Genomic DNA, 41,150 nt, shown 5'->3' on the forward strand with positions numbered 1-41,150 from the left:
ATCGAAGGGTTACTGGTTCAAGTCCAGTCGGAGGAGCAACAAAAACGGCCCCTGACCTGCGGAAACGTAGGTGAGGGGCCGTTCTTCTTTTGCCCGAAAACCGCCCTAGTGACCGCTTACTGACCGCTTTGGGCTCAGAACGCACGAAAACACCCCCACACTTCACCGTTGCGATGGCGGAAGAGGTGGGGGCGCGGGCCGGGGTAAGGTTCTAGGGAAGGTCTCAATCGAACTGGGGAAGCATGCCAATCATCAAGCACATCACCATGTGGCTCGAGCGCCCGAAACTGTGTGTGCTCTGCTCTGCCCGCCCTGCCGCCGACGGGGTGTTCTGTACGGATAGGCACGCCGAGGAGTGGCAGTTGACCTATAGCCTCTGACGCAACGAAAGCCCCCACTCTCCTCGCGAGGAGAGTGGGGGCTTTCGTTGCGTTCGGCGTAACGCTACTTACAGCGGCATGTTGAAGTCATCTCGCAGCGCGTTCTCCACAGTGAGGATGTCCGCGTCGCTCATGGCCCCTCTGTAGATGGCGAAGAACGCGATCGTCCCGTTTAGTGGGCTGACACCCGAGGCGGTCAGCGCCCCCAAAGCCAGGGCGACCGTCGTCGCACCCGTGTACGGGGTGAGCGTCGCGCCGACGGGTGCTGAGGTGACACCGTTGACACGGACTTTCGCGTCGGTCCCCCGGACAGCCGTGAGGATGTGTCCGAGGTTCCTGCTGGCCGGCTCCCGGTCGTTGGTGTTCGTGTATGTCCCATCGAAGGACTCGAAGAACGCGGTGTCATAGGGGACGACTTCGGATGAGAAGCTGAGGCTGAACAGGTTGAAAGACCCGCTGCTACGCATGCTCGCCACGCCGGAGGGTGTCCGGTAGGAGGCGACGGAGAAGATCGTGTACTGGCCACTCGTGGAGAACTGGCTGATCGTCTTCGCTGTTGACAGCAGGAGCTCGGTGCCCTTGAATATCACGCAGGGTCGCCCCGCCTGCCCATCCATCGACCACACGGGCTGTTGGGACACAGTGGTGTTGGACACGGCGTGCCCATTGCCGGATGCGTCCGCCCATGTTGCGACCTCCGCCCCGTGCTCGAGGGTGAGCGTTCTGGCATCCAATCGGACAGCAGGGTTGAACCGTGGGCTCGTGGCTGGCGGCGTGTACGTCGAAGTGACGTAGGCGCCCGTGCCGACCGTGTTGACGGCGGCGACACGGAAGTCGTACGACGACCCGGTCGCGAGCCCCGTGATGGTGGCCACAGGCTTGTCGGAAGTTGCTGCAGGGGTGTGCGTCGTCCACGTTCCGGCGCTGGTGAGCTTGTACTGGACGGAGTGGCCGGTGATCGCGGGAAACGCCTGCTTCTGCGTCCACCCGATGGTGACTTCGCCGGCCTTCCATGACGTGACGGACAGGTTGGTGGGCGCGTCGGGCGCCTTCAGTGCGGACACCATGGCGCGGGCGGCGCGACAGCCGAGGATGCGGGCGCCTTCCGCGGTGTAGTGGATACCCGGCTCGGATTCGTACCCGCACCCGGATGGGCCGTCGACGAATACGACGTTGGATACGAGCCCGGGGAGGGCCTTGTGTGCGGCGTGGATCTGCTTGGCTGTGCCGCTGGAGGTGAGCGCGGATTGCCGCCACTCGGGGACCATGCCCGTGATGACCACGCGTGCCGCGGAAGCGCCGGGGATGTTGGTGCGGAATCCGTTGATCATGGCCTGCCACGCGGTCGTGTACGCGGCTTGGGTGACGTTGCCGACCGCGTCGCCTTCACCTTGCCCCCAGAGGATCCCGGCAAACCGTGCGCCCGGGCCGGCTTGGTTCATCGCGATCTTTGCCAACTGCAGGGCGGCCGAGTAGTACCCGCCGCCGACCGCCCACGGCCCGTTAGTGAGCGACGACCCACCGACAGCGGTCGGGACGAGTAGCACCTTCCGATTCGACGGGACGTAGTTCAGGTACTCGCGGGCGAATGCGAGCCCTGGGCCGACACCGACGGACGCGTCCGAGGGCTGGTTCAACATCGGCTCCGTGGCGGGGATGATTCGGTTGATGTTCGCGCCCTTGCCGGGGAGCATGAAGATCCGGCTGGGGTCCCCGGCGTCCAGGACGGGGTCGGGGGCGCCACCCGAGCCGGACATGTTTGACTGGCCGGCCATGAGGAACACGTCGAAGCCGACGTCGTTGGGGTTCGTGCTCGCGGCGGCTTGGACGGCTGCGGCGAAGTCGGAGATTTGCGCCGAGGTGTGCGTGTGCCCGGTGTCGGCTTTGAGGTTGAGGGCCACCTGCTGTGGGTTGCTGACGGGCTTGTCCGCGTCTGCCGTGTTGTCCACCGCACTGAGGCCAAGGTCGGCTTTCGCGAGGCTGACGGCGCCACTTTTGCCGTTGACGGACTGGACCTGCCCGGCTGCGAGAACTTCCTTCCAGTCCGCCAGGGTTGCGGGACTGTCGGAGGCCAGGACGTACGTCTTGCCGTTGTCGGTCCGGATGGCCATGTCGCCGCGCTGCGCGGTGAGTGCGAGCATCGCCGTCTGAGATGCGGCCGTGAACGTTTCGTTGATCGCCAGCGCTGGCAGCGCTGAGGTGGGCACCGTGCCCGTGATGTCCGCGTAGGTGTGCGTGTGCACCTTCGCCGGGTATCGGGTGTCTGATGCGGATTGGATGTCCGCGGTGATCTCGGCGCGGAGCGGGTCGACTGCGGTGGTGACCGTAGTCTGCACGGCGATATTCGCTGGGGACCCCGCGGTCGAGATTTCGGTGGCGATGGCCTGTCCCGTGGGGATGGTGGCGGAGCCGTCTTTGCCGGGTTCACCTTTGAACTCGCCGGCGGCGATGCGTTCCGCGAGTTCGGCGGCAGCGTTCGCGGCGGCTGCCTGCGAGGCGGCGACGGCCTCGGCGACGGCCTTGTCTTTCGCGTCGTTTGAGTCCCGCCGGAACACGAGGTCCCCCGACTTCCAACGGTGCGCGAAGTTCGGGGACACCACGTACACGTCGGGGAGGATCGGCAGGGTGCCGACCGGGACCTTCGTGTCCGTCAGCCCCGATTCCGTCCGCACCGTGAGAGGTGTCGTGTTCGCCGTGTCCGAGAGTTCGAACACCTGAAAGAACGAGTTGGGCGGGACGATCACCGTTTCCGCGGACCCGTCCGGCTGGATCGCCGCCGCATCACCAGCAGTGATCCCCGGGTAATACGCTTCTCCTACAGCCATGCTCTTGAGCTCCTAATCTTGTGGTGCGAGCCGAGGGGCCCAAGGGGGTGGTGCTAGGCGCGGTGTTCGCCCGTGCCGTCAGGGATGAGGGGGACAGGGGCCGGGATGGTGAGGGACGTCAGGACGGACAGGATGCCGCCGCCGAGGAACGCCCCACCGAGGGTCGCGTAGTTGATGGCGAACGCGTTGATCACATCCGCCGTAGCGCCGTCCACGCCGCCGGCCACCGCGCCCACGCCGAGGGTGAGGAGAGCGAACTGGGCGCCCGACTTGATGGCCCGCTCGAGGGCGCCCCGCCAGAAGTCTTTCGTGAACATCAGGCAGCCTCCCCGCTGGTCAGGGTGATGGTGATCTTCCCGAGGGCTTCGCGCAGGACTTCGGGGGTGACGCCGGGGTTCGTGGCGATCTGCGCGACCGCTGCCTCGAGACGGTAAGTGGCGTCTCGTGCGTCACGGGCCGCGACCTTCGCGTTCGTCGCCTCATTCGCCGCGACCTGCGCAATCCGGGCCGCGTTCGCCCCGTTGTTCTTCGCGTTCGTCGCCTCATTCCGGGCCGCCGTCGCGGTCTCATGCACGGTCGCGATGTCCGCCAGGATCTTCTTCACATCTGCTGCGCTCATGTCGTCCTCTTCTGTTGCTTCTGCGGAGCCCTGCTCACCGGGCCGGATCTGGAAAATGGTGCCGGGGAGGAACCATTGGAGTGGGTCTACCCGCCCGTAGTAGGGGGGCTGGTTGGATGCGGGGAACAGGATGACCTCGAAGTGCAGATGCACGCCCGTCGACCGGCCGGTCGACCCGGCGTAGCCGAGGACCTGCCCGCCGTGGACCGGGGAGTCGTCGAGGATCATCTCCCACGCGCTCATGTGGCTGTACGTGGTGCCCTTGCCGTCGCCGTGGTCGACCATGGCGACGTTGCCGGAGGGCGATGCATCCTTCCCGTGGGCGTGCATGTACTTATTGGCAACCCACTCGGGCATGTCCACGGCGGGCCCGGAGTAGTCGAGAGTGCCAGGACCAGCCGCTACGATCGGGTCCCCGAGGTTGGCTTTGAAGTCCCAACCGATGTGCCCGCCGGGTTGGTAGTCGCCGTAGATCGCGAACGCCTCGGACTTCTGGTACTCCGGGTCGCGGGTGCTGTTCACCGCGTACATCTGGGAGAGCGCCGTCGGCAGCGGCCTCACCGCGAGCAGTGCTGGCATCAGGTTTTCCTTCGCTTGAACTGGTATCGGATGACGTTGGCGACGATGGATCCGACGACGGCAATCAGCAGGACGTAGACGCAGGTGAACACCTCGGCCCGGTACGGGTACTTCCCGAACACGTACAGGGACGCCAGGGCCCCGGTGGCGACGGCGAGGGACACGAAGAGGCCCATCACGGACCAGCCGATGAACGACCTGTACCAGCGGGCTAGCAGCCCGTAGGAGGCGATCCCGGACAAGCACAAGGCCAGCAGGACGAAGACAAGGATCTGGTTGGTCACTGGTTTCCCCCTAGGACGATGCCGAACGCTTCGGCGAAGTGGTTGCGTCGCCTGATGTCGATGAGCCGGTCGGCGACGGTGCGGGCATGGCACAACTGCTTGTCAGCTTCGGCGCTCACCACGTCGGCGTGCTGCGACTGCTGCTCGGCTTGCTCAGCGGCGCGTTTCGCCTCATCCGAGATCGGGTCCTTACGCTTCCGGCGCCACCTCATGGGGCCTCCTCGGTTGTTTTCGCGGCTGCGTCCTGGATGGCCTTCATGATCTTCGCTGTCATCTCCGATCCCTCGATGTTCAGGCGGAGCGCTTCGGCTTGGGTGCCCATGATCGTCGAGTGCTTCGTGTTCACGTCGAGAGCTGTTGAGGCCACGTCCTGCCAGTGGTCGCGTTGGGCGACGGTGTCGAGGTGGGTGGCCCGGGGGATCAGCCGGCCAGTCATCAGGTAGAAGACGACGAGCCCTAGCAGGCCCCAGGGGGTCATCTCGATCAGTGGGAAGGGCAGGGCCTCAAGCATCCTGCCCCCTTGCTTTCGGCGTTTGTGCAGGTAATGTTTCTGAGACCCGTCCGGGCATGATGACTCCTAGGTTGAGTGTCCGTGCGGGTAAGTGGCCCGCCGTGCTCCAACACGGCGGGCCACGCTTAGAGAACAGGCCACATGGCAGAGAACGAATACGCGCCCGTACCGGCAGGTATCGCCACATCCCAATTCGAACTGCTGCTAGAGCGCCGAATCACGCACCCTTGCCCCTGGATCTGAGTCGAGGGGCCCTGACTAAGCGGGATGGTCGCAACCACCGCGTTCGTTCCCCAACTCGTAGCCTTCGACACGGCGCCGTTGATCATCGCCCACCCATTCAGGGTGCGGAACTGCACGCCCGTCCACCCGTTGTTCGGTGTTGTGGGCGAGCCGTAGGGCACGAACCCTTGGGTCAAGCCGGGAATGTTCGCCCACCCCGTGTCTCCCAGCGGGGAGGAGCGCCAGTCCCATTGCTGGTTCCCGACATCCTGGTAGTTCCACAGGTTCGGGCCGATCCGTACGCACGCCCCAGGCTTTTTCAGGTAGCCGAGAGCGAGAGTGTCGTTGGCCATCATCCCGCCGTTGCCCGCGAAGCATCGCAGGTCCACGTACTCGGCGGGGGTGGAGCCGCTGCCCGTCCACCGAACCAACCAAGCCGGCTGGTCGACGAGCGTGCCCGGCGTGTTCTCGAGGGTGGTAGGAATCTGCTTCCCGCCGGCGTTGATGGCCCGGATGTCGGTGGGCCCGCCGGAGTCGGCCCGCCAGTCGTAGCGGAGTGTGATGATGTCCCACCGGGTGCCCGAGGTCTGGGAGTCGCAATAGACGACGAGGTCCGAGCCGTTCGCGGCCTCCACGAACGCCGTCACCCCGTACGCTGCCGCCTTGCCCTTCTTCACAACAAGAGCGAACGGAATCGTCGGATGCGCCGACAGTTTCAGGTCCTCCGCCCCGTACACGGTGAAGTCAGGGCTGCCCGCCCTGCCCTTCGCCCGGTCGGACTCGGTTACGACACCGTCGTAGTAGCTGCTCTTCGGGATGAGGGTGGGTGCGGCCATTAGCGGATCCTGTCGTTCAAGGCCCGGGTGGGGGCGCGGAGTTTCTTGGCAAGAGTGACGTTCGGGTCATCGGCCCGCTCACCCAGGACGGGCCGCACGGTGCGGCCGTCCTTGTCGTAGGAGTAGATGAGTTCCCGGGCGGGGGCCTCGTAGCGTTGGCCGCGGATCTCAGCGACCGCGACCCTGCCGAGGGACAGTTCCGTGCCGAGCTTCAACGACTCAGCCCCGGACAGTTCGAGGGACAGCCCCGACTTGGGGGCCCCTTCGGCGAGGGCTTCTGCGGCGCGGGCGTCGTAGATGTTGCCTTCGTCGGAGTCGCGGGCGTCGACGAACTGCTCGATCACGACGCCCCAGGCGGCTTCCCGTACGGCGTCGATGTACTGGCGGAACTGCCGTTGCACGCCTTCGCCCTGGCCTCCGACGACCACGCGGGTGATGGTGGGTGCGGTGGAGGAGTAGGAGCCGCCAATGATGGTTCCGTCAGCTTCGGAGAGTTCGTGCGGGTAGCGGGTGGGCACGTAGCAGTCGAGGACGTACGTACTGTCGCCCATCCACACGTCCACGCCAATCCCAGCCTGGTCGAAGAGGGGGAACAGTTTTTCCTCGAGTGGCTGGAAGCGCATGCTGACCGTGATCACAGCACCCCGCCCCTGATCCGGGAGGATCGTGAGGGGGATGCCGAGGCGTTGCGCGTTCACCCGGACGAGGTCCTTGAGGATGGTTTCGGCGGGCCCGGTCCGGACGTAGTTCTCGACGTTCTGGGTGCCGAGCGTGTTCGCGGGGACGGGCCAGCCGACCATGTGCTTGAAGATCTCAAACGGGGAGTGGGCGGTGAACGTCACAGTGTCCCGCGACCCGACACCCGAGGCCCGCCAGGACACGATGCGGGCGTCCATGACCCGGTTGCCGGCGTCGCGGACCTTCACCCGGGCTCCCGGCTGCTTGAGTTGGTCGAAGTAGAAGTGATCGGCATCCACTTCGATCGTCGCCACCGACAGGGCGTTATACCTTGTGGTGCAGTTCAGGCTCACCGCGGCGTTGACCTGACCGACCGGGGCGAACTTGTTGTACAGGAGGATTTCGTGGTCGATCACCACGCCCTCCTGTACTGGGCGACGCCCTCAACGATGACGGTTCCGACGCCGGTCATCTGGATGTTCAACTTCTGCGACTGGCCTTTGGGGATTGGCATGTACCGGGTGGCGGGGTCGAGCTCGCCGGAACGGTTCACCGGGTTGATGATCGCCCGATTCTTGGCGTCCCAGGCGCCGTACCAGAGGACCCGTGCGGCCGGGTCGGCGGGGTTCGTGTCGATCCTCGCCGCGTACCCTTCCGGGATCTCGAAGGGAATGATGATGCTGCCGCCCTCTGGCCCGAAGGAGACGTTGTCGACGGCGCCGAGGGCCGTCCACACCGGGTACAGGGGCACGTCGCCGTCGTTGCGGAACGTCGCCGAATCCAGGGACCCGCCGGGGGACAGGTACTCGATAACATCGCCGGCGTACCCGTACTGGATGCGGTCGGCTTCGGTCACATAGTGGTTACGGGGATTCGGTGGCCGGAACGCCTCCCGGTGGGCTTCGCCCCGCCAGTACACTGAATCGGCGAGGAGGCGGATGCGGTAGTCCGCCCACCCCCGGCGGATCGGGTTCCGGTTGAAGTCGTCCTCCACCTCCATGAACCTGCAGCGCAGGTGACGGGTCGCCCCGCCCGGGTGAGTGACCACCCACCTGCCCTCGACGTCAGGGTCGAAGGAATCCCAGAACGCACGGTCGAACTCCATGAACGCCTCGGAGCCCTTGTCCGTCCACAGTTTCAGTGGCCAGAACACCTCCCGATCCAGGGCCCGGGATCCCTTGTGCCGGGACCCGGGGACCCGTGCCGCGTTGGAGGACTGCCGGTCGTACTGGGGCATGTTCAGGCCCCGCACGCCGGGGCGCATGTACACGCCCCGGCTGCGGTCCGTCAGTTCCCAGGAGGACCCGTCGGCGCCCTCCCACCGCATCGGGAGCCCCAACCATTTCGGGGTGTCCTCGAACACGGTGTTGGCCTGCGCCTGCGAAAGAAGCATCTCTACCATGGGTGCCTCCTAGGCGTATACGGCGAGAGCGTCCTGCATGCGCTGGCGTTCCCGGTCCGCGAACTGTTCCGGGTTCTCCCCGACGTACTGGATGGTTGAGTGGACGACAGGACCTTGCGTGTTCGCGAAGTCCTTCTTGATCTGCTGCCACTCGTCGAACGGGGTGAACGCATCCGGCTTCTTCCTCCGGTGGTCCACGAGCTGCGGGCCGTCCGTGTCACGGAGCCACCCGCCGCCATCCATCAGCGTCGGGGTGGCCATGGCCGCGCCGCCGCCGAAGAAGTCGCGGATGCTGCCGACCACGTCGCCGGCGATGTTGCCGATGCCCTCGGCAAGGTCGCCGATCCCGTTCTTGAAGCTATCGACGAACGAGAACGCCTTCGTGTAGCCCTCCTTGACGATCCCGCCGGTAGCGTCGACGAACATGCCACCGTTCGGGTGTTGGGCTTTCAGGCTGGAAAGGAATCCGCCGAGCAAGCCGACTAGCGGGTTCGACGCGTCCACCCCTTGGCCTGCCTTACCGCTCCCGCCAGGGAAGAGGTGCTGCAGGTTCCGGATGTCCAAGGCGGTTGGCACGGAGGCCATCTGCCCGAGGTTGGGCTGCATGATGGAGTGTTGGCTGTTATGCGGGAGCCCCATCGCGTGGCCCATTTCGTGGGCTGCGACGGTTCGGCGCTGGGTCGCGCCGAGCCGCCCCATCCATGAGGGGGACATGTCGATGTTGTTGCCCATTGCGTAGCCGAGGATGTTCCCGCCACGCTCCAGCGGCCGTGCGTAGCCCTGCTGCTTGCCGCGCCCAATCTTCACCTTCACCCCGGCCGCGCCGTCCCACAGGTCAGCGGCGCCCTTGAAGTTCCAGGGGCCCATGCCTGCAGCGACGTCGAGATAGTAGGCGCCATGCTGGCGGATAGCCGCAGCGTTGCCCTCGAAGAAGCCGCCCATGTTGCCCTGCCCGGCCTGAGCGGCACCCCCACGGACGGCGGCGTGCGCTGCGGCGGCGAGGTTGTCCTTGCCGATCGCCTTGGTCTGCGCGGCGGTGAAGACGAACTCCTTGCCGTGCACGACGCCCGCGGCCTCATCCACGCCCACGTCGCCGGTGTATCCACCGTCGCGGAAGCCCGGGACCTTGAGGTCGGGGAGGTTCTTCTTGTTGATGCCCGGGATCTGCCGGAAGGCTTTGATGAGCCCGCCGTTGATGACGTCGTTGATGACGAATGAGATCGGCTTCTTGGCTTCCGCTTTGAGGAGATCCCATGCGGTCATCGCCCCGGTTTTGGCTGACCGGAAGTAGCCGGGCACCTTGCCCAGCGCCGTTCCGATAGCCTCGAACGCCGTGACGAGGCCGTTCTTGGCTCCCTTGACCCCGGAGACGATGTCGGCCATCTTGTTGGTGGCGTTCGTCTTCATGTCCAGGAAACTGGAAGCCCACGACACTGCCGTGTCATTGCCGGACTGCTTCAACCCGGACAGTGCCGATACGGTGTTGACCTTCGCCCCGGTGAACTTCGTCGAGAACGCCGTGACCGCTGTTGCCATGGTCGGCGAGAAGTCCCGCACGAACCACGTTTTGATGCCGTCCCACGCGGTGTACAGGTCGACCGCACTGTCGCGGATCATGTCCTGGCCGATGTCGGTCTCGTTGAAGAACCACGACGCGGCAGCCATCACCACAGCGAGGCCGGCGACGACCCAGCCGATAGGCCCGGCCGCGGCGCCCCACATCCCCTTGAAGCCTGCCGTTACGGTGCCGAGCGCCCCGGCGAACGTTGCGATCGTGTTCAGGGTCGCCGCAGCGCCGATGACGCCGAGGAAGATGCCAACAGCGGTCGGGCTGCTCGCCAGTGAGGTCAGGAGAGGTTCGGCGAACCCGAGGATCGCCCCGAACCCCTCAGCGAACGCCGTCAGGACCTCAACGGCGGTGGGCCCGAAGGCTTCCACGATGGGCGCGACAGTCTCGAGGATGTCCCCGAGGGCTGCGAACAGGCCCGGCAGTTTCGGCCCGAGGGTTTCGACGCCGTCCTGTATGCCTTCCAGGAACGTGGTGAGCCCGGACCCGAAGTTCGGGTCGCTAAGCCCGGTGAACATGGAGCCCACGAACGTGCCGGCGATTTCCCCGCCGAGGCGCAGGAACTCCGCCAGTGCGGGGCCCCCAACCCGGAACGCTTCACCGATTGGGCCGAGGGCTGCGAGGAGCCCCTCAGCGCCGCCGCGGGCGCCAGCGAAGATCGTCGCCATCGTGGACTGGAAGACTTCACCGCCGACAGTGCCCTCGATGCGGTCGAGGCCGTCAGCGACACTTCCGAGGGTCGTCGCGATCCCACCGGCCCGGGCGGCGTCCTCCAGTTTGTCGAGGATGCCGACCACGGAGCCGAGGATCGAGAAGAGATCCTTGGTGCCCTGGAGGCCGTCGTCGATCCAGCCCCGCAGGGAACCATCCGAGGCGGCCTGCTGGATGAACGTATCGAACTCTGTCGCGGCGTCCCGGATGCCGCCGGCGAGGCGCGGCATGTACTCCATGCCCACATCGGTCAGGGTGACCAGTGCGCCGACGATCGGGTCGATGGCGTCGTTCAGGATGTACGCGGCCTCCGTGGACCGGTCGAACATGCGTTCGAGGACCCCGTTGCCGAGCTCACGGTTGAGGGCCCGGAGCCACGTCTGGGCGCCGACCCCGTAGGCTGTGGCGAGGCGGCCGATCCCGCGCTCCATCTGCGGGATGACCGTGTCCACCAGTTCCAGGAGGGGATCGGCGAACCCGGTGAAGAAGTTCTCCTGCGCGATGTCCTGCACGTCCCCCAGTCGCCCGTATGCGATCAGGAGGGCGGATGCTGCGACCTGAGCGGCCGGGGTGAGTTTCCCCATAGCCTCGACGGACTTCTCCGTGGCCTTCGTGGCCGCTTCGGCCTGCTGGAGTTGGACCCGCTCGAGATTCCTGTGTGCGTCGGCGACGGACTCGGCGGAGCCGACCTGCGATCGTGCAGCATCGGCAACCGCTTCGGCGACAGCCTCCGCCGCGTCGGCCTGCGCCTCAGCCCCATCCTCGACGGCATCGGCGATGTTCGCCGCGGACTCGATCTGCACGTCCGCGGCTTCACGGGTCGCATCGGCGATAGCGCCCTGCGCTTCGATGACGCGGCCTGCGTTTTCCCGCTCGACCTTTGCCACCTCAGCGACAGCGTCAGCACGGGCCAGCACCGCATCGGAGGCGGCTTGCCGTGCGTCCGTGAGCGCCTGCTCGGCGTCGACGACACGCTTGCTGCCCTTGACACCATCGGCGGCGCCCTTGGCCTGCTCGGCCCGGAGGCGTTCGGCTTCTTCCTTGGCCTCCTCGAGGCCGAAGGCGGCCTGGTCGAGGTCCAGTTTGAGGCCGCGCATGTGCCGGGACGTGGCGTCCGACCCGGACTCGACGCCACTGTTGAACGCGGCGAGGGCGTCTTCGTAGCGGAGGGCTGCGTCGCGCTCGGCCAGCCCGGAGCCCTTGAGGGCGTCGTTGAGGTCGTCGATCTGCCGGACAGCGTCAGCGCGGGCCTGGGTGAGATCCTGCTGCGCTTCCCGGACGGAACGCTGCGCCCGCTCGACATCCCTCTCGGCGTCGGCGACACGGTCGAGGGCGGAGGCGTGCTGCTCCGCGTTCCGCTCTACGACTTGGGTGAGGTCCTGCTGCGCGTCGGCGAGGCGGCGTGCAGCGGCGGCCCGGTCGTCGGCGGCCTTCTTCTCAGCGCTGGCGACACGTTCGGCCGCGTCCTGCTGGGTCTTAGCCGCGTTCTTCTGGGCGTCGCTGACCCGCTTCGCGGATTCGGCCCGCTGGTCTGCTGCGGCCCGTTCTGCCTGGGCGATGTTCCGTGCGGCGTCGGCGAGGGTCATCGCGTCGAGCTTCGCGTTACCCGCTGCGGCCCCGGTTTCCTCGGTGGCGGTCTTGAGCGCTTCACCCATGCCATTGAACGCGGACATGAGGACGCCGGCCCCGGACCCGACAGCGAACAGGGCTGCAGGGGCGAGGGCGGTGACGCCGAGGAGCTGCTTGACCGAACCGGCGAGGGTGAGGGCACTGCCTGCCATGGCGAGGAGAGCCGCCCCGCCGGCACCAGCGGCAGGGACGACGGCGGTCAGACCTACAGTGATTAGCCCGAAGGCTCGGGTCACGTTCCGGCTGGTCCGGTTCCCGTTGTTCGACATCTTGCCGAAGTTGGCGCTGACCCGCTCGGACGTCTCGTCGGTGGTCGAAGCGAGGCGATTCTGCGCCATCTCGAGGTCACGCGTGGACTTCGCGGTAGCGTCGTGCGCTGCCCGCACACGGGTGTGGGCTTGCGACAGGGCCCGCTCTGCCGCAACCACCCGGGTGGACCCCTCGGCGCCCTTCTTCTTCGCGTCAGCGAGCCGCATCTCAGCGAGGCGGACCCCGTCAGCGGCGTCCGCCTCCCGCTGGCGCGCCCGGGACACTGCGGCGGAAGCGTTCTCCACCGCTGCCGCGAACTTCGCCTGCTGCGCCTGGAGCTTGTCCGTGGACTTCTGGCCCTCGCTGGCGGTGTCCCGCATGCCCTGCCGGACCTTGCCGAGCGCGGTCATCGCCGGCTTCTCGTCGAGGCTGATGATGCCGGAGAGTTCGCCGAGGGTCAGTGCCACAGGAGGCCCCTATCTGTTCGTGTTTACCGGATTGAGGGCCAAGCCGATGCGTGTCGGAGGCACTTGCTTTTCCTGCCGAGTGCCTGGGTTCATGACCAGCGTCGGGACTTTGTTGATGAACCCCATGACGCGGACCGAGAACCACCGCCATGACCTCTCCGCGAGGATCCCGGAGGAGAGGTCTATGCCGACGTCTTGGAAGTCGGCTTCGATGGCGTCCCAGTGTTCGAGGATTTCGGGCCAGGAGCGGCCTTTGCGGCCGTGGCCTTCCGGGTACTCGTAGTAGTCCGAGACGCCGTTTTTGTACTCGCCGCGGCCGTACGGGTCCGGGTCGCCGTTCGGCGCTCCGCCCTGTTTGGCATCGTCAGTGCTTTTCCCCCCGTTGCCACGTACGCCTTCGCGGCGTCGAAGCCGGAGAACGTCCAGATCATGATGACTTGCGTCATGCGGAACATGCCGACCGCCGATACGTTGTCGGCCACGAGCTCGTCGTAGGCGTCGCCGAAGACGCGGCGCTGCGTCGTTTCGGCGTCCTCGTTGGGGCCTTCGACCTCGATCTCGTTGAGGTCCTTGCCCTCGTCGTCGGCCTTCTTGGCGGCGTCGCGGGCGTTCTGCATGATGAGCACCGTCTCGGCGGTGAGGGGCTTGATGCGGTACACCTTGCCGCCTACCGGGATGAGGAGGGCGGGTTCGAAGAAGTCTGTGGATTCCTGCAGTTCTGGGGTGGTCATTTCTGTTCTCCAAGGGTGAGAGGGGGTCCAAGGGAGAGGGTGGTACCTGCGCCCGCCCGCCTTGGATCAGGCGGGCGCAGGGGCTTGTTACGGTGTGACCGTGGGGGTGTAGTCCTCGAGCTCGCCGCGACCTGCGAGGGTGAACTCCGCCGTGGTCAGGTCGGTGCGTGCCCCGCCACCCTCGGTGAACGAGGCGTCCGCGAGGCCCGCGTAGCCCTCGGTGCCGCCGCGCTTGTAGGCGCGGAAGTGCACGTAGCCGTCCTCGGCGACGCTCTTGCCGGCGGCGCGGAGGATCGCCTGTCCGGGGTCGGCGGGGAGCGAGGCACGGGGAACCTTGACGGTGCCACTGGCCTCGTAGGACAGGCCGGTGCCGGTCTGCGAACCCCAGGCGCCCGAGTCGAAGTCGGAGTCGTCCTCGAGGTTCTTCGTCGGGTTCGGCGGGGTGAAGTTCGTCATCCCGCGGACCTTGACGAACGTGGTGGGGGCGACGCCGTCCGCGTAGGCGGCGACTTCGAGGACCCAGTCCGCGGCGATACCGGGAGTGATTGGCTGCTCTGACATGGTGTTGCTCCTTGTGAGTTAGCCGCTAGTCGCGGCGATGTGTCCCGGTGCGGGTCAGTTGGGCGTAGAAGTTGATGCTGATTTCTTCCCTGCCGTTGGCGTCGGGGCCGTGGGAGGTCTGTGACTTCCACACGACGAGGACGATGGGGATGCCGCCCCACTCGACGCGTTGGAGGCCGTGGAGGGCGTCAGTAGCCCGGTCGGCGATGTCCTTGGCGCTGGCCCTGTTGTTGGGCATGCCGCGGACCCACAGTTGGAGGCCGATGACGGCGTCCGTGGTGAGGTCCTGGGACACCGGGTAGGTGCCGAGGGCTATCGCCTTGTCGGTGGTGCCGAACTTGTCGATGCTGATGACCGTGTCGGCAGCCGTGTAGGGCGGGTTCCATGCGCCGACGTTCTCGGCGTCCAGGTACTCGCCGGCGGCGGTGAGGAAGGTCGCTGTGAAGCCCACTAGATGTCCCCTCGGATCGACATGGCGATGATGTTGCGGATGGCAGCGTGATCGTTGAGGGCGTTCTCGAGGTACTTGGCAGTACGCCCGGGGTCGTGACGGAGTGTCATGTCCTCGTGCTGCCTGACCGCGTAGGGGGTGTCGTAGTAGACGGCCACCCGGTTGTTGGTTGGGTCCCGGCTGACGGACCCTGATCGGCCGAGGGTGTACTCCTCGATGGGGACCGTCTTGTTTGACTCCCCGAGGACGTACTCGCCGGCGATCGCGAGCCCACGGTTAGCGGCGAGCTTGATGCTGTCGTCGACGTGCTCGTTGATGCGGAGGTTCCAGTCGTTGGACATGGGCCCTCCTACGTCAGGTACGCCTCGAGGTGATCGGGTAGGTCCATGCCGTGGCTCTCGGCCAGCCCCACGCTGATGACCTCGGCCTGCCGGTGGGGCAGGTTCACGGTCGCGCCGGGCTTGAACTGGTCGAAGACCTCCGGGGGAGCGGTGAGGGATGACTCGGACACCGTCTCGGTGCCTTGTGCGTCCCTGACGAGTCGGCGGGTGTCGTCGACGAAGCATCGGATGGGGTCGGAGGTGCCGCCCGGCTCAGTGCCCCAGGGACCCTCAACGCCGGGTAGCTCCACGGTTACCTCGTGGACGTAGAAGAACTCGAGCTCATCGGCGGCACTCATACCGGCTGCCCGTTGACCAGCCCGGCGTTGTCGAGGATCAGCCACGCCTCCTCACAGATGCCCGTGACGGCCTCCGTGCGGGCCCGGTTGCTGTTCTCCACCAGAGTCACCGAGTAGTTGATGCTCGCGCCCTTGATGGACTTCCCGATTGCGTGGCCCTTCCCCATCTCGGCCAGCGAACCGGCGGACGGGTCGATGCCGTTGGAGGCCCAGAACGCCGCCTGTGAGGTCGTCGCGTCACGGAACGCGTCAGCTACCACCTCATCGGACGGCAGGCCCTCAGCGGTCGTCCTGTACAGGGCGGCACGGGTGTACCGGCCCACGAGGGACGACGCAGACCTGAGGAGGCTAGTGGCGTTCTCCGGTGCGGGCTTCCCCCACCACGAGGTGAGATCTTCCGGGGTTGCGTAGGTTCGCACCACTAGCCTCCTGGGTTACTTGTCTTCGAACAGGTCGCGGATCTCGTTGCGGGTCAGTTCCTCGAGGGACTCCTCGAACTGCCCCTGCGACACCGCGTAGTCGACCCAGTCCTCGCGGGAGGCGTTGCCCGCAGGCTTGCCCCCACCCTTGGCGGTGCCGATGGGCTCCTGCTCGTCCACCGGGTGCTCCGGGTCCTTCGCGAGGAGGGAATCGGTTTCCTCCGGACCGAGAACATCCGTGGGGTGCTCGGCCTTGTCGCCGACAACGGAATCAGTCCGCTGCGGCTCCGCGTGGTAGCGGCGCAGCATCATCCCCATCAGACAGCCCAGTCGATGACCAGGACGCCCGAGTCGTTGATGCGGTGCGTGCCGTAGTGGACGTTCGTCGTGACGACGTTGGCCCGCTTGAGGATGTCGCGGTCCTGCTCGACGATCGGGCGGCGCTTGTACTTGACGCCCAGCGCCCCGTTCTTGAGGAGCAGGGACCGGCCGGCGGGGACGCGGTTGGTGACGAACACGCCGAGGCCGCCGATGTCACCGATGCGGCCGCGGGTCATCATGTCGGGCTGCGACGCGATGAAGTCGGAGTCCTTGAAGATCGCGGAACGTTCGGCGCTGTTGATGTACAGGCCGGAGAAGTCGGCGGGCTCCCAGTCGTCCTCGAACTTCGCGGTCGCGTCGACGATGCGGCCCCAGTTGATGGCCCCACCGGCACGGAAGGTGAGGGGAGCGGAGTCCACGGCGGGGGTTCCGTCCGAGAACGTGCGGCCGCCCGTGTCGGTGCGGATCGCGGCTGCGTACAGGTCGGCGTCGAGCTTCCGTGCGGCGAGGATGCCGAACTGGCGGATCGCTTCGTCCTGCGCGTTGCCGAGGCCCACGAGGGCTGCGGTGTCGCTGATCTCGACGGCCTTGCCGGCTTCCTTGATCCGGGCCTCGGTCGCCGACTGGGTCAGCTTCTCCGTCGGGATTGGGACGAGCTCGGTGAGGTCTTCCATCTCGCCGAGGGCGTTCCACTTCGGGAACTTGATCGTGTCGCCGGGGACGCCCACGAGGGTGTCGTCGGTCTGCGCTGCCTGGGCGAGGATCGTGCGGCCCAGGAATTCGGCCTGTGCGAGGTCGGCCCAGACTTCCGGGACGTAGAGGTCGTTGCTGGTTGTTTCAGCCATGGGAGGCTCCTATCGTGGTCCGGCGAGGCGCCGGTAGAGGGTGGGGTCTGACTTGTACAGGGCGTTCTTCTCGGCCGGTGTCATGGCGTCGAATTTGTCCTGCGTGATTGCGCCCTCGCCGGATCCACCGGAGAAATCTGCGCCGCTCTGGCCTGCCGCCCGGGCAAGCTTGAACTTGGGGTTTTCGTTGACCGTGTCGGCGATGAGCTGGTTGAGGGCTGCGTCGTCGGTGGGGTCGGTGTCCTTCAGCTTCGCCAGGAAGCCGCGGGAGTCTAGGAGGGCGTCGGCGTCGGCGCCGAGCTTGTGGGAGATCCGGAAGACGGCGAGTTCAGCCTTGGCCTGCTTTGCTTCGGCGTCGCGGGCGTCGGCTTCTGCCTGCTGTTCGGCGAGCTGTTCGGCGAGCTTCGCGGCGTCGGGCTTCTCGTCCCCACCGTCAGGGTTGAGTGCCTTCGTGATGGCGTCGAGGGTCTTCTTGGCGATGCGTTCGTCGCCGGCCTCGGTGCGGAGGTCGTTGATCATCTTCTGCACCTTGGGGGGCAGGGATTCGACGCGACCGTCCCAGTCGGCGGGGACTGCGGGTGGGGTCTCGGGGGGTGCTGGCGGCGTCACGGGCGCCGCGGGGGGCGTGGCCGGGGGTGTCTCGCCGGCGGGGGGAGTCTCTGGGGGTGTGCTCATTGGGGCCTCCAAGGCAGGTGTTAGTTGGTTGCGGTCTCGCTCGGGGCTTCTGGTTCGGGCTTGGGCTTCGACTTGGCCTGCAACTGCAGGTCGAGGCCGAGTGATTCGGCGAGCTTCACGACGTCCCCGAGAGAGGCTGTGGACTTGCACACGACAGCGAGTAGGGCATTGGCCTTGGTGCGATCCGCGGCGTCCAGCCCTCGATCGAATGTCGGGAACAGGTTCTGAAACATATCCAAGGCGTGCCTCCAAGGCATGTAGTGGGAGTGGTTGTTTTACCGCCTGCTGGGCGGTACGGTGGGCAGGCGCAAACGACGAAAGCAGGAAATAGTGAGCAAGCTTGACGACATCCGGGCGCGACTCCCCTACGCCACGACGTTCCCCGAGATCACCCACCGCGTGGTGAACGAGGACGTGCCCAAGCTTCTCGCCGCGCTCGAGGCCGTTCTCGAGGCAGTTGCTGTTCCGCAGGATGCTGGTGACGTTGTAGTGATGGCGTCAGACGTTGAGAACGCCATCAAGAATGCGCTAGCGGGATACTAGGCTCGTCCGGTACGCGAGATTCTTGCGATCATGCTGCTCTCGCCAGTCCTTGAACTCAGCTTGCGCCTGCCGGAGCTTCGCACGAGTAGCGCGGGCCCCGGGGGAGTCCTTGCCGAGGAGTTCGTCGTCGACGATCACCCGGCGCTTCCACTCCCGGACACGGCGTTCGTAGGCGCGTTGGCGTTGCCGTAGCGCGTCACCCTCGGGATCCTCGGTGCGGCCGAACCGCTTCGTGATCCCGGGTAGGTAGAGCGTCTGTGAGTGCCGGCAGTTCGCGTGGTACAGGCCCGCCGTTGTCGCCTCGAACACGGACGCTAGGACTTCTACGCCGTCGCTCAGCGTGTCATAGGACCGCCCACTAATGGAGAGCACTTGGCCCTCCCACGGGCGGCACAGGACGCATTCTTCCGGCGCATCGGACACGATGACGAGGTCCATGCCGAGGTCCTGCAGCCGGTCGGTGTGGCCTTGCAGGGATGCTTGGGCGGCTTGCGTGCGTGCGGCCATCTCGGCGAAACTCGCTAGGTTCCAGTTGCGTCCTGAGACGTCCGTGAAGCCGGTCACCCCGCGCACCGCGTACCGCTTCAACGCTGCCGCTGATGCTTCCCGCCGGCTCACAGCCCCTGTCAGCACCTGCGCCGTGGTTTCCCGTGTGACCCTCGAATAGACGTCGTCCGTCCATCGGAGGATCCGGAAGGTGGTCTGCCCGAGCGCTTCCATTGTGGCCCGGGTGAACGCCGCCACGGACGGGGCGACAGGTGGTGCAGCCGTAGCCGCAGCGCCGAACCCGGCGTCCTGCAACTCGTTCACTGCCGTAGCGACGCCCCGGTTGTAGGCGAGTTGCATGGCCCGCTCAACAGCGCCAGGGACGTTGTTGTTCAGGTCATCCACGAGGGCCGTGAGTTGCCGGTTGAGTTCCTGCAGGTCCGCGTACTTCCGGTCAGCCCACGACTCGGACTCGATGCCGCGTGCGAGTTGGCGTGCGAGTTTGGTGAGGACGATCTCTTCGGCCTCTGTGTAGAGGTCGCGGATCACCTTCACCAACTCGACAGCGCTATTCGGGCTCAACGGCATGCGGTCATCCTATTCCTCTGTCAACTCGCGTCCGTCGAGGCTGTGATGTACCAGGATCCACCCGTAGGAGCCATCGTCACGCTTGACGGGTTCCGATCGTGGGCCGCACAAGCAGCCGTCACCAGTTGTCTCGTGCTCAATGAGGTCGCCGATGGGCGCAACGTGGTAGTCGGCCACTGTTACTCCTCGGTGAGGTCGGCGCCGGGTGGTCGGTTGTCAGGGTCTTCGAGGGGTGGCAGACCGTCCTCAGCGAGGATCGCTGTAACCTCGGCGTCGATCGTCGGGTCGTCCCAGTCCGGGTGCATGATCTGCACGACGGTCTTCGTGGACGCCGCCCTAGCGTTGCGGAGGTTGGTGACGAGTTGCGACAGGGCCAGCGGGGTTTCCTTGTTCGCCTCAGCGAACTGCACGGACACCGCAGCATCCTTGCGACCGCCACCGTTGAGGACCACAGCGTCGATCGCCAGGCACTTGCCGAGGATCCGCTCGAGCGCCGGCTCGAACGCACGGATCTTCCGCTTCCGCGTCCTGTTCGACAGCTCATCCTCGGACACGATCTCCGTGGCCGTCTTGTCGCCCTCCGTGTAGATCCCGAAGGAGCGGGGGGAGTAGCCGGCGGACCGGATGATCCGGTGCATTAGGTCGTCCATGATGCGCAGGTGCTCGTCGACGCGGATCTTGAACTGCACCTGCTCGATGGGCATCTTCGCGTCGTTCATCGCCGAGGGTGGCATGTGCAGGCCGGTGAAGATGCGCTGCTTGTCGTCGAACGAGACGCCCTTGCCGGGCCCGTTGGACTGCAGCGCGGACTCGGAGACGATGAGGCGGGACTTGCCGTCCTCAAGGTCCTGCATGAGCGACGTGTAGGCCCGGTCGTAGGCGTCGAGGTCTCCGAGGAGGCCCTCGAGGTCGGAGCCGCCGAGGTTCGCGCCGATAGGGTGTTTACGCCAGAGCTTGGATTGTTCGAGGTTGCGGACGTATTCGATGTCGAGGCCGGGGGTTTGGGTGCTGATCGTGTTCTCGTCGATCAGGTCCTGCTCGGCCAGCCACGCTGTCTCGACTCGGTCGGTGAACGGCCGCGGGGTGCCGACATAACTGTCGGTGCCCAGGTACAGGCCGTGGCGGATGACGCCGATCCCGTTGGTGTCGAGCTCGTGGGATTCGAGGTGCCGCCAAACGGTGCCGTTCTCGGTGGCGAGGCGCTTCCAGAACAGGACGGACTCGAGCCGCCCCCACCGGAAGACGGGCCATGCCATGTCCGCGTCGACCTTCGTGACGAACGGGGCGGGGGACGCTTTGATGTCCCATGTGGCACGCAGGTAGGTCCCGCCGAACGCTGCCGACATCTCCGCGGCGGACACGTTCACCTGATGCAGTGATTCGGTGATGAGGTTGAGGCGTTCCTCGGTCTTCGGGTCAGGCTTCCCACCCTCAGTCTGGGGGATGACCGTCGCCGTGACCGGGTCGGCGAACAACAGGTCCGCGTTGACCCGGCAGATGTCCTGCGCGAGTGGGGCGTGGAGCTTCGTGGCCTTCTCGTCCTCTTCCAACCGGCCCCAGAAGAACCGGTTTACGGCACCGATAACCCCACCCGTGCGCTTGAGTGTGTTCCCGCCGTAGACCCGTGTCAGGTCGTTGGTGTCGCCGGTGACCCATGCGTCGTAGGTGGCGTAGTGGTCGAGGATGGTGGCGAGCTCGGCGGGGGGCCACTCGATGGATTTGCCGGGAAGCGGCATGCGTGCCTCCTAGGCGGCGAGATCGATGTATGGGCGCCACTCGGACTCGGTGGACGTGATGGCGTAGCGGAGGGCATCAACGCTGTGGTCGTTCTGCTTGAGCGGCCTGTCCTCGCCACGCTCGGTGGCCTTGCCGTCCCAGGCGTACTCCGACATCTCACCGATCAACCCGGCGCAGCGGTCGGAGACGATGAGCTTGCCGGCGGACAGCACGTTGGACACGGTCCGGATGCCATAGAGGACGTCATTGTTGCCGGACATGACGTTGATGACGCCGCGGTCGAAGAACTCCGTGCGGAGGGAAGCGGCGGAGGGGTCGAGGATCAACCACTCAGGGTTAGGTCGGGCCCCGTACGGGAGTTTGGCGGCCGCGAGCCAGTCGAGGATGCCTGTGACGATCTTGGAGTCCGTGATCCTGACCTGGTTGGCGCGTGCGTCGTACCGCCACTCATCGAGCGCGTACAGGACGCCCTCGGAGACGCCGACCATGATCGCCGACGTGGCGTTCGTGGTGCCGTAGTCGATGCCGACACCGAAGACCCGGTCCATGCGGGGCAGGTCCTCGTACCGGACGACATGCTTGCTCGCGTCCCAACTGTCGAAAATCGCGCCTTCCGCGTTCGTCCACTCGCCCAGGATCATCCGGTTGTAGAAGACCCCCGTGTAGGAGGCTTTCATGTCGCGGACGTACTCGGCGGTCAGGGAGGGGTTGTCGTCCATGATGAAGTGGAAGACTTGCATGTTCTTCTCGGCGGCTTTGAGGATCCACTCGAGCCGCAACCAGTGCCGGGTGCTGCCGGGGTTGGTGGTTGCGTACAGCTTGGGGGCGTTCGGGGTGCGCAGGCGGGAGACGAGCATCTCCCAGAACCCGAGGGGTAGGAGTGTCGCCTCGTCCACGTAGGCCAGTTCGATCGTGGACCCGCGGATCTTCTCCTCGGACCGGACGTCGTTCGCGCCAACGAGCTCAACGGTCTTCCCGAAGATCACCGCAACACCGGAACCTTTGGTGTGCTTCACATGCTTGGAGAGGGGCCCGAAGATCCGGTAGTCCATGAGCGGGTTCAACAGGTTCCGCTCGATGGTCTGCAGGGTTTTGCCGATGATGACGATCAGGCCGGTGCCTTGGGTGGCTTGGACGGCGAAGAGGAACGCGAAGAGTGAGGCGATGGTTTTGCCGGCGGATACGGCGCCGACCCAGAGGGTGATCTTCTTGTCGTCGGCGTTCGTGATGCTCTGGGCTTGCTTCTTACTTATCGGGGCTGTCATCGTTGCTGCTCGTCCATCCACTACCGTCTAGCGCCTCAGAGAGAGCGACGAGGTCGTAGTTTTCGATGACGGTCAGCTTCTCTTCTTCGGAGAGTTCATCCCACTGCTCGACTTCGCCCGTGTCTCGGTCCCACAAGTAGGAGGCGAGACGGTTGATTCGGCCTGACATGATTCCCCCAAGGAATGGTTACTGGTTGGCTATTACGCGGAAGGCGTTGCGCAGGTCATCAACGACCGACCCGACCTCCGTCGTGTCCTTGTCCGCGTCGACCTTCTCGAGCTTCTCGGCGGAGGACAGGTAGAACGCCATGGATCCGGCGAGGCCGCGTTCCTCGGTCGCTGGGACGAAGGTCAGTTGCTCGTGGGACTGGACGCCTGGGGCGGACGGGACGAGCGCGTCGAACGTCTCAGCCTCAAGCCGGTCCAACACGGTCTCGGCGCGGGTGTAGAGGCGTTCGATGATCTTGAGCCGGCGTGCCCTTTGGTCGAGTGACTGGGCTGCTGTGGCGGCTGCTGTGGCTTTGCGGTCGAAGTCGAGGCCGAGCTCGTTGGCTACCTTCGTGATGGTGCCGCGTGCGACGCCGAGCTCGTCGGCGATCGCGTTCCGGCCCATCCCCTTCGTGTGGCAGGCGCGGACCTTGGTGCGGAGCTGGTCGGTGACGACGACATGAGACACGCCATCACCCCTCACTGTTCCAGTCGGCTTGTTCCATCTCGTGCTCGAGGGTGCCGGTGCGTGCGTATTCGGCCCATGCGGTGAGTGCGTCGGCGGTCGCTTCGATGAGCCCGCAGATGCTGTTGTAGAGGCGCATGGTTCCTCCAAGGGTGTTTGGTGTTCGTCCCGCAGGTGCTGCCTTGGCACGGGTAGAAAGTGTCCCCGCGGTCGTACCTTCGGCCCTGTGAGTGGGTGACGTTGACGGGACGAACAACCTAGTGACGCAGGACGGATTCGAACCGCCGCACGAGGCATGTAGACCCCAGCTCTGATCCCCTGAGCTACTGCGTCGACACGATGACTAGTCGTGTCCTTCGCCTTGCACGTCCGAGAGTCACTTCGGGGTGTGGCGGAAGTTTGGGGGCAGCGTCTCCCGACGATAGGCCGTGCGCGTAACCCAGCGCGGGAGATATGGCCTCCTGGAGTCCGATACCCGTGGCCGCTCTCACCGGCCCTTGTTTCACCCCGAACGGCGTAAAGGTAGCGTCCTCTGCCCGGGCGTGATCTATGCGGCTAGCTTCTTGCGGGCGCGGTAGTTCTTCACGCGCCCAGCTTGCCAAGCTTTGCACTCATCGCATCTGCATCCGCGCTTGTAAGCGCCAGGGGTGCCGCAGACTGATTTCCCATCAGCGTTTGTCGGCGCGCACGTCCACGTCTGACCCTTAGGTCCGGGGCAGTGCGCCCTCGCCATATTCTCCGTTTGGGTCACCTGCTCGAGGTGCTCTGGGTTTACGCATGCCTTGTTGCCGCAGAGGTGGTCGATGACAAGCTCAGGCTTCAGGGTGCCGCCGGCAAGTTCGTAGGCGACGCGGTGCGCTCTCCGCGACTTCCCGCGCACCTGAAGCATCCCGTAACCGCCTGTGTCTAGCTTGGCCGTCCAGTTCCAGCACGTCGGGGTCTTCTCGACCTTCGGCCAGAAGCGGGCTGCTGTACTATCGTTCATATCGACTCCTTGAAAGTCGGTCAAGCTCCCGGACTGTTTGCAGCAGTTGCGGGAGTTTTTGTTGTGGAAAAGTGCTGGTGTCGAGCGACCGGACCAGCGGCCGGCCCCTGATGCGGACCAAAAGGCTCTACCCGATTACCGGCGGGTTCCGACCCACATGCTCACAGCTGCTCGATGGCTTTAGCTGCCCGCGTGGGAAGTCTCTAGATAGCGCGAAAGCCCGGTCACGCTAATCACGTGGGTCCGGGCCTTCACTTCTCACCCACCGCGCAGGAGGGGAGCGGTCGCCCTAGTCGAACATGCGGTCCGCCTTGCGGCACTCACTGTTCGTTTACTCCCAAGGCCCTAGAACGCCGACCAAGGTTCGCTCTGGCTTTAGAGCCCGAGCATCGCAGCACCTCCATTATCCCAACCCATAGCACCCATTGTCAAACGGCGCAACGCCCACCATCAGGCGGCAACCTGCGCAGCCAAAAAAGCGCTCAGATCCTCGCCAACCCACAGACTGTCACACACCGAGCACCACGCCTCCCACTCACCCCGAGGCACCTCCAGCCCAGCCCACACCGTCACAGCCCACACACGCTCCGCCCCGGACACATCCCAGAGGGCCCCGCACCCAGGGGCAGTGCACGCCTGCTGCAGCGGCCGGCGCTTCCGAGGTGGGGTCAACGTCGCCTCGATGCGTGCCACCCACTGAGAAGCCACATGCGCCGCCGCGACGAGCTCGTCCTCCCCGTACTTCTGGACCTCCGCCTGATACCGGAGGATCACCCGCTCCAACTCCACCGGCTGCCTGCCCTTCACCGACACGCCCTCGAGGAGCCGGCGGGCCTCCTCCTCGATATACCGGAACGCATCAAACGCCCCAGCATCCATCGGCAGGCGTTGCTTCGTCGGCGAACCCCCCGACCCACCAGACCCCGAAGGGCTGATTGCTTGCCGGAGCTGGGCCACCAACGGGAGGGCCCGCACCAACACTGGCCCGTCATCCGTCTCCACCGTCGACTCCCACGTCCTCACCAACTTGTGGACGTGCCCCGCAAGATCAGACTGAGCACTCATCGCATCCACTTCTTTCGTAGCTCGGCAGCTCGTTCAATAAAGCCCTGAGGGACCACGGTCACTGCCGCATGCATCTCGTCCCACTGCTCACGGGACAGGAACGTGACGACCCTGTCCGGGTTCCTCGCATACCCGTAGCAGGACTTGTCATCGTCGTGACACCAGACGTGCTCGACTCCGCCCTTCCAGTCAGTGGCCTTCGTCCGCCCAACCTCCCCGCAGTTGTCGCAGGGCTGCGCCTTCCTCTGCTCAGAGTCGAGACGCTGCCTATCGAGCGCCTTCTCTGCCATGTCTTCCCACGCCTCCGCTGGAACCCAACTCATCGCTCCCCCCGCCCGCACACACAAGACCCAACTGACCGGACACCGTGCATAATGCTCAGTCCGTCCCCGTTGCCGTTGATCATTGTGCTCATTTATCCATCTCCGGTTCGCGCTTGATGTCGCGTCCGAGTATCACGTACCAGCCGAGCCCGAACAGGTGCCAGCATCGCGGGCTTGCCAGAAGTGCGTTGCGGATCTTGTTCGCTGCGTCCTCGTACTTGGGGCGTGGCTCGGGGATTGGTGATGTGTCGCCGCGCCACCGAACGACTGGCGTGTTTGACCGGAGGTCTACGCGCATGAGCATCTTCGTGTGGAGTTTCCCCCATGCGTTCGAGACGAAGCCGAACAGGAGCCATAGCCCGAGTCCGGCCGCGGCGAGTATCGGCAGGCACAGGAGGCCTACCCAGAATTCGGCTGTCATGGTCTTCCTTCGGGTCGTAGTCGGTCGGCTACCCATGCGATGGCGGCCCATGCGTAGATGCGGGCGATCATCAGGGGGATGCGCCATTCGGTGAGGGCTTCCAGGATTCCCCGGTAGCGGCCGCGGGTTGCTTCGTGGAAGTCGCGGGCGAGTTCTTCGCGGGTGAATCTCATGACGCCCGCCTCTGCAGACGCCCGTCGTCGTCCCAGAAGATCCCTGCCCGCCCGTGGGGTCCGTCGTGCCGGTATCCCCGCTGGCAGCGCACCCCTGTGCCGTGGTGCCCGCAGCGACCCTCCTCGGGTTTGGTCCAGCCTTGCCGGATGAGGATGGCCTCAGCCCTGCCCGTTGGCGGTACGTGCTCACCCTCCTCGGGGAAGCCGATGACATCCAGGAACGGGCCGGCGTCAGGCATCTTTACTCCTCCTGAGCTGCCTCGTGAGGTGCTCGTTGGCTTCCCGCAGCCGAAGGATGGTGTTGGCTGCCTCGCCCATGATGTCCTCGTAGTCGGACTCGGGCCCGTACAGGCGGAGCCGGGTGACGATGTCCGCCCCGTGGTAGGTGGCGGCTTGCTTTGCGCTCATGAGTTGGCCTTCCTAATTCCTCGTTCACGTCGCCACGCGTGAACCTGCGCGACGGGGACCCCCAGTGCCGTGGCAACGTTCTTGGCTGGATATAAATCCGGGGTCTGCAAAGCGAAGTTGAGGCGTTCCTTATCGGAAAACTTAGACACCGCCTCGTCGATTGCTTGATTGTGGTCACTCATGGCTTGGGTCCTTCTCGCTTGGCGATCTCGCGGTCGATGTACCAGTGGGCTTTCTTGAGGTCCTCGATGGCGTCCCGTTTGAGGTCGCACCGCCACAGGTACTTGACCGCGTTGCCGAGGTTGAACCCCATGTGCTCCGTGACGTCGATGCACTCGATGCCAGCCCCGCAGGATGAGCACTTCGCCGGACTCGATGTGTAGTGCTTCGGGTGGTTCACGGGATCGGCCGTCGTGGCGTCGAGCGCTTCCCGGACAGTCATCGGGCGCGGGGCGCTCATGCTGCTTCCTCCCTCAACGGGTCGACGCTGTCTGCTGCTTGGAGGGCTGCCCGGGCTTCGGGGATGAACTGCCGCCAGTCGTCTAGGGCGCCCATGGCTTCGGCTAGGGCCCGGGTTGCTGCGTAGACGCGGGGGTCGGTTGTAGGTCGCGGGCTCATGCGAGGGCCCCCTCAATCGCACGAAGAGTCGCGCAAGGCCACGCCTGGTGCGACTCGCCGTCATCGTCGAAGCACTCCCAGCACTTACCGTCATCGTCGCTCGGGTGTTCCGATCGAACGGCTTCGAGGGCGGCTACCAGCTTCGGGATGTCCGTCCGGGCGTGAGCAATGAACGTGGCGTCCTTGCTTTGCTGATCCCAGTCGGCCCCGTACTGGATGAGGAACGCGCCGGTGGCTGGCGGGCAGTGGAACGGCTCGTACTGCCCGGGGGTACCGTTCTCGTGGTACTCGACCCACGGGCCTTCGGTGGCTGCTTCGGCCCGGGCTTTGATGTCTTCGACGCTCATGCTTGTTCCTTCTCGTAGGTCCGGGCGATGTCGGCTTTCCCGGTGTTGATCACGTCTTGGAGGCGTTCGGCTTTCAGGAGGGAGCCGGCACCGCAAGCGATGGCGAGCTCGTACGCCTCGAGGGCGTTCGCGAGGTCGCTCACTGGTCTGCCTCCAGTACGGGGAAGAGTCGCTCCCATGCCCGGTCGACGGCCTCGTGCCCGCTGTAGTCGGCTTTGCTGGTCGTGTCAGCGCCGGCCGTGTAGTTCTCCCAGTACTCGGACGGGTGGGAGATCATGCTCGCACCTCGATCGCTTCGGAGATGGCGCTCATCGTCTCCGCCTGGACGACAACAGCGTGGCCCAGTGCTGTGTGCGCTTCGCCGAGCTGGCGCTGCCGCTTCTCGATGAGGCGGGCGGCCTTCTGGACGTCGCGTGTGGCGTCGAGGATGCGTTGTGTTGCTATGCTTGGTTTCATCGGAACTTACCTTCCGGTCAGGGCCCGGGATGTTGCTGCATCGCCGGGCTTTGCTATGTCTCAATTCTACGCCTGATAGTGCATGAAGTCACGCTTTCTAGGCGATTTTTTGGGCAAGAATGTCCCGTATTTCCGCGAGATCCCGGGGTTTCCAGACGTACACCTCGACCCCCGCGCCGGCGAGCTTCGCCAGCCACTCCTCCTGTTCTGGGCTGGTCTTCCCCTCCTCCCGTTTGAGCTCGACCGCGAGGAGCCTAGGGCCCTTCACGGCGAACAGGTCCGGCCATCCCGCCCGCACGTTCTGCACGTACTTCGTGCCACCCTTCGACACCCTCGGGGAGTTGTCCGGGGCGTGGTAGAAGTGCCACCCGTGGGCGGTCATCAGCTTCTCGACCGTCCCCTGCCACTGCCGCTCCGTGATCGACCGCAGCGCTTTCACCTCGGGGGTGAGCCGTGCCGCCATCAGCGTTCCACCAGCGCTTCGTAGTTCGACCGGAACCCACGACGGTTCCGCCAACTGCTCACAGTCGTCGACGCGCACCTGACCATCTCGGAGATCTCCTGGTCGGAGTACCCTCGGGCGAACCAGTACGCGAAGGCCGCCTCCCGTTCGTGCCGGAGTTGCGCTTCGTAGGGGGACCCGACTTTGTCGCCTTCCTTCATGGCGACGTCGAACAGGTCGGGCCCCTGGTAGGTTCCCCGGTACTTGTAGGTCATGGCTTCCTTCGTTTCTAAGCGTCTCAAATGGTTCGGGTGGTAGTTGCACTGCTAAGCGGCACGAACTGTCCTGCTAGGCGGCATTGTGGGCGCGTCAGTGGCCTTCTGTGCCCGATAGTTCCGCTGGTAGATCCTCAAAGCCAGCTTGCACGGCTCGCACGGCTCCTCGCCCTTCCGCAAATGCCGACGCCACGCCGCGTGCGTCCCGCACGGATGCAACCTTCGCTCGAAGTTCACGCCGCGCTGCTCAGCCTGGTAAGCGTTGTAGGCGTCCTTGCACTTCGCGCACGCACGCTCGCCCCGCCGGTAGTGGCGCATGTAGGCCGCGTACGTCCCGCACGGTTGGATGTCCCGCTTCCGGATCGGTTCGACCTGTTCCACCCGACGCGACTCCGCAGCGATGCGCTTCCGGACCTCCGCCAGTGCATCCGCAAGAGCCTGCTCCTCACGGGCAAGCTCAGCGAGCGACTTCACCCTCGGCGCGTACTGGTAGCTCATCGCAGCACCTCGTAAGCGGCAGACATCCGAGCCTCATAGGCTTTCGCGTCAGTCAGCTCGAGGCGCGTAACCTGCACCTTCCTCTCCAACCTGATCCAGTCCTCATCGCGTGAAGCCCGCGACGCGTGACGTTCCCTCGAAAGCCGATCGGCCAGCGCATCCGTGATCGCTTTCGCCTCCTCGAACCGGGCCCGCGCCACACCCAACGCGCTCACGCCGCAGCCTCGGCTTCCCGCTGCGCGACCTGGGCCAACCGGCGATCCCCACTAGCCCGGAGTTCGGTGTTGTAGGCGCGTTCCCCGTTGCCCTGCCGGCGCCCCGCCGCGTACTGGTCACGGAAACGTTCGAGGACCCGCTGCCGGATCTTCGCCTCCGTCACCACGGGCCGGGGAGGCTCGAGGGCGTTGCTCTTCGCGACCGCCCGCTCCGTTTCGTGGCTGATGATGCGCCGGATCATCGGGGCATCAACGACCGGCCGGTTCGTCGGCTCCGCGTACCGCTCGTAGAACAAACTCACCGCGGCGTGGCAGGCCGTGACCTCCGACCCGTGGAGCACCTTCGCCCACAGGTCCAAGGTCGGCTTGTTCACCTGCACCCGCGGATCGAGGGCGTTCGCCAGAGTCAGGATGGCTTTCGTCTCGTCGATGTTCATGCCTGGATCGCTCTCTGCTCGAAGGGATTCTCGTAGGTGGTGGGCTCGTAGGAATCGAGGGCCCGGAGGTTCGTGGCAATGCGCCGCTCACTGGTGGTCATACCGCCGTCCCGGGGGGCGGCCTTCTCCTGATCGGTGAGCATCCAGTTCCGCCACGTGGCAGCCCAGTCGAGCTTCGTGGCGTCCTTGCCGGTCTTCGCCGTCCAGTAGTTGATGAACTTCTGGGTGGAGATCCGGCCATTCACGTCCGGGGTGTTCTCCTTGGCCCAGGCGATCATCGCCGGGGTCGGGGCGAAGTCGTCGGGGATGCGAGTGCCGCGCCGTTGGGGGGTCACAGAAGCTTTAGCTTCTGTAAGGGTCGGGACGGGCTGGGTCGGGGTAAGGCGAACTTCTTCCGAAGTTCCCTCGGCGTTCGGCCGAACAGGCTCCGAACGTTCGCCACTCGTTCCGGTCCTTTTCGACCGAACCTTCCGCATCCGTTCGCGAGCTGCGTCCCGCTCCGCTTCGACGTCCGACTTCATCGGCTGGTAGTCGGCCCAGTCCTTGAACTGGTACGTACCGTCCCCGTTGTCGATCCACATTCCCGCGGAAACAAGGGCCTTGCAGTTCTTCGCCGTGCCCCCCAGGCGTCCGATCGCAGACATCGCGATCTGCCCGTCCGTGAGGTACTGAGCGCACCATGTACCAGCCAGAGTCCACACGCCGACATCTGCAGGACTGAGCCCGAGGACCTTCGGGTGACCATGAAACCCGTCGTCAACTTTGAACCAAGGCATCAGGCCGCACCCCCGAAGATGTCGAGTGCGCCCTGACTGAGCCTGTTGGCTATCAGTTCGCAGTAGCTTTCGTCGAGCTCTACGCCTACGGCTTTCCGCCCGTTGTCCACAGCGGCGCGGAGGGTAGTGCCCGAGCCTGCGAACGGGTCAAAGATGGTGTCGCCCGGGTTGGTGAACTTCCGCACCCAATCACTAACCATCGGGAGGGGCTTCGATGTGGGGTGCCCCTCGTTCTGCGCGGTGGGGAGGATGTAGTTGCCATGCTTGCCCCCGCCGTTCCATGTCGGCTTTACGTCGCCGCGGTGCATGTAGGCGATGGACTCCCAGCCCGTCCCTGGGCGGTCCCCGGTTATCTGAGGCATCGGGTTGGTTTTGACCCACACGCCTAGCCGCATGACGCGGAGGCCGCCTACGGGCTCCTGTTCGACGTGGCAGGCGTGGCGGTAGTCGAGGTTCGCTATAACCCATCGACGGGTAAGCCTGCCGCACTCGCCCAACGCTGTGAGTAGGTCTTGGTCACTGAATGCCGCGAACTCGATCGCCTTCGAGTTCACCTCGGACTTGTTGCTCTTGGCCTTTGAGTGAGTGCGCTCGGTGTATGGGGGGTCGGTGATGACCGCATCAAAGCTGGCATCAGGGAACCCTCCCACGACGTCCGCGTAGCTTCCGTGGTAAAGGGTGACCAACTCGTCCTGGTAGTAGATGCTCATCGGCTCGCCTTCCTGACGGGAGAAGCCGGGTGGTCGGTGGGCTCGTCCGCGACGTGGGCCCACATGGGTTCCGGGCCGACGATCCGCCCGTTGCAATAGCGGCACTCACTGAGGGCCTTCACTGGGACACCTCGGCCCGATTGAGGATGTCGTAGACCGTCCGGCCACTGATCCCGTAAGCCTGGGCGATCTCCTCGACGGGGATCCCGTTCGCGTAGAACATCTTGGTCAGGTGTCCGTCATCCGAGCGGACGGCGACGCGCCGGGCAGCGTGTATCGCTAGGAGTTCTCGCGCCGCTTGCTGCTGGGAGTTGTCAACGTCGCGGGGTTGGCGTAGTCTCATGTTCAGTTCGTTCCTTTGCTTAGGAGCCCGGCGGGTATCTGACCACCCGCCGGGCTTTTGCGTGTCCTCTCATTCTACGCCTACCAAGCGATAAAGTCCCGTTTGGTAGGCGTAGAACCGGGTACTACTTAGGGCCTAATCGCTACAGCCGGCGCACTCCGCTGTTTGAGGGTTGATGGGCCGCCGGCACGAGGTGCACAGTTCCGGGTTTAGGATCTCGCCCGCCATCAGAAAGGCGCGCTGTCGTTGGAGCCACCCCACGGCTGGGACTGCTGCTGAGCCTGTTGCCCGCCCTGCTGTCCTCCGCCGCCGCCGTTGCCACGCTGCGTCCTGGTGACCTTCGCGGACGCGTACGCCAAGCTGGGGCCGATCTCGTCCACCTCGAGCTCCATCACGGTGCGCTTCTCGCCCTCCTTCGTGTCGTAGGAGCGCGACTTGAGGCGCCCCTGAGCGACCACACGCATGCCCTTGGTGAGCGTCTCCGCGACGTTCTCCGCCGCCTCACGCCATACGCTCGCCCGCAGGAAGAGGGTCTCCCCGTCCTTCCACTCGTTCGACTGCCGGTCGAACGTGCGCGGGGTGGATGCGATCGTGAAGTTCGCGACCGCGCTGCCCGAGGGCGTGAAGCGCAACTCCGGGTCCGAGGTGAGGTTGCCGATGACCGTGATTACTGTTTCGCCTGCCATGTTGATGCTCCTTAGAAGTTCTTGCCGTGCTTGTGGGTTCGGGTGGCGTTGTAGTCGAGCTTTTCGAGGATCATGCCCTCGAGGTCGATGCCGTTCGCGCCGCAGAAGTCCAAGACGCGGATCACCACATCGGCCATCTCGGACGGGACACCCTCCGGCTTGTGCTGCTTGACGCTGGCCGGGTGCCGGAAGTCGTTCATCGTCGGGTAGTACGTCTCGTCCGCCGGCTTACCATTCCGCAGCTCCTCCAGCGCCTCGGAAAGCTCCGAGTGCATCAGAGCAATGCGCTCCGCGTTGAGGGACAGTAGCCCCCGCCCCTGGGTGGGCTCGTCGTCATGGAAGCCCTTCTCCGCCGACTGCCGGTACGCCCTCTCCTGCAGTTCGCTGATCGTTGTCATGCTGCCTTCCTGTGGGTGAGTACCCGGTTGTAGTCGTTGTCGATCAGATTCCACTCGCCCGTTGCCAGGTCGAGAAAAGGTTCATCCTCCGGCTGCTGCCAGCGGGACAGCTTCCAGCCGTTAGCGCGGGCCCGTTCAGCGACCCTCGCGTCCGACTCGATCAGCCCGTTCATGGCTGCGCAGAGGACGATGATGTTCGAGGGCCGGTCGAGGAGTTTCGAGCCGCCCATGCCGCGGTTGCTGCGGTGCTGGGGGACGAACGTGTCCTCCCTCCCGACACACCCGCACGGGCAGTGCAGGTCCCGGGCCAGGTACTTCGCGAAGTGCCGGCCGTTCATGCCACACCGGCCAAGCCCTGCGCGTGCATCCGGTCAGCCTCACGCTCAGACGCCGCATACGTCCGACCCGTCGCCACCCGCTCCCGCAACTGCTGCAACTTCTTCGACGCCGCATCCAACACCGCCGCCGACCGCAACCGCTCATGGAGTAGGGCCGCGAGCTCGTCGTCCGCCTCCGCCTGCACCTCCAGCCACGCCACCGAGGACTTCGGGTCCTCGAAGCGATGTTTGGTGATGAACACGGCCCGCTTGTGCTTGTACGTTGCCTCCGCGTTCGCCGCCGCCAGGGCGATGCCCGCGTACTCGTCGGCCTTCCGGGCGTACTCGAGCGACACCTGCCCGAGCGTTGCTGTTGACTCGTTCATGCCGCACCACCCTCCGACGTGGTGGTCGACACCTTGAAAGCGATCACTTGTGCGGTCCGGTTGCTTAGCAAAACACCATCAGATCCAGCGGCTTCTTGGATAACGTCTACCAGCGATTGCCGCTCGCCAAATTCGTTCGCAACCCATCTATTCATGCCGCCACCTCCAGGCCCTGCTGTGCGGCGAGCATGTCCCGCAGTGCTGCGATGGCCTGCTGGGGGACGACACCGTTGCCGGCGGCCTTGAGGGCCTCGTTGCGGGTGATGCCCGGGACGTCGACGATCCAGCCGTCAGGGACGCCCATGAGCCACTCGGCGAAGCGGGCACTCAAGCGGTGGCCGCCGTCGCGTCCAGTGGGCTCGGTAGGGGCAGGGGCACATCTTCCCAGAGCTTGCTCCCATCGTCGGATGGCTGGCCCGTACTCGCCCCAGGCAACGTCGACGCCAGCGCGTTCTCCAGGTTCTGCGGCTGCGACTTGTCCCGCGCCCAGATTGTCTGATTTCGGGATTCGCCGTGCTGCGCTCGAGTGGTCGGCAACAGTGAGACGACGGCGCGCAAGGACGAAGACGCGAAAGCGTCCATGCGGGGCTCCCACATCGGAAGCTCGTAGGCCACGCCATTGACAGTCATACCCGAGGTCGGAAAGGTCTCCAAGTACACGTCCAAGGGCCCGAAGATAGGACCCTCCGTCCGCTCCCACACGTCCCGCAGACTGTTCCATTTCGCTATAGGCTCCGGCACTGTAAGCACCCCTTACGTTCTCCCACACGACATAGGTGGGCTTGATGGTGGCGATGGATTCCCGCATCTGAACCCAAAGGTTCGAGCGGGTGCCCTCGGTCATTCCCTTGCGGCGGCCGGCGGCGGAGAGGTCCTGGCAGGGTGTCCCGCCGCTGATGATGTCGACGGGCTCGACGGCGGACCAGTCGATCTTCGTCATGTCCCCGTGGTTGGGGGCGCCGGGCCAGTGGTGGGCGAGGATCCTCGAGGGTGCTTCCTCGAACTCGGACACCCAGGCTGTCTCGGCGCCGAAGACCTGCTCGACGGCGAGGGCGAGCCCCCCATACCCGGCGCAGAGTTCTGCGGCCCTCACGCTGCGGCCTCCTTCGGGAACCGGCGTGTGCCGTCCGCGACGATGAGCGCCAGGACAGACTCAGGTGCGGTCTTCGCCGCTTCCTGGTACAGGGCCTCAAGCTCGGGCCGGGTGGAGCACGCCGCGATCTTCGCCTTCCACTCGTCGAGGTTCACCGTCTGCCGCTGAATCGTCCGCGGGGGAGCGGCTGGATCCTCGGGTGCGCCGAGCTTGCCCTGCTCCTCCTCGGCGTCGTGCAGGTCACCCTTGTGCCAGAGATCCAGGGCGGCCCCGAAGCGCATGCCGGCGTTGCGAAGCGCGTCGCCGATCGCTTCCTTGACGGCATTGCCGCCCGTCTTGCCCTGCGAGTCGCCGTAACCGAGGCGCGTTATTCCACAGATGGACAGCTTGATCCACAGCCCGCCGAACGCGTCGAACTTCGGAAGGCCGTCGTCGCCGACCGCGAGGGGCTCCCACGACCAGTTCGGGTCGACATCGAGGAGCCGGTCCGTAAGGGCTGCGTGCCCGACGTAGTCGAGGTGGATAGAGCGGGCATGGTAGCCGCCGCAGAACTTGTTGTCTGCCGAAGCGTTGGTCCCCGGACGGCAAGCGAAGCGCTCTCGGTCGTCCTTCTTCATCTGCTTCGGCAGTTGGTTCACCTGGTGGGGCTTGAAGGGTGCGCGGAGCAACTCCAGCCCGGTCAGCTTATCGGTCATGATGCTTCCTCAAACTCGATGGATGGTGCCGGGATGGGGTCCGCGACGTGCTTGTGAGGGACCAGCCCGAACGTGTAGATGCGGTGGGCGGCCTTGAAGAACTCGAAGTGCTCCCGGATCTCCGCCCGGTCCTTCGCCAGCGGGTGGAGGAACGTGCCCTCCGGGGTGATGTGTGCGACGTACGTGGCCTGCACCTCGGGGAGTTGGATCTCCGCCTCCGGGGCGTCAGGCTCCACGTAGAAGTCCGCCAGGGAGTAGGCGGCCGTCTGGACCTTCACCTCTTTGTAGATGCCATTCGAGGTCTTCCAGTCGATCATCACGGGCCCGTCATTCAGGCTGGGGATGAGGCCGATGGCGTCGAACCGGCCGGCGCAGTTGAAGTCCTTCAGGTAGACGGACTTCTCGGTGAGGATCGGCTGGACGTTGAAGCGGTCAAGAAACCGGGCATACCCGTCCACGTACGGGTAGAGCTCGTCCGGCACTTCCACGGGGATCCCGTGCACGTACTTCTCCGCGATCTCGTGGATCCGCGAGCCTCGCACCCCGGCCTTGTCCCGCAGCGCGTTCGGCTCATCCTTCGCGATCCGGACGAACGCCTCCTGATCCTGCAGGTCACGGACCTCCCACGCCTTCTCCGCGGCGATACGTGCCGCCCAAGCGGTGAGGTTCTTCGGGATGCCGCCGCTGATGACGGTGGTCACGCTCGTCGTGCGCTTCCCGTTCACGGTGTACTTGTGGGCCTCTTCGTCGAAGATCAGCCCGGGGGTGATGTCCTTCTTCACGGCAGCCATTCCTCTTCCTCCAATGCGTAGACCTCGGGCGGGGTGGTTACTTCCCACTGCTCCTGTGGGGTGGGGTCGGCGCTCACTGTAGGTAGTCCAGGAGGACGAAGAACGCGATCAGGGTTCCGACAGCGCCGGCGAGGCAGAGGGCGTCGTTGGCGTACTCGCGGACCGCGGCGGGGATCCGGCGGCTCATCGGTTTACCCCCGCGGTGAGTGCCTGGATGGCGCAGGCGAGGTTTTGCTGCTCCGCATCGAGGTGGTAGGCGCGGTTGTTGTGGCTGTTCTCGCTCCCGTACATCTCCATGAGGCAGTTGCCTGTTTCCAGCTTGTGGATGGCGGCGACGGCTTCCATCGCGTCGACCATGACGAACGGGTTCACCGGGTGGTTCAGGAGGGCGGCGAGGATGCGCCCCTGCTGCGTGTACGCGTTGCCGGCGTCCTCCTCGGTGGATCCGGCCCACAGGTAGACGAGGGTGTCGGACACGTCCACGGGGGTATTCTGGGAAAGGAAGTCGATCACTTGGTAGGTGCTGGTTTCCGGAAGGGCTGAGAGGTGCAACTCTCGGCCCTTCGTTGCGATTGCGGTCATGCTGTCACCTCATAACCGGCGCCGCGCAGGGCTTCCTCGTGGTCGAGTCCGCCCTGGAAGGATCCGGGGAGTTCGCCCCAGTTGACGACGTTGCCGTCCGCGTCCGCCGCGAAGATGTAGGTCTCTCGAATCAGCCCGTCAAAGTCTTCAACGGCCGAGACGATGACGTGCTCAGCGCCTTCGAGGGGCTCGCTCAGGCGGAAGTGCTGGGCGTCTCCGGAGAAGCGGGAGAGGTTGGTGTACATGGGTGTTGCGGTCTTCGTGCTCACGTTGTCCTCAGTTCGTTGGTTGTGTCGGTGTCTCGGAGTCGGTCAGCCCACTCGATGAGGGCTTCCCACACGTTGTGCAGATTCAGGGGGTCCAAGGTTTCTCCTGGTTAGGCGGCGGTCGCTTCGACGAACGCCTCGAGGTCCTCGGGGTCGTACCCGATTTCCTTGTAGCCGAGCCGGACGTAGCGGGGGCCGATCTCCTGGTGCCTCCAGTTGCGGAGGGTCTTCGGGGAGCGGTGGAGGAACTCGGCTGCCTCTTTGGCGGAGAGATAGGTCTTCACGCTGCTGCCTCCCATCGGGCGCACACCCCGTGCGAGCGGGCCGGCCGGGAGCTGGTGTGGTAGCCGACCTTCTGGATGATGCCGAGGGCGCGTGCCCGGCGGAACAGGGAGCCCCAGTGGTTGGGGTGCGGGGGCTCTTCGAGGCCGGCGAGGGAGAGCGAGTACGCGTCGAAGGGTTCGCCCTTCGCGGCTGCGGCTTCGATGGCCCGGATGCCCTGATCGGCCCAGGGCTCGTATTCGAGGACGGCTGGCTTGCTCATCAGATTTCCTTCCAAGGGGTATAGGTGGCTGTGCGGGTGTAGATGGTGGTGCCGGCGGGAACGTCTTCGATGCTCTCGAGGACCGTGTATTTGTCGCCTTCGAGGATCGCGAACTGGATCTCCGAGCGCGTGTCGTCCGTGTTCTCCAAGATGTGCTGGAGGCGGTGGGCGACGGCTGATAGGACCGCGGAGAACAGGCGGTGGCGCTGGGCTCGGGCTTCGAGCCAGGCGACGTAGCGGTTGATGGCCTTACGCAGCGTGGTCATTGGTCAGGCTCGCTTCGAGGTCGGAGAGCCCGGCCTGCAGGCCTGCGTTGTGGATGCCGGCTAGGGCGAGCTCGCTACGGAGGTAGCGGGAGAGGACGACGATGTTCATCTCGTGCGGGCTCATGCGGCTCGTGTCAGCTTTACAGGAGACACTTCGGGGACGATTGACGTCAACGTGAACAGGTCTTCCGTCCTCAGGCCGAGGGCCTTCGCGATCTTCGCCGCCGTGTCCGGGTTGCACGCCGACCGCTTCGTCAGCAGGTTCCCCACGGTTCCCTTCGACACCTTCGCCTGGAGGGCGAGTTCCCGCTGCGTGATGCGCTTGAAAGTCATCGCCATACGCAGTGCCGGGCGGTTCACCACGGCGGTGAACTGCCGCTGATTCTCTCCGTAAGTCATCTCTTGCCTCTCTGTAGTGCGTATACCTGACACTATACGGCGTGACCGGGTTTGGTCAACTAGACCACTGCTAAAATCCTTAATGTTTGGCTGTTTAGCTAATTACTTGCATGTAGTTTGTGACCAGCCGCGCCCACTAGCCATTTGCCAAGGAAGCGAAGCCACCCGAAAGTGAGCACGTGACCAAACTGTCCGAACTACTCAACGCCGCGAACCGCAATGGATGGTCCAGCCGGGACATCCAACGCGAAGCCACTAAGCGCGGCTACCAGGTCTCACACTCGACAGCCGCCAAGTACCTCAACGGGACACACTCGACGCCGACGCACTCAGTTCTATCCGCCCTCGCCGACGTTTTCGGTCTGGACGTGAACACGCTGAGGGAGGCGGCCGGCATGCCAGGTGTGGGGGAGGCCTTCGTGATGCCGGATGAGGCAGCGAGGCTCACGCCGGACCAGCGGAGCGCGATTCTCCACGTGGTGCGGGCGATGCTCGGCGATGAGGCGCAAAAACCCACGTATAGCCCGGAGCCGAACGTGGATCCGGACGTGGACGTCACGCAGTTGCCGCGCCTTCCACGTAGATAGACAGCACCAACTACCCGTAGACGCTCGTCTACTACTGGTGTACCCACTCGACCCACTAACAAACGATTGACCGCCCACCGCTGATGGGCGCCAATTGGAACTACCAACAACCCAGGAGAGACCGTGAAGGACAACCAAGAGACACTGCAGAGACTGATCCTCGACCTCAAGGGCGACAGGTCCTACGAACGCCTCGCCAGGGATTGCGGGGGAGAGGTGAAGTCGCGGGCCCTGCACCGTGCGGCGACGCGGCCGGCGCTCAGCTTCCCCGACCCCGATACCATCCGTGGCTTGTCCCGCGGGTTGAATGTCCCGGTCACTCGGGTGGTCCTCGCGGCTGCACGGTCGGTGGGTCTGAATGTGACTGACAGTGACCCGTCCGAGCTCGTTCTGCAGGGCGCCGGTGATCTCCCGCAGGAATCGAAGGACCTCCTCATCGGCATGTCCCGTCAACTGCAAGCGTCGAACCTGTAACGGAGGCACGACACACCGGCGTGTCGGATAACGACACAGGGGTGCCCGTTTCAACTGTCACAGCCGCACCATAGGTTTCATCCATGGGTCTCATGGGGACAGCCGTTGAGCTGAAAGTAACAGTCGTTGAAGGTCACCTAGAAGAGGGTTGGGGGTCCTGGGATCACGAGTCCCGGACGGTCACCCTACGGGCCGGAATGGGCGCGATACAGCGCCAGTCGGTGCTAGCGAAGATGCTCGGCCATGCAGTGCTGGGCCACGAAGAATCGACCGAAGAAGGCGACACTGAGGCGGCCGCATGGGCTGCCCGTCAACTCATCAACCCGGGCAGGATCGCCGCCACGCTAAAGGCGGTCAACTGGGTGGGGCTCCTGGCGAGGGAGCTCGAGGTCATGCCTTCGGATGTGTGCGCCTACTACCAGTCACTGAGCGATGAGGAAAGGCTAGGGATTAGGAAGATGATCGAGATGATGCCGTGCGGTTACCCGGGGGCCGGCTGATGGCCCGCCCGCCGTTGCCGATCGGTGAGCGGGGAAACATCAAGCGCACCCAACAGGTGGATGGTTCGTGGGTGGCGTCGTGCCGGTTCCGTGACGTGGATGGGGTGACACGGCGTGTCCGGGCGGAGGGAGTGTCGGGGCAGAAGGCGGAGAACCGCTTGAAACGGAAGCTGACGGAGCGTTCCACCGGCGACGGCATCACCTCCGAGGATCGGGTCACCGTCCTGGCGGAGCGGTGGTTCGCGACAGTGGACAAGTCGCCGGGCACACGCGACGTATATAGGAGAGTCCTCGACGTCCACGTAATCCCCGGCCTGGGGTCGCTGCGGATCCGTGAGGCTACGACGGCGGCCTTGGATGGGTTCATCCGGAGGAAGGCGAAGACCACGCCGACTACGGCGCGGCAGTGTCGGACGGTGCTGTCGCTCATGTTCGGGCTCGCCGCACGCTATGACGCGGTCCCGTCCAACCCAGTGCGGGACACGCACGCCCCTGTGGTTAAGAGGGGGAAGGTGCGGGCGATGACGTCGGATGAGTTCCAGGCGTTCATGGCCCACCTGCAGGCATGGTCCGCCGGCACAGGCCGGGGCCCGGCGCGGAACGCATCCGTCGTCGATGTCGTGGACCTGTTCATCGCGACAGGCTTGCGGCCGGGGGAGTTGCTGGCGCTGCGGTTCCAGGACGTCGACTGGAAGGCGGAGGCAATCACCGTCACCGGCACGATCAAGCGGACGAAGGAGGACGGGCTGCACCGTCAGGCGTACCCCAAATCCGAGCATGGGGAGAGGGTGCTCAAGCTCCCGGGGTTCGCGATGTCGGTGCTGTTGAAGCGGAAGCTTGCCCAGGGCACGGGGTTGGTTTTCACGAACCGGCTCGGCGGGGTGTGGGAGCCGGCGAACTTCTCCCGCGTCTGGGTGTCCGCCCGCGGCGAGGAATGGGCGTGGGTCAAGCCCTCGAGCTTCCGGAAGGCGGTGGCGACGATCATCGAGCGCGAGTCCGGATCCCTCATGGCTAGCAAGCAACTCGGCCACTCCTCGGATGCGGTCACGATCCGCCACTACATCGAGGCGAACCGTGCGGCGCCGGATTCGTCGGCGGTGCTGGAGAGTTTCCGGTCAGGCGGCAACTTCGACAATGAGGGCGCGTAAGCCCTCGGGCCCGCGATAGGCGGGGCGGCCCTCATCTACTCAGCAAAGATGCGGATTGCCCCGCCCGCGTGCTTCACGATCGCATCCACCAGAGTGTCGTAGTCGATGCCGAGCGCGTCTGCAACGGCGACGGCATCCTTGTTCTTCTTCCCAACCTTGACCCCGTCGTTCCCTGCGATCAGACCAGCAGTCCTAGCCTTTGAGATGCGGTAGCCAGCCGTTCTCTGGGAGATGCTGAATCGTTCGCATACAGCCTTGTTGGGCCACTGTCCCTCGGCCAGCGCCGTGTTGTAGGTGGACGCCACTTCTTCTAGCCAACCTTTGCTCATACATAGCAGTCTACTAGCAGCACGCGCCATGTGCCGCACTGGGCGCTGGGGGTAGGCGGGGGAGTTTCCGGTCACTGACCGCTTACTGACCGCTTTGAGCAGGATTCAGTGGGATTCAGACGTTCCAACTGGGACGATTGGGAATCCCCAATGAGCCACTGACAAGCATGAATAGTGTCGAGCGTGTTCGGTAGGGACGAACCGGAAACCCCTGACCCTGTATCGAAGGGTTACTGGTTCAAGTCCAGTCGGAGGAGCAACAAA

Annotated in this window: 65 protein-coding genes, 1 tRNA gene and 1 pseudogene; 5 read left to right on the forward strand and 62 right to left on the reverse strand. The window is 65.1% G+C overall.

Features of this window, described 5'->3' with window-relative positions; all coding sequences use genetic code 11:
* Nucleotides 1-448: 448 nt before the first annotated feature.
* From AC4D2E_RS17145 to AC4D2E_RS17240, 20 genes are all read right to left on the reverse strand, one after another.
* Entirely contained in the window at nt 449-3,205 is a 2,757-nt protein-coding gene (locus AC4D2E_RS17145; RefSeq protein WP_490953381.1) for a sialate O-acetylesterase, read from the reverse strand.
* Nucleotides 3,206-3,258: 53 nt separating this feature from the next.
* Nucleotides 3,259-3,522, reverse strand: coding sequence for a hypothetical protein (locus AC4D2E_RS17150; RefSeq protein WP_490953382.1), 264 nt, complete (start codon nt 3,520-3,522; stop codon nt 3,259-3,261).
* On the reverse strand, nt 3,522-4,403 hold the full coding sequence (locus AC4D2E_RS17155; protein WP_490953383.1) for a M23 family metallopeptidase: 882 nt from the start codon (nt 4,401-4,403) through the stop codon (nt 3,522-3,524). The genes AC4D2E_RS17150 and AC4D2E_RS17155 overlap by 1 nt, the downstream gene beginning before the upstream one ends.
* Nucleotides 4,403-4,687, reverse strand: a complete 285-nt coding sequence (locus tag AC4D2E_RS17160) for a putative phage holin (protein WP_490953384.1) — start codon at nt 4,685-4,687, stop codon at nt 4,403-4,405. The genes AC4D2E_RS17155 and AC4D2E_RS17160 overlap by 1 nt, the downstream gene beginning before the upstream one ends.
* On the reverse strand, nt 4,684-4,899 hold the full coding sequence (locus AC4D2E_RS17165; RefSeq protein ID WP_490953385.1) for a DUF7620 family protein: 216 nt from the start codon (nt 4,897-4,899) through the stop codon (nt 4,684-4,686). Before AC4D2E_RS17165 ends, AC4D2E_RS17160 begins: the two co-directional genes overlap by 4 nt.
* The gene (locus AC4D2E_RS17170; RefSeq protein WP_490953386.1) at nt 4,896-5,198 is read right to left on the reverse strand and encodes a hypothetical protein; all 303 of its coding nucleotides are present in this window, start codon (nt 5,196-5,198) and stop codon (nt 4,896-4,898) included. Before AC4D2E_RS17170 ends, AC4D2E_RS17165 begins: the two co-directional genes overlap by 4 nt.
* Nucleotides 5,199-5,323: 125 nt before the next feature.
* Entirely contained in the window at nt 5,324-6,256 is a 933-nt protein-coding gene (locus AC4D2E_RS17175; RefSeq protein ID WP_490953387.1) for a hypothetical protein, read from the reverse strand.
* Complete coding sequence (locus AC4D2E_RS17180; RefSeq protein ID WP_490953388.1) at nt 6,256-7,350, reverse strand: Gp37-like protein; 1,095 nt, start codon at nt 7,348-7,350, stop codon at nt 6,256-6,258. Before AC4D2E_RS17180 ends, AC4D2E_RS17175 begins: the two co-directional genes overlap by 1 nt.
* Nucleotides 7,347-8,336 carry a hypothetical protein gene (locus AC4D2E_RS17185; protein ID WP_490953389.1) on the reverse strand — a complete coding sequence of 330 codons (990 nt, stop codon included), beginning with the start codon at nt 8,334-8,336 and terminating at the stop codon, nt 7,347-7,349. Before AC4D2E_RS17185 ends, AC4D2E_RS17180 begins: the two co-directional genes overlap by 4 nt.
* Nucleotides 8,337-8,345: 9 nt before the next feature.
* Entirely contained in the window at nt 8,346-12,959 is a 4,614-nt protein-coding gene (locus AC4D2E_RS17190) for a matrixin family metalloprotease (protein ID WP_490953390.1), read from the reverse strand.
* A 182-nt stretch (nt 12,960-13,141) separates the two neighbouring features.
* Entirely contained in the window at nt 13,142-13,690 is a 549-nt protein-coding gene (locus AC4D2E_RS17195; RefSeq protein ID WP_490953391.1) for a DUF7426 family protein, read from the reverse strand.
* Nucleotides 13,691-13,777: 87 nt separating this feature from the next.
* Entirely contained in the window at nt 13,778-14,251 is a 474-nt protein-coding gene (locus tag AC4D2E_RS17200; RefSeq protein WP_490953392.1) for a phage tail tube protein, read from the reverse strand.
* 25 nt (nt 14,252-14,276) lie between these two features.
* Nucleotides 14,277-14,702, reverse strand: coding sequence for a minor capsid protein (locus tag AC4D2E_RS17205; RefSeq protein WP_490953393.1), 426 nt, complete (start codon nt 14,700-14,702; stop codon nt 14,277-14,279).
* A complete protein-coding gene (locus AC4D2E_RS17210; protein ID WP_490953394.1) occupies nt 14,702-15,043 on the reverse strand; it encodes a hypothetical protein in 342 nt (113 codons plus the stop codon). The genes AC4D2E_RS17205 and AC4D2E_RS17210 overlap by 1 nt, the downstream gene beginning before the upstream one ends.
* A gap of 8 nt (nt 15,044-15,051) precedes the next feature.
* On the reverse strand, nt 15,052-15,381 hold the full coding sequence (locus tag AC4D2E_RS17215) for a hypothetical protein (RefSeq protein WP_490953395.1): 330 nt from the start codon (nt 15,379-15,381) through the stop codon (nt 15,052-15,054).
* Nucleotides 15,378-15,800, reverse strand: a complete 423-nt coding sequence (locus AC4D2E_RS17220) for a head-tail connector protein (protein WP_490953396.1) — start codon at nt 15,798-15,800, stop codon at nt 15,378-15,380. Before AC4D2E_RS17220 ends, AC4D2E_RS17215 begins: the two co-directional genes overlap by 4 nt.
* Before the next feature lie 15 nt (nt 15,801-15,815).
* Complete coding sequence (locus AC4D2E_RS17225) at nt 15,816-16,118, reverse strand: hypothetical protein (protein WP_490953397.1); 303 nt, start codon at nt 16,116-16,118, stop codon at nt 15,816-15,818.
* Nucleotides 16,118-16,966 (reverse strand): phage major capsid protein, encoded by an 849-nt coding sequence (locus tag AC4D2E_RS17230; RefSeq protein WP_490953398.1) that lies wholly within the window; start codon nt 16,964-16,966, stop codon nt 16,118-16,120. Before AC4D2E_RS17230 ends, AC4D2E_RS17225 begins: the two co-directional genes overlap by 1 nt.
* A gap of 9 nt (nt 16,967-16,975) precedes the next feature.
* Nucleotides 16,976-17,641 (reverse strand): hypothetical protein, encoded by a 666-nt coding sequence (locus tag AC4D2E_RS17235; RefSeq protein WP_490953399.1) that lies wholly within the window; start codon nt 17,639-17,641, stop codon nt 16,976-16,978.
* Nucleotides 17,642-17,661: 20 nt separating this feature from the next.
* On the reverse strand, nt 17,662-17,874 hold the full coding sequence (locus AC4D2E_RS17240) for a hypothetical protein (protein ID WP_490953400.1): 213 nt from the start codon (nt 17,872-17,874) through the stop codon (nt 17,662-17,664).
* A 97-nt stretch (nt 17,875-17,971) separates the two neighbouring features.
* Between AC4D2E_RS17240 and AC4D2E_RS17245 the strand changes: the two genes are divergently transcribed.
* The gene (locus AC4D2E_RS17245) at nt 17,972-18,184 is read left to right on the forward strand and encodes a hypothetical protein (RefSeq protein ID WP_490953401.1); all 213 of its coding nucleotides are present in this window, start codon (nt 17,972-17,974) and stop codon (nt 18,182-18,184) included.
* Here AC4D2E_RS17245 and AC4D2E_RS17250 read toward each other — a convergent pair.
* From AC4D2E_RS17250 to AC4D2E_RS17450, 41 genes and pseudogenes are all read right to left on the reverse strand, one after another.
* Nucleotides 18,170-19,258, reverse strand: a complete 1,089-nt coding sequence (locus AC4D2E_RS17250; protein WP_490953402.1) for a phage minor capsid protein — start codon at nt 19,256-19,258, stop codon at nt 18,170-18,172. The genes AC4D2E_RS17245 and AC4D2E_RS17250 overlap by 15 nt on opposite strands.
* Before the next feature lie 179 nt (nt 19,259-19,437).
* On the reverse strand, nt 19,438-20,994 hold the full coding sequence (locus tag AC4D2E_RS17255) for a phage portal protein (RefSeq protein ID WP_490953403.1): 1,557 nt from the start codon (nt 20,992-20,994) through the stop codon (nt 19,438-19,440).
* Between the two features lie 9 nt (nt 20,995-21,003).
* Nucleotides 21,004-22,260: a PBSX family phage terminase large subunit gene (locus AC4D2E_RS17260; protein ID WP_490953404.1), complete on the reverse strand. Its 1,257-nt coding sequence runs from the start codon at nt 22,258-22,260 to the stop codon at nt 21,004-21,006.
* A 187-nt stretch (nt 22,261-22,447) separates the two neighbouring features.
* The gene (locus tag AC4D2E_RS17265; protein WP_490953405.1) at nt 22,448-22,936 is read right to left on the reverse strand and encodes a hypothetical protein; all 489 of its coding nucleotides are present in this window, start codon (nt 22,934-22,936) and stop codon (nt 22,448-22,450) included.
* A gap of 4 nt (nt 22,937-22,940) precedes the next feature.
* Nucleotides 22,941-23,072, reverse strand: coding sequence for a hypothetical protein (locus AC4D2E_RS17270; RefSeq protein WP_490953406.1), 132 nt, complete (start codon nt 23,070-23,072; stop codon nt 22,941-22,943).
* A 122-nt stretch (nt 23,073-23,194) separates the two neighbouring features.
* Nucleotides 23,195-23,266: transfer RNA gene (locus AC4D2E_RS17275), tRNA-OTHER, on the reverse strand.
* 214 nt (nt 23,267-23,480) lie between these two features.
* A complete protein-coding gene (locus AC4D2E_RS17280; RefSeq protein WP_490953407.1) occupies nt 23,481-23,918 on the reverse strand; it encodes an HNH endonuclease signature motif containing protein in 438 nt (145 codons plus the stop codon).
* Nucleotides 23,919-24,368: 450 nt separating this feature from the next.
* The gene (locus AC4D2E_RS17285) at nt 24,369-24,983 is read right to left on the reverse strand and encodes a DUF7341 domain-containing protein (RefSeq protein ID WP_490953408.1); all 615 of its coding nucleotides are present in this window, start codon (nt 24,981-24,983) and stop codon (nt 24,369-24,371) included.
* Nucleotides 24,980-25,273 (reverse strand): hypothetical protein, encoded by a 294-nt coding sequence (locus AC4D2E_RS17290; RefSeq protein ID WP_490953409.1) that lies wholly within the window; start codon nt 25,271-25,273, stop codon nt 24,980-24,982. Before AC4D2E_RS17290 ends, AC4D2E_RS17285 begins: the two co-directional genes overlap by 4 nt.
* Before the next feature lie 121 nt (nt 25,274-25,394).
* Nucleotides 25,395-25,727, reverse strand: a complete 333-nt coding sequence (locus tag AC4D2E_RS17295) for a hypothetical protein (RefSeq protein WP_490953410.1) — start codon at nt 25,725-25,727, stop codon at nt 25,395-25,397.
* Nucleotides 25,724-25,900: a hypothetical protein gene (locus tag AC4D2E_RS17300; protein ID WP_490953411.1), complete on the reverse strand. Its 177-nt coding sequence runs from the start codon at nt 25,898-25,900 to the stop codon at nt 25,724-25,726. The genes AC4D2E_RS17295 and AC4D2E_RS17300 overlap by 4 nt, the downstream gene beginning before the upstream one ends.
* Nucleotides 25,897-26,139 carry a hypothetical protein gene (locus AC4D2E_RS17305; protein WP_490953412.1) on the reverse strand — a complete coding sequence of 81 codons (243 nt, stop codon included), beginning with the start codon at nt 26,137-26,139 and terminating at the stop codon, nt 25,897-25,899. Before AC4D2E_RS17305 ends, AC4D2E_RS17300 begins: the two co-directional genes overlap by 4 nt.
* Nucleotides 26,132-26,308 carry a hypothetical protein gene (locus AC4D2E_RS17310; RefSeq protein WP_490953413.1) on the reverse strand — a complete coding sequence of 59 codons (177 nt, stop codon included), beginning with the start codon at nt 26,306-26,308 and terminating at the stop codon, nt 26,132-26,134. The genes AC4D2E_RS17305 and AC4D2E_RS17310 overlap by 8 nt, the downstream gene beginning before the upstream one ends.
* On the reverse strand, nt 26,305-26,490 hold the full coding sequence (locus tag AC4D2E_RS17315) for a hypothetical protein (RefSeq protein WP_490953414.1): 186 nt from the start codon (nt 26,488-26,490) through the stop codon (nt 26,305-26,307). Before AC4D2E_RS17315 ends, AC4D2E_RS17310 begins: the two co-directional genes overlap by 4 nt.
* A complete protein-coding gene (locus tag AC4D2E_RS17320) occupies nt 26,487-26,768 on the reverse strand; it encodes a DUF3310 domain-containing protein (RefSeq protein WP_490953415.1) in 282 nt (93 codons plus the stop codon). Before AC4D2E_RS17320 ends, AC4D2E_RS17315 begins: the two co-directional genes overlap by 4 nt.
* Before the next feature lie 154 nt (nt 26,769-26,922).
* Entirely contained in the window at nt 26,923-27,273 is a 351-nt protein-coding gene (locus AC4D2E_RS17325) for a hypothetical protein (protein ID WP_490953416.1), read from the reverse strand.
* Entirely contained in the window at nt 27,270-27,416 is a 147-nt protein-coding gene (locus tag AC4D2E_RS17330; RefSeq protein ID WP_490953417.1) for a hypothetical protein, read from the reverse strand. Before AC4D2E_RS17330 ends, AC4D2E_RS17325 begins: the two co-directional genes overlap by 4 nt.
* Nucleotides 27,413-27,550: a hypothetical protein gene (locus AC4D2E_RS17335; RefSeq protein WP_490953418.1), complete on the reverse strand. Its 138-nt coding sequence runs from the start codon at nt 27,548-27,550 to the stop codon at nt 27,413-27,415. Before AC4D2E_RS17335 ends, AC4D2E_RS17330 begins: the two co-directional genes overlap by 4 nt.
* Nucleotides 27,547-27,729, reverse strand: a complete 183-nt coding sequence (locus tag AC4D2E_RS17340) for a hypothetical protein (RefSeq protein WP_490953419.1) — start codon at nt 27,727-27,729, stop codon at nt 27,547-27,549. Before AC4D2E_RS17340 ends, AC4D2E_RS17335 begins: the two co-directional genes overlap by 4 nt.
* Before the next feature lie 97 nt (nt 27,730-27,826).
* Nucleotides 27,827-28,192, reverse strand: a complete 366-nt coding sequence (locus AC4D2E_RS17345; protein WP_490953420.1) for a VRR-NUC domain-containing protein — start codon at nt 28,190-28,192, stop codon at nt 27,827-27,829.
* The gene (locus AC4D2E_RS17350; protein ID WP_490953421.1) at nt 28,192-28,446 is read right to left on the reverse strand and encodes a helix-turn-helix domain-containing protein; all 255 of its coding nucleotides are present in this window, start codon (nt 28,444-28,446) and stop codon (nt 28,192-28,194) included. Before AC4D2E_RS17350 ends, AC4D2E_RS17345 begins: the two co-directional genes overlap by 1 nt.
* A 51-nt stretch (nt 28,447-28,497) precedes the next feature.
* Nucleotides 28,498-28,944, reverse strand: a complete 447-nt coding sequence (locus tag AC4D2E_RS17355) for a hypothetical protein (RefSeq protein WP_490953422.1) — start codon at nt 28,942-28,944, stop codon at nt 28,498-28,500.
* A 211-nt stretch (nt 28,945-29,155) separates the two neighbouring features.
* Entirely contained in the window at nt 29,156-29,596 is a 441-nt protein-coding gene (locus AC4D2E_RS17360) for a hypothetical protein (protein ID WP_490953423.1), read from the reverse strand.
* Nucleotides 29,593-29,931, reverse strand: coding sequence for a hypothetical protein (locus AC4D2E_RS17365; protein WP_490953424.1), 339 nt, complete (start codon nt 29,929-29,931; stop codon nt 29,593-29,595). Before AC4D2E_RS17365 ends, AC4D2E_RS17360 begins: the two co-directional genes overlap by 4 nt.
* Before the next feature lie 440 nt (nt 29,932-30,371).
* Nucleotides 30,372-31,082, reverse strand: coding sequence for a DNA-methyltransferase (locus tag AC4D2E_RS17370; protein WP_490953425.1), 711 nt, complete (start codon nt 31,080-31,082; stop codon nt 30,372-30,374).
* Nucleotides 31,083-31,200: 118 nt separating this feature from the next.
* Nucleotides 31,201-31,425 (reverse strand): helix-turn-helix domain-containing protein, encoded by a 225-nt coding sequence (locus AC4D2E_RS17375; protein ID WP_490953426.1) that lies wholly within the window; start codon nt 31,423-31,425, stop codon nt 31,201-31,203.
* Between the two features lie 227 nt (nt 31,426-31,652).
* Nucleotides 31,653-32,111, reverse strand: a complete 459-nt coding sequence (locus tag AC4D2E_RS17380) for a single-stranded DNA-binding protein (RefSeq protein WP_490953427.1) — start codon at nt 32,109-32,111, stop codon at nt 31,653-31,655.
* 11 nt (nt 32,112-32,122) lie between these two features.
* Nucleotides 32,123-32,509: a hypothetical protein gene (locus AC4D2E_RS17385; RefSeq protein ID WP_490953428.1), complete on the reverse strand. Its 387-nt coding sequence runs from the start codon at nt 32,507-32,509 to the stop codon at nt 32,123-32,125.
* Entirely contained in the window at nt 32,506-32,847 is a 342-nt protein-coding gene (locus tag AC4D2E_RS17390; protein WP_490953429.1) for a hypothetical protein, read from the reverse strand. Before AC4D2E_RS17390 ends, AC4D2E_RS17385 begins: the two co-directional genes overlap by 4 nt.
* The gene (locus AC4D2E_RS17395; protein WP_490953430.1) at nt 32,844-33,212 is read right to left on the reverse strand and encodes a hypothetical protein; all 369 of its coding nucleotides are present in this window, start codon (nt 33,210-33,212) and stop codon (nt 32,844-32,846) included. The genes AC4D2E_RS17390 and AC4D2E_RS17395 overlap by 4 nt, the downstream gene beginning before the upstream one ends.
* A gap of 151 nt (nt 33,213-33,363) precedes the next feature.
* A complete protein-coding gene (locus AC4D2E_RS17400; RefSeq protein WP_490953445.1) occupies nt 33,364-33,543 on the reverse strand; it encodes a hypothetical protein in 180 nt (59 codons plus the stop codon).
* Nucleotides 33,544-33,762: 219 nt separating this feature from the next.
* Nucleotides 33,763-34,305, reverse strand: a pseudogene (locus tag AC4D2E_RS17405) (DNA cytosine methyltransferase); the annotation flags it as partial.
* Nucleotides 34,302-35,000: a hypothetical protein gene (locus AC4D2E_RS17410; protein WP_490953431.1), complete on the reverse strand. Its 699-nt coding sequence runs from the start codon at nt 34,998-35,000 to the stop codon at nt 34,302-34,304. The gene AC4D2E_RS17410 and the pseudogene AC4D2E_RS17405, both read right to left, overlap by 4 nt.
* Complete coding sequence (locus AC4D2E_RS17415) at nt 34,997-35,791, reverse strand: hypothetical protein (protein WP_490953432.1); 795 nt, start codon at nt 35,789-35,791, stop codon at nt 34,997-34,999. Before AC4D2E_RS17415 ends, AC4D2E_RS17410 begins: the two co-directional genes overlap by 4 nt.
* A gap of 183 nt (nt 35,792-35,974) precedes the next feature.
* Nucleotides 35,975-36,274 carry a hypothetical protein gene (locus tag AC4D2E_RS17420; protein WP_490953433.1) on the reverse strand — a complete coding sequence of 100 codons (300 nt, stop codon included), beginning with the start codon at nt 36,272-36,274 and terminating at the stop codon, nt 35,975-35,977.
* 95 nt (nt 36,275-36,369) lie between these two features.
* On the reverse strand, nt 36,370-36,642 hold the full coding sequence (locus AC4D2E_RS17425; RefSeq protein ID WP_490953434.1) for a hypothetical protein: 273 nt from the start codon (nt 36,640-36,642) through the stop codon (nt 36,370-36,372).
* A 107-nt stretch (nt 36,643-36,749) separates the two neighbouring features.
* Nucleotides 36,750-36,923, reverse strand: a complete 174-nt coding sequence (locus AC4D2E_RS17430; RefSeq protein WP_490953435.1) for a helix-turn-helix transcriptional regulator — start codon at nt 36,921-36,923, stop codon at nt 36,750-36,752.
* Nucleotides 36,920-37,183 carry a hypothetical protein gene (locus AC4D2E_RS17435; RefSeq protein ID WP_490953436.1) on the reverse strand — a complete coding sequence of 88 codons (264 nt, stop codon included), beginning with the start codon at nt 37,181-37,183 and terminating at the stop codon, nt 36,920-36,922. Before AC4D2E_RS17435 ends, AC4D2E_RS17430 begins: the two co-directional genes overlap by 4 nt.
* Complete coding sequence (locus AC4D2E_RS17440) at nt 37,183-37,449, reverse strand: hypothetical protein (protein ID WP_490953437.1); 267 nt, start codon at nt 37,447-37,449, stop codon at nt 37,183-37,185. The genes AC4D2E_RS17435 and AC4D2E_RS17440 overlap by 1 nt, the downstream gene beginning before the upstream one ends.
* Nucleotides 37,433-37,573, reverse strand: a complete 141-nt coding sequence (locus tag AC4D2E_RS17445; RefSeq protein ID WP_490953438.1) for a hypothetical protein — start codon at nt 37,571-37,573, stop codon at nt 37,433-37,435. The genes AC4D2E_RS17440 and AC4D2E_RS17445 overlap by 17 nt, the downstream gene beginning before the upstream one ends.
* The gene (locus AC4D2E_RS17450; RefSeq protein ID WP_490953439.1) at nt 37,570-37,848 is read right to left on the reverse strand and encodes a helix-turn-helix transcriptional regulator; all 279 of its coding nucleotides are present in this window, start codon (nt 37,846-37,848) and stop codon (nt 37,570-37,572) included. Before AC4D2E_RS17450 ends, AC4D2E_RS17445 begins: the two co-directional genes overlap by 4 nt.
* A gap of 179 nt (nt 37,849-38,027) precedes the next feature.
* On the opposite strand from AC4D2E_RS17450, the gene AC4D2E_RS17455 reads away from it, so the two are divergent.
* The 4 genes from AC4D2E_RS17455 to AC4D2E_RS17470 all read left to right on the forward strand — a co-directional run bounded on the left by AC4D2E_RS17455 (nt 38,028) and on the right by AC4D2E_RS17470 (nt 40,557).
* Nucleotides 38,028-38,435, forward strand: coding sequence for a hypothetical protein (locus AC4D2E_RS17455; RefSeq protein ID WP_490953440.1), 408 nt, complete (start codon nt 38,028-38,030; stop codon nt 38,433-38,435).
* 123 nt (nt 38,436-38,558) lie between these two features.
* Nucleotides 38,559-38,909 carry a hypothetical protein gene (locus AC4D2E_RS17460; protein ID WP_490953441.1) on the forward strand — a complete coding sequence of 117 codons (351 nt, stop codon included), beginning with the start codon at nt 38,559-38,561 and terminating at the stop codon, nt 38,907-38,909.
* Nucleotides 38,910-38,992: 83 nt separating this feature from the next.
* On the forward strand, nt 38,993-39,409 hold the full coding sequence (locus tag AC4D2E_RS17465; RefSeq protein WP_490953442.1) for a hypothetical protein: 417 nt from the start codon (nt 38,993-38,995) through the stop codon (nt 39,407-39,409).
* Nucleotides 39,409-40,557 (forward strand): tyrosine-type recombinase/integrase, encoded by a 1,149-nt coding sequence (locus AC4D2E_RS17470; protein ID WP_490953443.1) that lies wholly within the window; start codon nt 39,409-39,411, stop codon nt 40,555-40,557. The genes AC4D2E_RS17465 and AC4D2E_RS17470 overlap by 1 nt, the downstream gene beginning before the upstream one ends.
* A 35-nt stretch (nt 40,558-40,592) precedes the next feature.
* On the opposite strand, the gene AC4D2E_RS17475 is transcribed toward AC4D2E_RS17470, so the two are convergent.
* Nucleotides 40,593-40,886 (reverse strand): hypothetical protein, encoded by a 294-nt coding sequence (locus AC4D2E_RS17475; protein WP_490953444.1) that lies wholly within the window; start codon nt 40,884-40,886, stop codon nt 40,593-40,595.
* Nucleotides 40,887-41,150 lie beyond the last annotated feature (264 nt).

The sequence above is a fragment of the Arthrobacter sp. TJ-265 genome, from assembly GCF_058269135.1.

What these genes read in the sequence shown, in the direction of transcription:
- AC4D2E_RS17145 (WP_490953381.1), bottom strand. Translation starts at nt 3,205, where the DNA reads ATGGCTGTAGGAGAAGCGTATTACCCGGGGATCACTGCTGGTGATGCG.
- AC4D2E_RS17150 (WP_490953382.1), bottom strand. Translation starts at nt 3,522, where the DNA reads ATGTTCACGAAAGACTTCTGGCGGGGCGCCCTCGAGCGGGCCATCAAG.
- AC4D2E_RS17155 (WP_490953383.1), bottom strand. Translation starts at nt 4,403, where the DNA reads ATGCCAGCACTGCTCGCGGTGAGGCCGCTGCCGACGGCGCTCTCCCAG.
- AC4D2E_RS17165 (WP_490953385.1), bottom strand. Translation starts at nt 4,899, where the DNA reads ATGAGGTGGCGCCGGAAGCGTAAGGACCCGATCTCGGATGAGGCGAAA.
- AC4D2E_RS17170 (WP_490953386.1), bottom strand. Translation starts at nt 5,198, where the DNA reads ATGCTTGAGGCCCTGCCCTTCCCACTGATCGAGATGACCCCCTGGGGC.
- AC4D2E_RS17175 (WP_490953387.1), bottom strand. Translation starts at nt 6,256, where the DNA reads ATGGCCGCACCCACCCTCATCCCGAAGAGCAGCTACTACGACGGTGTC.
- AC4D2E_RS17185 (WP_490953389.1), bottom strand. Translation starts at nt 8,336, where the DNA reads ATGGTAGAGATGCTTCTTTCGCAGGCGCAGGCCAACACCGTGTTCGAG.
- AC4D2E_RS17195 (WP_490953391.1), bottom strand. Translation starts at nt 13,690, where the DNA reads ATGACCACCCCAGAACTGCAGGAATCCACAGACTTCTTCGAACCCGCC.
- AC4D2E_RS17200 (WP_490953392.1), bottom strand. Translation starts at nt 14,251, where the DNA reads ATGTCAGAGCAGCCAATCACTCCCGGTATCGCCGCGGACTGGGTCCTC.
- AC4D2E_RS17210 (WP_490953394.1), bottom strand. Translation starts at nt 15,043, where the DNA reads ATGTCCAACGACTGGAACCTCCGCATCAACGAGCACGTCGACGACAGC.
- AC4D2E_RS17215 (WP_490953395.1), bottom strand. Translation starts at nt 15,381, where the DNA reads ATGAGTGCCGCCGATGAGCTCGAGTTCTTCTACGTCCACGAGGTAACC.
- AC4D2E_RS17225 (WP_490953397.1), bottom strand. Translation starts at nt 16,118, where the DNA reads ATGGGGATGATGCTGCGCCGCTACCACGCGGAGCCGCAGCGGACTGAT.
- AC4D2E_RS17230 (WP_490953398.1), bottom strand. Translation starts at nt 16,966, where the DNA reads ATGGCTGAAACAACCAGCAACGACCTCTACGTCCCGGAAGTCTGGGCC.
- AC4D2E_RS17235 (WP_490953399.1), bottom strand. Translation starts at nt 17,641, where the DNA reads ATGAGCACACCCCCAGAGACTCCCCCCGCCGGCGAGACACCCCCGGCC.
- AC4D2E_RS17240 (WP_490953400.1), bottom strand. Translation starts at nt 17,874, where the DNA reads ATGTTTCAGAACCTGTTCCCGACATTCGATCGAGGGCTGGACGCCGCG.
- AC4D2E_RS17250 (WP_490953402.1), bottom strand. Translation starts at nt 19,258, where the DNA reads ATGCCGTTGAGCCCGAATAGCGCTGTCGAGTTGGTGAAGGTGATCCGC.
- AC4D2E_RS17255 (WP_490953403.1), bottom strand. Translation starts at nt 20,994, where the DNA reads ATGCCGCTTCCCGGCAAATCCATCGAGTGGCCCCCCGCCGAGCTCGCC.
- AC4D2E_RS17260 (WP_490953404.1), bottom strand. Translation starts at nt 22,260, where the DNA reads ATGACAGCCCCGATAAGTAAGAAGCAAGCCCAGAGCATCACGAACGCC.
- AC4D2E_RS17270 (WP_490953406.1), bottom strand. Translation starts at nt 23,072, where the DNA reads ATGCGCCTCTACAACAGCATCTGCGGGCTCATCGAAGCGACCGCCGAC.
- AC4D2E_RS17280 (WP_490953407.1), bottom strand. Translation starts at nt 23,918, where the DNA reads ATGAACGATAGTACAGCAGCCCGCTTCTGGCCGAAGGTCGAGAAGACC.
- AC4D2E_RS17285 (WP_490953408.1), bottom strand. Translation starts at nt 24,983, where the DNA reads ATGAGTGCTCAGTCTGATCTTGCGGGGCACGTCCACAAGTTGGTGAGG.
- AC4D2E_RS17290 (WP_490953409.1), bottom strand. Translation starts at nt 25,273, where the DNA reads ATGGCAGAGAAGGCGCTCGATAGGCAGCGTCTCGACTCTGAGCAGAGG.
- AC4D2E_RS17295 (WP_490953410.1), bottom strand. Translation starts at nt 25,727, where the DNA reads ATGACAGCCGAATTCTGGGTAGGCCTCCTGTGCCTGCCGATACTCGCC.
- AC4D2E_RS17300 (WP_490953411.1), bottom strand. Translation starts at nt 25,900, where the DNA reads ATGAGATTCACCCGCGAAGAACTCGCCCGCGACTTCCACGAAGCAACC.
- AC4D2E_RS17305 (WP_490953412.1), bottom strand. Translation starts at nt 26,139, where the DNA reads ATGCCTGACGCCGGCCCGTTCCTGGATGTCATCGGCTTCCCCGAGGAG.
- AC4D2E_RS17310 (WP_490953413.1), bottom strand. Translation starts at nt 26,308, where the DNA reads ATGAGCGCAAAGCAAGCCGCCACCTACCACGGGGCGGACATCGTCACC.
- AC4D2E_RS17315 (WP_490953414.1), bottom strand. Translation starts at nt 26,490, where the DNA reads ATGAGTGACCACAATCAAGCAATCGACGAGGCGGTGTCTAAGTTTTCC.
- AC4D2E_RS17320 (WP_490953415.1), bottom strand. Translation starts at nt 26,768, where the DNA reads ATGAGCGCCCCGCGCCCGATGACTGTCCGGGAAGCGCTCGACGCCACG.
- AC4D2E_RS17325 (WP_490953416.1), bottom strand. Translation starts at nt 27,273, where the DNA reads ATGAGCGTCGAAGACATCAAAGCCCGGGCCGAAGCAGCCACCGAAGGC.
- AC4D2E_RS17335 (WP_490953418.1), bottom strand. Translation starts at nt 27,550, where the DNA reads ATGATCTCCCACCCGTCCGAGTACTGGGAGAACTACACGGCCGGCGCT.
- AC4D2E_RS17340 (WP_490953419.1), bottom strand. Translation starts at nt 27,729, where the DNA reads ATGAAACCAAGCATAGCAACACAACGCATCCTCGACGCCACACGCGAC.
- AC4D2E_RS17345 (WP_490953420.1), bottom strand. Translation starts at nt 28,192, where the DNA reads ATGGCGGCACGGCTCACCCCCGAGGTGAAAGCGCTGCGGTCGATCACG.
- AC4D2E_RS17350 (WP_490953421.1), bottom strand. Translation starts at nt 28,446, where the DNA reads ATGACCTACAAGTACCGGGGAACCTACCAGGGGCCCGACCTGTTCGAC.
- AC4D2E_RS17355 (WP_490953422.1), bottom strand. Translation starts at nt 28,944, where the DNA reads ATGAGCTACCAGTACGCGCCGAGGGTGAAGTCGCTCGCTGAGCTTGCC.
- AC4D2E_RS17360 (WP_490953423.1), bottom strand. Translation starts at nt 29,596, where the DNA reads ATGAACATCGACGAGACGAAAGCCATCCTGACTCTGGCGAACGCCCTC.
- AC4D2E_RS17370 (WP_490953425.1), bottom strand. Translation starts at nt 31,082, where the DNA reads ATGAGCATCTACTACCAGGACGAGTTGGTCACCCTTTACCACGGAAGC.
- AC4D2E_RS17375 (WP_490953426.1), bottom strand. Translation starts at nt 31,425, where the DNA reads ATGAGACTACGCCAACCCCGCGACGTTGACAACTCCCAGCAGCAAGCG.
- AC4D2E_RS17380 (WP_490953427.1), bottom strand. Translation starts at nt 32,111, where the DNA reads ATGGCAGGCGAAACAGTAATCACGGTCATCGGCAACCTCACCTCGGAC.
- AC4D2E_RS17385 (WP_490953428.1), bottom strand. Translation starts at nt 32,509, where the DNA reads ATGACAACGATCAGCGAACTGCAGGAGAGGGCGTACCGGCAGTCGGCG.
- AC4D2E_RS17390 (WP_490953429.1), bottom strand. Translation starts at nt 32,847, where the DNA reads ATGAACGGCCGGCACTTCGCGAAGTACCTGGCCCGGGACCTGCACTGC.
- AC4D2E_RS17395 (WP_490953430.1), bottom strand. Translation starts at nt 33,212, where the DNA reads ATGAACGAGTCAACAGCAACGCTCGGGCAGGTGTCGCTCGAGTACGCC.
- AC4D2E_RS17410 (WP_490953431.1), bottom strand. Translation starts at nt 35,000, where the DNA reads ATGACCGATAAGCTGACCGGGCTGGAGTTGCTCCGCGCACCCTTCAAG.
- AC4D2E_RS17415 (WP_490953432.1), bottom strand. Translation starts at nt 35,791, where the DNA reads ATGGCTGCCGTGAAGAAGGACATCACCCCCGGGCTGATCTTCGACGAA.
- AC4D2E_RS17435 (WP_490953436.1), bottom strand. Translation starts at nt 37,183, where the DNA reads ATGAGCAAGCCAGCCGTCCTCGAATACGAGCCCTGGGCCGATCAGGGC.
- AC4D2E_RS17440 (WP_490953437.1), bottom strand. Translation starts at nt 37,449, where the DNA reads ATGACCACGCTGCGTAAGGCCATCAACCGCTACGTCGCCTGGCTCGAA.
- AC4D2E_RS17445 (WP_490953438.1), bottom strand. Translation starts at nt 37,573, where the DNA reads ATGAGCCCGCACGAGATGAACATCGTCGTCCTCTCCCGCTACCTCCGT.
- AC4D2E_RS17450 (WP_490953439.1), bottom strand. Translation starts at nt 37,848, where the DNA reads ATGACTTACGGAGAGAATCAGCGGCAGTTCACCGCCGTGGTGAACCGC.
- AC4D2E_RS17465 (WP_490953442.1), top strand. Translation starts at nt 38,993, where the DNA reads ATGGGTCTCATGGGGACAGCCGTTGAGCTGAAAGTAACAGTCGTTGAA.
- AC4D2E_RS17470 (WP_490953443.1), top strand. Translation starts at nt 39,409, where the DNA reads ATGGCCCGCCCGCCGTTGCCGATCGGTGAGCGGGGAAACATCAAGCGC.
- AC4D2E_RS17475 (WP_490953444.1), bottom strand. Translation starts at nt 40,886, where the DNA reads ATGAGCAAAGGTTGGCTAGAAGAAGTGGCGTCCACCTACAACACGGCG.